The sequence below is a fragment of the Bradyrhizobium sp. C9 genome, assembly GCF_002532045.1.
In the GTDB taxonomy this organism is placed as follows: domain Bacteria; phylum Pseudomonadota; class Alphaproteobacteria; order Rhizobiales; family Xanthobacteraceae; genus Bradyrhizobium.
Window position 1 is genome coordinate 56,358 of the sequence record NZ_NWTG01000021.1, and the last position, 57,671, is coordinate 114,028.

Below are 57,671 nucleotides of genomic sequence, written 5' to 3' on the forward strand. Positions count from 1 at the left end.
CTCGCATCTTCACCGATCCCACCAAGATCCATCGCGTTTGCCATGAAGGGCCGCACTACAAGGTCGACGGCATTCACCTTGCGGAGCCCTCCCCGCAACGCACGCCGCTGCTGTATCAGGCGGGCACCTCGAAGCGCGGCCGCGCCTTCGCGGCACGGCATGCCGAGGCTATCTTCCTCAACGGGCAGACCAGGCCAATTCTCGCCAGCGCGGTCCGCGACATCAGGAGCGCCGCGAAGGAGTTCGGGCGCGATCCTTATGATATCCGTCTCTTCGCCGGCGCGACCGTGATCGTCGCGCCGACCCGGGCAGAGGCCGAAGATCTGCTCGCCGACTATGCCGCACATGTCGACCAGACCGGGCAGCTCGCTTTGCTCTCGGGCTGGACCGGCATCGATTTCTCGACCTATCGCCCCGATCAGGCGGTGCAATATGTCGAGAGCAACGCGATCCAGTCGATGGTGGAGAACTTCACCCTGCGGAGCGACCGCCCGGTCAAGGTCGGCGATCTTGCGACGCTGAGCCGCGTCGGCGCGCGATCCCCCTTCGTGGTCGGCTCGCCCCAGGATGTTGCTGACGAGCTGATCGCCTGGGCGCAAGAGACCGACGTCGACGGCTTCAACCTGTTCCGCCTCGTCGCGCCCGAATCGCTCGACGCCTTTGTCGACCTCGTGGTGCCGGAACTGCAGTCACGTGGCGTGTACAAGACGGGTTATCGCGAAGGCACGCTGCGGGAAAAGCTGTTCCCGGAGCGCGGACCGCGCCTTCATGCCACGCATCCCGGCGCAGGCTACCGGCATTTGCCCTCGAACGCAGTTCGCTCCGACGCCGCCGAATGAGGTCACGGCCTGACTCCGGCCGGCGCGTTGTCGCCGGCCGCGGCTACCAGCTCGGCAGCACGGCGCCCTTGAATTTGGTCAGGACAAACTCCTTGACCTCAGCCGTGTGATAGCTGTCCACGAGGATCTTGACCCACGGCTTGTCCTTGTCCGCAGCGCGAACCGCGATCAGGTTGACGTAAGGCCCCTTCGGGTCCTCGCGCAGGATCGGGTCCTTGACCGGATCGAGGCCGGCCTGGGTCGCATAGTTCGTGTTGATCACGGCGGCATCGACATCGTCGAGCGCACGAGGCGCCTGGGCCGCATCGACTTCGACGAATTTGAGCTTCTTCGGATTGTCGGCGACATCCAGGACTGTCGGCTTGAACCCGGCGCCGTCCTTCAACTTGATCGCACCCTTGTCGCGCAGCAGCAGCAGGGCGCGGCCGCCATTGGTGGGATCATTCGGGATCGAGATCTTGCCGCCGTCCGGAATCTCCGCCCAGCTCTTGTGCTTCTTGGAATAGACGCCGATCGGGAAGTTGACCGTCAGCCCCACCGCCTCGATCTTGTAACCGCGATCGGCCTTCTGGTTGTCGAGATAAGGCTGGTTCTGGAACGAATTGGCCTGGATATCGCCGGCGTCGAGCGCTGCGTTCGGCACCACATAGTCGGAGAACTCGACGAGCTGGATTTCGAGCCCGTTCTTTGCCGCGATCGGCTTCACGGCCTCGAGAATTTGCGCATGCGGCCCCGGCGTCACGCCGATCTTGATGGTTTCCGCCGCGACAGACGCCGACCAGAGCGTAAGGACGCCGGCAAATGCAACAAGGGAACGAAAGGACATTTGGGTCTCCACAGGAATTGTCAGTATTGCAAAAGGGCGCCGAAGAGATCGCGGCCGGTCTCAGCGATGACGCAGGCGGCGGTTGACGCGGCGGGCGAGATAGTCGCCGGCCGTCTGCACCGTCTGCACCAGCGCGATCAGGACGACGACGACTGCGAGCATCATCTCGGGCATGAAGCGCTGGTAGCCGTACCGGATGCCGAGGTCGCCGAGCCCGCCGCCGCCGACTGCGCCGACCATCGCCGAATAGCCGAGCAGGCTGACGACCGCGAGCGTCAGCGCAAGCACGAGGCCCGGCAGCGCTTCCGGAATGAGAACCTTGAGCACAATCTGCAGAGGGCTGGCGCCAAACGACGACGCGGTTTCGATCAAGCCGGCATCGACCTCACGGATCGCCGCCTCAACCAATCGCGCGATGAACGGCATCGCGGCGATGGTCAACGGTACGATCGCCGCGCCCGAACCAATGGAGGTGCCCGCGATAAGGCGCGTGAACGGGATGATCGCGACCACGAGGATGATGAACGGCGTCGAGCGTGTCGCATTGACGATGATGCCCAGCACGCTGTTGACCGCCGGCGCCGCGAACAATTCCCCCTTGCGGCTGGTGGCCAGGAAAACGCCGATCGGAAGCCCGAACGCGGTGGCGATCAAGGCGGCGATCGAAACCATGAACAGGCTCTCGCCGGTGGCCTGAACGATCAGGTTGAGGAGTTCACGCGACATAGCCGAGCCGTTCCGCCGGGAAGTTATTCTGGGAGAGGTACAATGCCGCCTTGTCGGCCGCAGCCTCGCCGCCGGGAATGCCCAGCGACAGCGACCCGACATGTTGCCCGCCGATCTCATCGATCCTGGCCGACAGCAGCGCGACGTCAATCGAGAGCTCGCGCGCAAGGCGGGCGACGATGGTGTCGCCGGCAGCGGCACCGCGAACCTGGACGCGAATGACGGCGCGACCACCAGCAACCGGTCGCGGTTGCAAGCGGCTTGCAAGCGACACCGGAACGCTGTCGCCGATCACCTCGGAGAGGAATGCCTGCGTGACCGGATGCGCGGGATGGGTGAAGATGTCGGCGACGTGACCACGCTCGACGATATGACCGCCGTCGATTACCGCGACTTCCTTGGCGAGCTGACGCACCACCGACATTTCGTGGGTGATCAGGACGATGGTGACGCCAAGCTCGCGATTGATGTTGGCCAGGAGATCGAGGATCGAACGGGTTGTTTGCGGATCGAGCGCCGACGTAGCCTCGTCGGACAGCAGGACGTTCGGCCGCGTCGCCAGCGCGCGGGCGATGCCGATGCGCTGCTTCTGGCCGCCCGACAGCTCGGACGGGTAGCGATCATATTTGTCCGCGATGCCGACGAGCTCGAGCAGCTCCGCGACACGGACCGCAATGTCCCGCCTCGACCAGCCCGCAATCTCGAGCGGCAGCGCGATATTGTCGGCCGCTGTGCGCGACGAGAGCAGATTGAAATGCTGGAAGATCATGCCGATCGAGCGTTGCGCCAGGCGCAGATCGCGGCCCGAAAGCCCGGAGATATCGCGGCCGTCGACGACGACACGGCCGCTCGAGGGCTTCTCCAACCCGTTGATCAACCGCACCAGGCTGGACTTGCCGGCACCGGAACGCCCGATCACACCGGTGATCGAGCCACGCGGAATTGCGAAGTCGATGTCTTTGAGCGCCTGCACGCTCGGCTTGTCGCGGTAACCCGGGTAGGCCTTCGCGACCCGCTCGAACCGGACCATGGCGTCGGCCGTGATCGGCGGATGCGCCAATGGCGACAGCGTCTCGACAGGTTCCGCTGCCGTCAGGGATTGATGCACGTTCATTCAGTCAGTCCATAAGGTCGTCTTGGTCGCCACGCGCACGGCCGCGTCTCAATGACCAAAGAGCAAATAGCTGCGGTCGACGCCGCGGCGATCGCAGGTCTCATCGGTCCAGCCCACAGCCCGGCGATAGCTGCCCATGCTGTCCGTTTGCTTGAGCGCAACGAGGTCGATCGGCTGCGCCTGATCCGCAAAGGGCGAAACATACAGCGCATCCTCGGGACAATAGAGCTCGCAGAGGAAGCAGGTCTGGCAATCGCCTTGCCGGGCGATTACCGGAATTCCGTCCGTCTTGTCAAACACGTTGGTTGGGCAAACGTTGACACAGATATCGCAGGACGTACAGCGCTCGCCGTCGATGACCTCGATCACTCCGCAGCCTCCGCATAGCTGGCCTCGGCATGGGGCCGGGCCGAGGTCCAGATCTCGTCGAGGCCGCCGGTCGTCACGTAATGCCGCTGCCGGCTGTCCTGGTCGGGGAAGTCGTCGCGGCGATGCATGCCGCGGCTTTCCTGACGGGCGAGCGCGCTGCGGTACATCCACCGCGCGGTCGCCAGCATCGCCGCGGCCTCGCGCGCCCGCACGATCTCGGATGCGTCGGCGGCGTCCGCCTCCGACACATCGCGCCACGCCGCGTCGAGACGCCCGAGCGCGCCCTGCAATCGCGATGCCTCGCGGAAGTAGTTCAGCTCGTACGGGAAGACCTCGGCCTGAACGGCCCTCGCCAGCGCGGCCGGCGCGAATGCACGCCGCTGCCGGCTTCGCAATGCCACGGCACCCGCGGACCTCAAGCTGCGCCCGACAGCGGGTCCTACCTGCGTGGCATAGTCAGCGGCGCCCTGCCCGGCCCAGGCTCCCGACGACATCGCCCAAGCAGCATTGTGGCTGCCACCACCGGTGAAGCCACCGCAGATCAATTCGCGCGTCGCCGCGTCGCCGGCGGCATAGAGCCCCGGCACGGTGGTGGCGCAACTGTCGTCAACGATACGAAGGCCGCCGGTGCCCCTGACGGTCCCCTCCAGCCGCAACGTGACCGGAAAGCGGTCCTTGAAGGGATCGATCCCGGTGCGATCGAACGGCAGGAAGAAATTCGGCTGCGATACGCGCATCTGATGCCGCACATCGTCATCCGCCTTGTCCAACCGGGCATAGACCGGGCCCTCGAGCAGGGCCCGCGCAATCGCCGATCGCCCGCCCTTCGACGCCGCGCCGGGCACCACGCTGCCGTCGTCATAGGTGAAGCTGGCCCAGCCGTAGAACAACGTCTTGGTCACCGAGCCGAACGCCGGCGAGATCGCGTAGGGGTTGGAGAACTCCATGCTGGTGAATTCGGCACCGACCTCCGCAGACATCAGATAGCCGTCGCCGGTCAAGACGTTCGATCCGAGCGTCTTGCTGAGGAATGCGCAGCCTCCGGTGGCGATCACGACGGCCTTGGCCCGCACCGTCCAGCGATCCTGCTTCTGCCGGCGCACACCACTGGCGCCGGCGACGGCCCCATCGTCGTCGACGAGCAGTTCGAGCGCCGGGCTGTGGTCGAGAATGGTGACGCCGGCCAGCTTGGTGCGCTTGCGCATCAGCCGCATGTATTCGGGGCCCTGCAGCGAGTTGCGCTGCGACTTGCCGCGGTCGTCCACCGGATAGGGATATCCCCAATCGGCCAGGCTATTGCTGTGCTGATAGGTGCTGTCGAGCACGCGCGCCATCCAGCGGCGATCCTGGAGATAGCCGCCCATCTTCTCGCGATCGGCCATCGCGGCCTCGCGCAGCGCCGGATTCGGATCGATGTACCAGACGCCCGTTCCCGCCGCGGCGGTGGCGCCCGAGGTGCCGCAAAATCCCTTGTCGGCGAGCACCACCCGTGCGCCGCGCTCGGCGGCGCTGACCGCAGCCCAGGTCCCCGCGGGGCCGCCGCCGATCACCAGGACGTCGGCCTCGAACACGACCGAGCCTTCAGGCGCGGACACGCGTTCGGCGCGATGAGTTGGGTTCGGCATGATTGGAAACTCCAGGCGGATCGGTCACGGCGCAGGGCACGCCAGGACATATCGTTGCGCGCGCCAGCCTGACTGGCAATTTCAGATATTTGCGGAGAGTTGGACGAAGCTTTCACCTGCCTTGCCGCGCAAAGAAGATTCGTGTCGCCGCATGCCGGATGTTGCGCCATCGGCGAACAACGCGACACGAGCTTGCACACAAGGCGCGCCCGCGGGGACGGATATTTCTTTTTGCCGGCTCCGCGCCGCGATGCATTTTCCCGCGCGCATCATGCCGATATCTAGCGACAAGCATCATCGCAGATACGGTCGCCATGTCTCATCGTCAGCTTCACCTCAACGTCAATCTTCTGCATTCCGGCGTCTACGCGTCCGCCTGGCGACTGCCCGACAGCGACCCGCGCGCCTGTTTCGACGTCGGCCACTACGTGCGCGTCGCCCAAATCGCGGAGCGCGGCAAGCTCGATGCGATCTTCCTGGCCGACACGCCCGCCATCACCGACCGTATCGACTACCGCTCCTTCATGTCGCTGGAGCCGACCATCGTGCTGGCAACTGTCGCCGCCACGACCAGCCATATCGGGCTGATCGCGACAGCGTCGACCACGTACAACGAGCCGTACAACATCGCGCGCCGCTTCGCGACGCTGGATCTGGCGAGCGGCGGTCGCGCCGGCTGGAACGCCGTGACCACGGCCGACGCCTCGGCCAGCCGCAACTTCGGCCTTCCCACCGTGCTCGAGCACAAGGCGCGCTACGACCGTGCCAAGGAGTTCGCCGAAGTCGTCCATGCGTTGTGGGACAGCTGGGAAGACGATGCCTTTGTCGGCGACAAGGAGGCGGCGCGTTTCGTCGACACCACGAAGGTCCACCCGATCGGACATCGCGGCACCCATTACAGCGTGGCCGGCCCGCTCAACGTCCCGCGTTCGCCGCAGGGACGTCCCGTCACCGTTCAGGCCGGCGGGTCGAGCGACGGCCGCGACCTCGCCGCAGCACAGGCCGAAGCGGTGTTCACGCTGGCGCAGACGATCGACGAAGGCGTCGCCTATGCACGCGATCTGCGGGCCCGGGCTACCGCGTACGGCCGCGCCGGAAACTCCATCGTGATTCTGCCGGGGCTCGCGACCGTCATCGGCAGCACCGAAGCGGAAGCCAGGCGGCGGCAAGACGAGCTCTGGGAGCTGGTTCCGATCGAATACAGCCTTGCGCGACTGGCCGGCACATTGCAGGTCGACCCAGCAATTCTCGAGCTCGACAAGCCCCTGCCCGATCCTCTGCCGCTGCCGGCCAACGCCAACCACACCATGTTTCAGGGAACGGTGAACATCGCGCGCCGCGGCAATCTCACCGTCCGTCAATTGCTGCGCGCCCTCGGTGGCGGCGTCGGCCACCGGATCATCGTCGGCACCCCCGAGCAGATCGCCGACGACATCGAGGCCTGGTTCAGGGCGGGCGCGGCCGACGGCTTCAACCTGATGCCGGACGTACTGCCGACCGGGTTGGACGTGTTCGTCGACACCGTGGTGCCGATCCTGCAACGACGGGGGCTGTTCCGGCGCGACTACGCCGGCACTACCCTGCGCGAGCATTTTGGATTGCCTCGGCCGGTCAGCCGTTTTGCGCGACAAGCGGCGACCGCCACGCGCGCCTGACGCATCAGCGCGCGCCCGCCGGATGTACCGGATCGTCACCGGCGGGTAACCGCGCACGAACGCGCGGGATGATCTCCTTCGCAAAGCGCTCCATCTCGGCCTCGAATGGCTGGAACTGCAACGTGAAGAGTTCGATGCCGGCAGCATGGAAGCCCTGGATGCGGGCCGCCACCTCGTCATAGCTCCCGACCAATCCCGCAGCCGTGCCGCCATTGCTGCCAACCCGCGCCGATTTTTGCATGGTCCGCATCATCACCACCTTGGGATCGGTGTTTTGCTTCTGGATCGCCTTGATCGGTGCATCCTTTCTGGAGAGATAGAGCAGCCGCTCGTAGGCCGCCTCGGCCTCAGCCCGGGTCTGGCGCGCAATCACAAAGGCGGACAGCCCGAAGCGAAGTGGAGCCGTGGCCCTGGGCCGCTCGGCCACGTCGGCGATCAGGCCGACGACGTCGTCGAGCGGCTGTCCGTTGATGAACCAGACGTCGCCGTGACCGGCGACCAGGGCGCGCGCCGGTTCGGATTCTCCGCCGACATAGATCAATGGCCGCGACCGGTAGAGGCTGCCGGGCCGCAGCACATAGTCCCTGACATCGAAATGCTCGCCCTTGTAAGTCAGCCGCTCGCCCTGCATCAGGCGCGACACCACGGTGATCCACTCGCGGCCGTACGCATAACGGGCGTCGTGCTCCGCAAAGCCGATGCCGGCCTTGTCGAGCTCGGGCCGGTTCCAGGCATTGACCAGATTGATCGCAAAGCGGCCGCGACTGATGTTCTCGATCCCGAGCGCAAACTTCGCCAGCACGACCGGATGATAGAGATAGGGCTTGATCGCGGCGATGATCTCGATCCGGCTGGTCAGCGCGGCAAGTGCGGCGGCAGCGCTCCAGGCCTCGAGCTGATCAAGATCCTCCTGATGCGGATTGATGGTGTGCTGCGCGATGAGCGTGGAGTCGTAGCCCAACGCCTCGGCCGCGACCACGAGGTCGCGATTGCGTTCCCACGATGCATCATAGGGTTCCTCGGGATCCTGATAGGCAGCGCGCGAGCCGTGCACCAGCGCCCAGATCCCGAAGCGAAGCGGTCGTATCGTCATTGGCGATCTCCGAATTGCGCGTTGTCGCCTCGCTTTTCACGAAGACGCGACTGGAGATCAAGCAACGTCACATCAAAAGATTTTCCTTGCCGCGCCGCGCGCCCAGACAAATCAGAAAACTCCAAATCTCACGACAATTGAAATACCGCTCTATTTCTGTTGGCGAAAAATCGTGGGACAGTTTGCGTCATCTGAACGATCCCAGTTCGAGCGCAGTCGAATGCGCAGCTGAGTAAAATCATCATTCCAGGCCGACATCCATGAACAAGCCCGTATCCGCCACCTCATTGCTGCCGTCCGATCGCCTGGATAGCCAATCTCCTGACATCGATGCGCTGCTGAGCCGCATCGATGAGGGCGCAAGTCGACGCGAGCGCGAACGAATCCTGCCATTCGCCGAGATCGATCTCATTCGCGAGGCGCGTCTCGGCGCATTGCGGCTTCCTGTGGATGTCGGCGGCGCGGGCGCGTCGATCCGCACGCTGTTCGAACTCGTGATCCGGCTCGGCGCCGCCGACGCCAACGTCGCGCATATCCTGCGCAACCATTTCAGCGTGGTCGAACGGCTGGTGCGTCGTCCCAAGGACGAGCAGCACCGGCTATGGCAGAAGGCCGTCGCCGACGGCGCGATCATCGGGCTCGCAGCCACCGAACTCGACACCCCGAAGGTCGGCAATGTCACGCCGAACACCACACTGACCGCCGACGGCGACGACTATCTGCTCAACGGCACCAAATACTACAGCACCGGCACGCTCTATTCCGACTACGTGCTGGTGCGCACGGCCGATACGACAGGCGCCAATGCGGCGGTGCTGATCCCGGTCAAACGCGAGGGCATCGAGCTGATCGACGACTGGGACGGGCTCGGCCAACGGCTGACCGCTACCGGCACCACGCACTTCCGCAACGTACGCGTCAAGCGCCAGGAGGTGGTGTTCGACGCCCCTGACGCCGGCTACGGCATTCCCTACTCCAACACATTCGCGCAACTGTTCCTGACCGCCATCAACGCCGGCATCGCGCGCGCGGTGCTGCAGGACGCAGCCGAACTGGTGCGGTCGCGCAAGCGGACGTTCTACTATGCGCCGAGCGAGATACCAGCGGATGACCCGTTGCTGCAGCAGACCGTCGGCCAGATCGCCAGCGGCGCGTTTGCGGCCGAGACCGTGGTGCTCGCGGCGGCAGAAGCCCTCGACGCCGCGACCGATGCATTCGACGCCGGTGATGCCGGTGCCGTCGACGCCGCGCACAAGGCCGCGCTGCTCTCGGCAAAGGCCAAGATTGTCGCCGATGAGCTCGCGATCCGCAGCGGCAGCCTGCTGTTCGACGTCGGCGGAGCGTCCGCCACCAAGAAGGCGACCAATTTCGACCGCCACTGGCGCAACGCGCGGACCCTGGCCTCACACAACCCGAACACCTTCAAGGCCCGCTCGATCGGGCAATATGAGATCAGCGGCACGCCGCTCCCCGCCAAGGGCTTCTTCTGATCGAAAGCAGGTCCGGCGGCGACAAGAGGGAGAGACCCGATGAGCAAGCCGGACATCCATTTGGTCGATGCGGATCACGAGATCGAGCTGCAGTTTCGCCTCGTGATGCGCCGCCTCGCCGGCGGCGTCTGCGTCATCACGGCAGGAAGCGGCGATGACATCACCGGGATGACCGTCACCTCGCTGACGTCGCTCAGCGCCTCGCCGCCCCGGCTCCTGGTCAGCATCAACCGGCAGGCCTCCTCTTTTGAGCCGATCGCCCGTCACCGGCTGTTCGGCGTCAACATCCTCGGCTCAGACCAGCAGGCGCTGGCAGAACGGTTCAGCAACAGCCGCCTGAAAGGCAGCCAACGCTTCGACGGAACGGCTTGGACCCCCGGTGCTTCCGGCGTTCCGCTGCTGGACCATTCGCTTGCCACGGTCGAATGCCAGGTCGAGGAGATCATCGAACGGCACTCTCACGGCATCATCGTGGGTCGGCTGTCCAGCATGGACGTGTCGCACCACCTGTCCGGCCTCACCTACTGGAACGGACGGTATGTGCAGATCGATCACGAGGCTGACCTCGACCTGCTCGCCGAAGTAAGCATCCCGCTGGCCCACGTCCGCTAGGACAAGGAGAGGCACGCCATGAAGCGCGAAATGCCGCCACAGTCGCCAGCATCATCGGCCGGCGTTGCCGGCAGCCCGCCGGGCCGCTGGCAGCTCGACCGGATCGTCGCCGAGCTGCGCGTCTCCAGGGAAGACACCCACAGCATTCGGCGGGACGGCGATTCCCGGCGCGCCCCATCGCGCGATGCGCTCGAAGCGATTCTCGACGGCCTCACCGAGGCGCTGTTCCCGCGGCACTACGGCCAATCTGATCTCGACAGCGAGAACATCGATTATTTTGTCGGCAATACCTTGAGCATCGCGCTGGATTCGCTCCACGCGCAAATCCACCGCGCGGCATTGTTCGTCGGTGACGAGCTTGAACCGGGTTTCCAGCGCCATGACGCCGTCGAACTGACGCGCGCGTTCGCCGTGCAATTGCCGCAAGTGCGCGGGCTACTCGTCAACGATCTGCGCGCGGCATTCGTCGGCGATCCGGCGGCGCGAAACTTTCCGGAGATCCTGATCGGCTATCCCGGCATGACCGCGATCATCCACCATCGCCTTGCCCATCTCCTGTACCGGCTCGGGGCGCGGCTGGTGGCACGCCTGATGGCGGAGATCGCGCATGCCAGGACCGGAATCGATATTCATCCCGGCGCCAGCATCGGCTCGGGCTTCTTCATCGATCACGGCACCGGCGTCGTGATCGGGGAAACCGCGATCATCGGCGACAATGTCCGCATCTACCAGGCCGTCACGCTCGGCGCGCGGCATTTCCCGACCGACGACGAGGGCAGCCTGATCAAAGGCGACGCCCGTCATCCGATCGTCGCGGACGACGTGGTCATCTATGCCGGCGCGACCATCCTGGGCCGCATCACGATCGGCCGCGGCTCGACCGTCGGCGGCAATGTCTGGCTGACCCGGGACGTCCCGCCGAACAGCGTGGTGACCCAGGCCACCGCGCGCAACACGCCGGGCGGCGGTAGCGCCTCCTCCTAACCAGCCACCGGCGCCTTCCAGCGCATGAAGTGCCGTTCGATCGCCTCGAGAACGGCATTGAAGGCCAGGCCGATCACCGTGATTCCGAGAATGCCGAAATACATCTGCGGGATCAGGAAGCTGTACTGGCTGTTGATGATCAGATAGCCAAGGCCGGCCTTGGCGCCGACCATTTCGGACGCCACCAGCACCAGCATGGCCGATGCGCTGGCGAGGCGAATGCCGACGAAGATGGTCGGCAGCGCGGCCGGCAGGATTACCTTGCGGAACAGCTGCTGCGGCGTCGCGCCCATGGTCCGCGCCGACTTGATCAACAGCGGATCGACCTGCTTCACGGCGGCAATGGTGTTCAGCAGCAGTGGCCAGGCGCAGCTATAGATCACCATCGTGACCTTGGACAATTCGCCGATCCCGAGCAGCAGAATGAACACGGGCAGCAGCGCCAGCGGCGCCGTGTTACGGCAGATCTCGATGAACTGGTTCAGGAGATCGCCGAGCCGGGTGTACCAGCCGACGACGAGCCCGAGCGGGACAATCAGGATGACCGAGATCAGAAATCCGCTCAGGGCGCGGAGCAGGCTGGCCGAGACGTCGTCGTAGAGTTCGCCGGTTTGCGCAAGCTGCCAGCCGGCCGCGATCACCTCCGAGAATGGCGGCAGGAACACCGCATCGATCAGCCCGAGCCGCGGCACCGCCTCCCAGGCGGTCAACAGGGCGATCAGGAGCAGGGAACGGCGACCCGCGGTGGCCAGTCGGCGAAGCGCAGCGCGAATCCGGGCCGCCGCCGATGCCCGGCCGTCTGCGGTTTCGCGCCGGCCATAGCCCAGCTCCAGCAGGGTCAACATCTCCAGACTAGACATGCGCAGTCTCCTCCACCTCGCGGCCCGCGCCGCCCGCCAACTGTCCCTGCTGGGCCTTCTGCACTTCCTCGCGCAGCAGGCTCCAGATCTCATGCCTGACGTGGCCGAACGCCGGCAGCGAGCGCACGTCCTCGGCCTCGCTGCGCAGCACGGCGGGGATCTCGATGACCTGCTTGATCCGGCCCGGGCGCGATGTCATCACGGCGACGCGCTGACCGAGCACGACGGCCTCGTCGATACCGTGGGTGATGAAGACGATGGTCTTGCCGGTGGCGCGCCAGATCCGCAGCAGCTCGCCCTGCAGCGTCTCACGCGTCTGTGCATCGAGCGCGGCGAACGGCTCATCCATCAGCAGAACCTCCGGGTCATAGGCGAGGCTTCGCGCGATCGCGACGCGTTGCTTCATGCCTCCGGAAAGCTCATGCGGATAACGGTCGGCAAAGCCGGACAGGCCGACCAGATCGAGGAAATGCCGGGCAATCTCCTGACGCTCCCTGGGTTTCAATCCGGCGATGTCGAGCCCGAACTCGACATTCTGGGCGGCGGTACGCCAGGGAAACAACGCATATTGCTGGAATACGATGCCGCGGTCGCGTCCCGGCCCGATGATCGGCCGGCCATCGAGCAGGATGCGGCCGCTGCTCGGCGTGGTCAGTCCGCCCAGGAGGTCAAGCAAGGTGGATTTGCCGCAGCCGCTCGGCCCGACCAGAGCGAGGAATTCGCCCGAGCGAACATCAAGCGTGATGTCTTCCAGTGCAGTGAAGCGGCCCGCCGGACGACCGCCCTCGCCGCGCGTGACGAATTCCTTGCGGACCTGCTCGAAACGGATCTTGACCGGGCTCGTCATCGCGCCTCCGCCGTCTTGCCCGGACGGAAATAGTTGAACTCATTGGTGTATGTGTCGGAGGCCTTGATCTGGCCGGGCTTGAACAGCCCATCCTTCACGAGCCAATCGATCCACACCTGGATCTCGGCGTCTGAAATCACGCCGCCTTTGCTCGCGACACCAGTGCTCTTCCAGTACTTGATCGAGGAGCCATCCTCGTTGCGCTTGCGTTCGGCGATGATCCGTTCGAAGCGGGCCCGCACTTCCTCCGGCGGCGTGGTCTGCGCCCATTGGATCGCGCGCGAGATGCCCTCGACCAGCTTGCGCGACGCATTGGGATTGTCCCTGATGAACTTGTCCCGCAGCACATAGGCGCCGCCGGTGAACTGGCCGAACAGATCGGTATCGTTGAACAGCGAATGGATACCGCCCCGCTCCAGCGCCTTGTCGCGCAATACGCCGCTGAGCGTACTTACCTCGACCTGGCCCTGGCGCAACGCCTGCTCACCGGTCACCGGCGGTATCGCCACCAGCGTCACCTGCCTCGCCTCGCTCGCATTGAGGCCATTGCGTGCCAGATATTCGCGGAGCACGAATTCGAGATGGGCGCCCAGCGTATTGACCGCGACCTTCTTGCCGATCAGGTCGCGCGCCGTCTTGATCGGGCTGTCATCCTTGACGAAGTAGCCCTGATAAGTGTTGGCGTCGGAGCCGTAATAGCCGACCACGGCCTTGATCGGTGCTTTCGCCGCGATCAGCTTGAGAATTGCGCCATAGAATGCACCGCCGATATCGGTGTCGCCGGTCACCACGGTCTGGATGTCCTGCGGACCGCTGATGGTGTTGCCGACCCATTTCAGCTTCAGCGGCGCGAGATAGCCGAGGTCTTCGGCGAGCTCGGTGAACGTCACCTGGCCGGCCCAACCCTGGTAGCGAATCTCGGTCTTTTCGAGCGGCGGCTCGGCAAAGGCCGGGGCCGCCAGCCCGAGTGCCACGGCACTGGCCAGCGTGAGGCGCGCGGCTGCGCGCGCGGCGAAACGCCGGGCGCGCAGGATTCGGATCAATGCATTCATATTCGCAACTCCCCTCGATCCGACCCGATCATGCCGCCTTCGCGGTCTGCTGCTTCGGCGCCTTGATGCGCGTCACGCTGTGGCGACCGTCGATCGATACCGGAACTTCGCCGTCGATCGTGGCACGGCGCACCACGCGGTGCTGATCGCCATAGTCGTTGACCGCATAGTGCTGGGTTGCCCGGTTATCCCAGATCGCGACGTCGCCGGCCTTCCAGCTCCAGCGCACGGTGTTCTCCGGCGCCGTGATGTGCGACTGGAACAATTCGAACAGCTTCTGGCCGTCATATTTCGGCAGACCGACGAAGCGCTGCACGAAATTGCCGAGCACCAGCGTGCGCTCGCCGGTCTCGGGGTGAACGCGCACCACCGGATGCTCGGTCTCGTAGATCGTGCCGGTGAACACTTCATCGAAATGCTTGCGGTCGGCCTCGCTTGCGCGCGCCTTGACGGCATAGTCATAGGCGTTGCTGTGAACCGCCCAAAGCTCGTCGGCGAGCCGCTGCAGCGGCGCCGGCAGATCGAGATAGGCCGCGGCCGTATTCGACCAGATGGTGTCGCCGCCATAAGGCGGAATCACCACGCCGCGCAGCACGGAGATCTTCGGATAGGCATCGACGAACGTCACGTCGGTATGCCATTGGTCGGCGCGGCCGCCGCCGCGGCCCGAATCCAGCTCCAGGATCGAGGATGTCCCCTTGATCGCGCCGACCGTCGGATGCGGCACCAGTCTGCCGAGCCGCACCGCAAAGCGTTCCTGCTCGAAATCGTCGAGATGCTGCTGGTCGCGGAAGAAGATCACCTTGTGCTCAAGCAGCACCTGGTTGATGGCGCGGATCACCTCGTCGGACAGATCACCCGACAGCCGGACGTTCCTGATCTCCGCGCCAAGCCTCGCCGCACGCTTGACGATATCAGGGCGCGCAATGACGTTATCGATGACACTCGTATTGCTCATGATCGTGCTCTCACCGCGATCTCCCAGACAAGGCTCCGCCATGCGCCGGTCGCGGGAACGACGGCGGAGACAAACAATCCGGCTTGCAAACCGGCTTGATAATGTGGGCTCTACTCGGCCGCGACGTGCTCCGGTGGGCGCCAGACCGCCGGCGCATAGAGCTCGGCAGCAAAATCGTCGGCGATCGGTCCATTGATGCGCGCCTCATGCGCTGCCAGATCGCTCAGGAACAGATCGCGGCTGATCCGCGCCACGACAGCGGGAATGTCGCGCTTGAAGCTCGGGACATCGCCGACCGGCAGGCCGAAGCTGACAAAGGCGGCCGGGTTGAAGACATGGATATTCTTCAGGAACGGCGCGCGACCGGGCTCCCGCTCCAGATACTCATGCCCCGACCCCAGATAGGGATACGCCGCGAGCGTCTCATCCCGGTCCTGGTCACGCGGCGTGAAGCGGTCGCGCCACAGCAGGATCTCATCGGCAAAGTCGCGAAGCTCGGTCTGCGCGCCGAGGTCCACGGCATATCCGGTACCGGCGATGGCAAAGTCGAACCCGAATTCGCCCTGCGGCGTCACCGCGACGGGGCGCCCGCCCTCGAGCCTCACCGCCTGCCACGGCGCGCCGAGATGGAGATGGAAATTGGGAAACGCGACGGCGCGCGAGATCGCATCCGGCGGCGGGGTCGAGCCTGCGCCGCGGAAGCGGATCGCCTGCTGCCAGCGCACGGCATCCGGCAAAGCCCCGTAATTGTCGTAGGCGCCCGGATAGCCGCGGATCCGGATCACAGGAAGCGAGGCCAGCGTCTCGCGCCGCGCATAAAGGTGGACGTCGCGCGCTCCTCCTTCCAGCGCGACCGCTGCGGCATCGAACGCCGACGCGGCGCTTCCAATCACCGCCACTGACCGGCCCCGCAGCGACCTGAAGTCGATCCTCTCGGAGGTATGCGCATGAAGTTGCTTCGGCAGATCGCGCAGTGCGTCCGGATGGCACCACCACTTCCGGCAAAGCCGGTTGCAAGCACCAATTTTCGTGCGGCCTCGACCGTGACACGGCCGTCCTGCTCGAGATGCAGCCGCAGATGCTCGCCCGCCGGCTCGATCCGAACCAGCCGCGTCGCATAACGAACTGCGACACCGGTGACCTTCCGGTACCAATCGAGATAGGCCGCCCAATCGAGCCGCAGAATGCGGTCGAGCGCATCATAGGCGGCTGCACCGTAGCGCGCCTCGTACCAAGCCTGGAACCCGAGACCGGCCAGACCAAGCTCCGGGCCCGGCAGGGTCTTCGGCGTCCGAAGCTTGTGCATGCGCGCACTCGTCAGCCACACGCCGGACTCAGACCCGCCGGCCGCAGCGTCGATCACCGAGACCTTCCCGATCCCTGCCCGCCGAAGCGCGAACGCAAACGCCGAGCCGGATTGTCCACCGCCGACGACGACAACATTGTGATCGATCCCGTCCAGATCGGGCACCCAGTTTTGCGGATCGGGTCCGATCAGGAGCAACGCCTCACGGGCAACACTGTCGGGGTCGGATTGCGGCATGGTGATCGGCCTCGCTTTGACGTTGCAAATCGTAAAAGCGATCGATCGCCAGTCAATGAAACGAAACCAGCTTTGTTTTCCGCGGCGAGCAATGATCGCTTCGCGGCCGACGCAGCCGTTGAAATATTTGCGACGATCGTCGCTTTCCTCACCGTTTCAGCGTGCTGAGACCAGAATGACTGAAGCGTCTACCGCGCAAGAACGGCACGAGCGACCCGCTGATTTCTTCGCAACGGATGCACTCGTCTATCATCGCCGATCAACTCACAAGCTTCATGCTGGCTTCCGACGCAACAATGCAAGTTCATTTCATCGACAGGCTCGCGATCACCGACGTAGAGTCAATGCACGGCTCGCACGCCGACGTGCACATTGCGCTGCAATCATCGACGATAGGACACGCCGCAGATGAGTGGTGTCATTAGCCTCGAACACGATACGCCCGAGCTGGCTCGCTCCTATGATGAAGCGGGGCTGGTTCAGTTCCGCCATGGCAAGTTCCTGATCGGGCCATTGGCGATCAGGACCGGCGAGCATGTGCTCGATATCGGAACGGGCACCGGCCGCCTCGCCGAATTCGTCGCCGGCCTGGTCGGACCGAATGGCCGGGTGATCGGCATCGACCCGCTCCCCGGCCGCATTGAGATCGCGCGACTTCGGCAGTCGGATCATCTTCGATTCCACACCGGCCGGGCCGAGGACCTCTCAGGCTTCGACGACGGCCAATTCGATGCGGTCTATCTCAACAGCGTCTTCCATTGGATTGCCGACAAGCGTGGCGCCTTGCGGGAAATCCATCGTGTGCTCAAGCCGGGCGGCCGCCTCGGGCTCAACGTGCAGGATCCATCCCGTCCGCATCAGTCCCGCGTGCTGCTGCGCCGGGCCATCACTGAGACCGGACTCGCCGATCATCGCCAGGATTCCAACCCGGTGCTCGGCCTGACCGATGAAGAACTCCGGTCACTGTTCGCGGCCGTCGGCTTCGCCGGCTACCGCAGCGAACTGCGCACGCTGACCGACGTGCACGAGGACGTCAATTCGCTGCTCCGATGGTCCGAAGCCAGCGCCTTCGGCAACTTCCTCGAGGCGTTCTCACCGTCCGAACGCGAACAGATCCGCCGCGCGTTTGCCCGCCTCGTCGAAACGAAACGAACCCCGGAAGGCTTGCCTGTGGAGCGCTACCTGCGTTTCGCGTTCGCACACAAGCCGTCTACCCGCAACTGACCACCCCACCATTCCGCGAGCCGCGCGCATGAGCGATCGACAGCTGTCTCTCAATCTCTTTATCTATCCGGGCGGCCATCACGAGGCGGCCTGGCGCTACAAGGGCTCCGCGGCGGAGCGGATCCTCGACGTCACCTACTACCAGGAGCTGGCGCAGAAGGCCGAGGCGCACAAGTTCGACGCGATCTTCTTTGCCGATGGGCCGGCTCTCGCCGACAATGTCCGCTATGCGCAGCGCTTCCGTTTCGAGCCGATCACCTGGCTTGCCGCCATCGCGGTCGCCACCCGTCGCATCGGCCTGATCGCGACCGCGTCGACGACCTACACCGAGCCTTACAATCTCGCACGTCTGTTCGCCTCGCTCGATCATCTCAGCGGCGGCCGGGCCGGCTGGAACATCGTGACGACGAGCACCGCGCAGGCGGCGCAGAACTTCGGCCTGCCCGAGCATCCTCCGCATCATGAACGCTACGAGCGGGCGCGCGAATATCTCGATGTCATCACCCGGCTGTGGGACAGCTGGGAAGACGACGCATTGATCAACGATCCCGTCTCGGGCGTCTTCGCCGACACCGACAAGATCCACGCCATCAATCACGCCGGAAAGCACTTTCGCGTCCGCGGCCCTCTCAATATCTCGCGGACGCCGCAAGGACGGCCGGTCTATGTGCAGGCCGGCTCGTCCGACGACGGCCGCGCCTTTGCCGCACGCTTTGCCGAAGCCATCTTCACCGCGCATCAGACCCTGGCGAGCGCCCGGGAGTTCTATGCCGATATCAAGCGGCAAGCCCGTGCCTTCGATCGCAGTCCCGATCAGATCAAGGTCCTGCCGGGCATCAGTCCCTTCATCGCCAGCACACAAACTGAGGCGGATCGACTGCAGGACGAGTTCAACGAACTGATCCAGCCGGAATATTCGCTGACCCAGCTACGCCAGATGATCGGGCTCGATCTGTCCGGCTTCGACCTTGACGGCCCGTTCCCGCGCCACCTGATCGACACGACAGGTGCGCGCGGCGTGGCCAGCCGCTTCAAGCTGGTGGTCGACATCGTCGATCGCGAGCAGCCGACGATCCGCCAGCTCGTCCAGCGCCTGGCCGGCGCACGCGGTCACTGGGTGATTGCAGGGCCGCCGGAGAAGATCGCCGACAACATCCAGACCTGGTTCGAGAACGGCGCCGCCGACGGCTTCAACGTCATGCCGCCGTGGCTGCCCGGTGGATTCGACGTGTTTGCCGAGCAGGTCGTCCCGATTCTGCGCAAGCGCGGCCTGTTCCGCGATGACTACGCCGGCACCACACTGCGCGACCATTATGGTCTGCACCGGCCGCCAAGCGTGTTCTCCGGCTCGATTCAAGCGATCGCGTGATCGCATGATGTTCGCCGTGTGAAAGCAAATCGGAGTGAATCGGCGCACGCGACGCGTTTGGCCGTCGACCGCAGCCGCAATCCTGCGTCCGCCCAATGCTTGAAGCCGCAATTCCTATCGGAATGGCGGCTTCAGCTACCAGGGCACCCGTGGGTTCAATCCAACGGACGACCACGCGTCTCCGGCACGAAGCAGATCGCGACAACAAAGGCGAAGCCGGACACGATCACCGGATACCACAATCCGAAGTACGGATTGCCCGAATAGACATTCATTGCCGTAACGACGAAGGATAGCATGCCTCCGACCCAGCCGGCGCCCACATGGAACGGAAATGAAAGGGAGGTATATCGAATGCGCGCCGGAAACAATTCGACCATGAAGGCTGCCATCGGACCGTACACCATCGCCAGATAGAGCACGAGCACGAACAGAAGCCCGAACACCGCGGGGCGGTTGATCTTCGAGAGATCGGCGGACGACGGCCATCCCGCCGAGACCAACGCCTGCCTGAGGCTTTCGGGCTTGAAGCCTTCGACCAACTGTCCCGCGATCTTGACCGTGGTCGGTGCGCCCGGGGCTGCCTGCTCCGATCGATATTGGACACCAAGATCGGTCAGAAAGCCGGTGACCTTGTCGCATTCCGTGGTGGCCTCGGCAAACAGGCGGAAATTGCAGTCGCGCGCCGTGACGACGATGTCGGTACGCTCGAGGAACTGCTCCAGGGCCGGATTTGCATAATGGGTCAGGCCTTTGAAGATCGGCTGGATGGTGACAGCCGCAAGCAGGCAGGCCATCGCCATGATAGGCTTGCGGCCGATGCGATCGGACAACCAGCCGAAGAAGACGTAGAGCGGCGTGACCACCACCAGGGCCGGCCCAATCAGCAATTGCACGTCATCCATCGGCACTTTCAGGGTCTTGTTGAGAAAGAACATCGAATAGAAGTGTCCCGTGCCGAAGATCGCGCCGAGACCCGCCGCAACGACGAACAACAGGACGACGTATTTGAGGTTCGCGGCGCGCGTAAAGCTCTCGGTGACCGGCGCCTTGGACGTTGCGCCGGCAGCCTTCATGCGCTGGAACGTGGGCGATTCATGCAACTTCGCCCGGAAGTAGACCGATACGATCAGCAGCAGCAGCGACAGCACGAATGGCAGACGCCAGCCCCAATCGTGGAACTGCGCATCGGATAGGATGAGCCTCAGCCCGAAGACGACGATGATGGAACTCAGAAGCCCAAGTGTCGCCGTGGTCTGAAGTGAACTGGTGTACGCGCCGCGCCGGTGCACCGGCGAGTGCTCCGCGACATAGGTCACGGCTCCGCCAACCTCGCCGCCAAGCGCCAGCCCCTGCAGCAAGCGGCAAAGCACGAGCCCGTACGTCGCGGCTATCCCGATCTGATCGTAGGTCGGGAGCAATCCCACGCCGACCGTGGCGACGCCCATAAGGATGATGGTCACCAGAAACGTCTTCTTGCGCCCAACCATGTCTCCCAGGCGGCCGAAGAACAGTGCGCCGATCGGGCGAATGAGGAAACCGGCACCAAACGTTGCGAGGCTTGCGAGGAATGCCGCCGTCTCGTTGCCCTTTGGAAAGAACAGGTGTCCGAGCTGAACCGCAAGCGCCGCGTAGATGTAGAAATCGTACCACTCGAGCAGTGCACCGAAGGACGATGCCAGTACGACCTTCTTCTCCTCAGCGGTCATTGCGGAAGTCGCGCGAATGGCGCTCGCAGATTGCAGCGTGTCCGTCATCGTCCCCTCACCTCTCTTGTTATGTCTTGCCGCTAGCGGATATCAGCACCGCCAGTCACAACAGCAGAACCGGCAGTCCGAGCCTCCACGAGCTTCAGCGTATCGGAGAGGTCCATGACGACCGCGTACTTCTCCGACATGTCGAACAAGTTCGCCTCGTGCGGACCGATCGCACGGTCCCCGACGCAATCCCTGACCACGAGCGGAAGGAAGCCGAGCGACATCGCGTCAACGACGCTCGACCGAACACAGCCGCTGGTCACGCAACCGGCGATCACAAGCGTGCGAACGCCGCGCTGCGTCAGCCATGGTCCAAGCCCTGTCGCGAAGAATGCCGACGGCACGGTCTTTCGGACGACCAGTTCGCCCGGTTTCGGCGCAAGCTGCGGAACGATCGCGCTGTCGGAAGAAGACTCCTTCAGCGTGAGCAGCCCCGGCACCTTCATCGCGAACACATTGCGGTCGGCATCGTCGTCGGCGAATACGATCCTCGAATGCGCAACCGGCCACCTTCGCCGGCGCGCTTCATCCAGCAGTCCGACCGTCTTCTCCATGGCGGCAGCGATGTTGCCGCCGCCGAAAACGACCGGATCGAGGAATCCGTTGACGAAATCGACGATCAGCAACCCGAATGGAGCATCGAGGTCCAGGTCCTGACCGAAGCCCTGCCGGCGATATGTCGACGTGTCGTCGGTCATTCGGCGGCCTCACGGACCGGTCCGCCATCGAGCACCTTTCCGTTTCGGACGACCTCCTCTCCATCGAGCGCTATCGTGCAATTTCGCATCGGAATATCGATGTGGCAGGCCGTCGTCCGGCTCCCGCCGGCCTCGTTGTTCGGGCCGAACGAGAACAGGAAATTGCCCTCGAACGCCCGCGCGTCCATGCCGATCGTGGCCTCCCGGTCATAGAGACCGAGCGTCGACCACTTGGCTCTCGGCTGCAGTCCCCAGCCGATATGCGACATCGCATAGGCGTCCCGATCGTTGTACGAGGCCATGTACTCGCTCAGGATCTCGGCATCGACGCCGCCCTCGATCGAGGTCACAAAGCCGTTCTCGATCCTGAAGTGGATGCGGTCCTGGATGTAGGACTTCATCGGGAGCAGGATATCGCCTCGCTCCATCACGATCGTTCCATCGGCCTCGCCCTCATTGGCCCAGGTCAGCGCGAAGCCGCTCGGCCAATGATCCCACCGTCCAGGCTCGTCGACGAAGCCATACTCGCTGATGGCGGGAAACTGCCCCAGCTTGAAGCGGACGTCCGTGCCCGCCGGCGACGTCACATGCATCTCCTTCGCCTTGCCGAGCTTGGCACTCGCGGCGGCGACGCGCGCACGGTCGGCCATTGTCGGCACCATGCGAACCAGGACTTCCGGTGGTTCGACAGCCAGCAGGATTTTCGTGCCCGCCTTCAGGATGTCGTGCTGTTCGGGAGAGAACAGCAGGGTCATCAGGTCCAGGACGAGGTCGCTCTCCTTCAGTGCAGCGATCGCTGCGCGATTGCCGGTCAGGGACGTCGTCCCGAGATAGGCCAGCGAGTCGCGGCTCAGGGCCTTCTCGCCGTTGACCGGCAGCAGATCGAGCCGATTGACGATGGCGCCCATCGACGCAGCCGCGAGAATCGCGGTCGACAGGGTCTGCGGATGCGTCGACGAACTGGTGAGCACGGTCACGAGTTGGCCTCGCTCCAGCCTGGAAAGCGAGAGAACCTGCTTCCAGGCCTGTATCAGATCGTGATCACTGACCGACATGTTGCTTCTCCTTGCTGGTTGCGGCGTCGAGTCGAGCGCCAAGAAAATCCTCAAAGGCAGCGTAGAAGCCCGCCTCGTCATCCCATGGAATCATGTGCCCGGCGTCCGCGACTCGCGTGGTCGAAACGCTCGGCAACAGCCGTCGGATCTCGGCGATGTCCTCGTCGCGAATGACGTCGCCGCGTCCCGCAGCGATCAGTCGGGCGGGGACGGAGATCCGTCCGAGATCGTCGTGGATGTCGTCAGTGTGGAATCCGTCAAAGCTCTCGCGCACGGCGCGCTCGTCGCAGGTGTGCAGCCACTGCGCGCGCAGCTTCAGTTGATCTTCGGACCAGGTCGGGCAGAACGCCCGCATGGCTTCAGCGCTGCAACCGGCAACCGCGAGCCGAATGGAATCGACGTACCAATCGAGTTTCGCCGGATAGGCGCGCCGACTTGGTCCCGAGACCGGCGGATCGACCAGGACAAGTCTGGTGAGCCCGGGCAGTCCGCCGCGCGCCGCACGAACGGCAATGCGGGCCCCCATCGAGTGGCCGACCACGGCATATCGTGCCAGCTTCAACGCCGCGGCCAGCTCGGCCAGATCGGCGGCCTGCGCATCCAGGCTGTAGTCGAGCGTGGGGCCTGACTGCGACAGTCCGCGGCCCCGGATATCGAGAACATAGGTCTCGAACTCGCGTCCAAACCGTTCGCCGACGAACCCCCAGGTGACGGCAGGACTGGTAATGCCCGGCAGGATGATGATCGGATCACGCCCCGCTCGCGCCTGGCCGTAGAGCAGATAGTGCAGCCGCACGCCGTTGGCCTGGACGTTTGCGCCGTATCGGAATGTACTCATCCGGCGACCTGCAGCTTTGCGTTAGGAGTGGCCGCTGCATTGTTGCCAAAGGCGCCCGAGAGCAATGCGCCGGCACCCGGCACTCGCGTGTTCAGATCGAGCGCCGTCAGCATGGCGTAAGTGGTCGCGACCGCCGCGGTGATCACAGGCTTGCCGGTTCTTGCCTCGACCTCGGCGATCGAAGGCAACGACGGCATCTGCACGCACGCGGACAGGACGACCGCGTCGGCATCCTTCAGGTCCATTCCCGCCACGATCTTGGGCAGATTCGCCGGATCGTGCCGACCGACCATGATGTTGTCCGGAATCTCTAGCGCACGGGAATCGGAGACCTTGATCCCCTCATGCTCGATGTAGTCGATGACGAGCTGCGTCAGCGGCTTCATGTAGGGCGCGACGACGGCAATGCGCGTGGCGCCGATGACATGCAGCGCGTCGACAAGAGCCCCGGCGCTGGTCACGACCGGCGCCGGCGCGCCGTTCTCGACCGTGCGACCATGGAGCCGGTGCTGCGAGACGCGGTGATACGACTTGCCCATGCTCATGATCGCGACCAGGCAGGCGTAACCGAGGACGTCGACACCCGCATCCGACAGCTCGAGTGCGCAGCGATCGGACTCGCTGTCCATCGCCGCGAGCTCTTCCTTCTTGACCGTCTTCATCCGCATCCGGCTCGAATGGAAGGTAAAACGCGTGCCGTGCGCGAGCGAATGCGCATGGAGCATCGCAGGAATTTCCGTTTCCATGGTCGTGTTCGAGCTCGGAACGATCTGGCCGATGCGATAGACCTTCTGCATGTGGTGTCTCCTCGGCCGATCAGGCCAGCTTCAGAATGCGTTCGGCGTTGCGCGAGCAGACTTGCGCGCGGACGTCCTCGGATAGCGGAGCGCGCTCGATGAAATCCGCGGCGATCGCCGTCGACTCGTAGGGGTAGTCGACCGAAAACATCACGGCGTCGTTGCCCATCTCGGCAAGCGCGCAGCTGAGTGCCGCGGACGAGCAGACGCCCGACGTCGTGATGAAGATGTTGCGTCCGAAGTATTCGGAAGGCTTGAGCGCGAGCCGAACGCCGTGCGGGTACACCGCGAACCGGCTGTCGAACCGCCAGAGCAGCATCGGCAGCCCCTCGCCCATATGGCCGAGGATGATCTTCAACCGAGGAAAGCGATCGAAGACTCCTCCGAACAGCAGCCTGAGCGCATGGGTCGCGGTCTCGACGCCCCACCCCCACACCGCGCCGGTGAGTTCAGGATGGCCGTCATAGGCTTTCGGAATCGGGCTTGGGTCCGTCGGATGCAGGTAGAGCGGCACGTCCAGATGTTGCATCCGCTCCCAGAACGCATCATAGGCCGGATCGTCATAGTAGATCCCGCCGGTATGGCCGTTGACCAGGGATCCCTTAAAGCCGAGCACTTCGACCGCACGGCTCAACTCGCTCGCAGCCGCTTTCGGAGAATGCATCGGCAGCGATGCGAAGCCGGCATAGCGGTCCGGACGTCGTTGGATCTGCTGTGCGAGATAATCATTGCCTTCGGCGGCGCGCCGGACGGCAACGTCGATGTTCACTTCGCCCTGGACGCTTGGTCCGGTCTGCGACAGCACGACCTTGTCGATTCCGGCCCGGTCCATCTCCCCCAGCCGCAGATCGTCGAAATCCCTGAGTTGGGACGACAGCCTGGATTGCGCAGCGGAGTCCATGTGCTTCGTGAAGACCTTCGAATACTCCTCGAAGCCCGGCGCCGTGAAATGCTCTTCAAGCGCGATTTTACGAATTCTGGACGACATGAACTGCTCCTTGCGGATCTCGACGTGCGCGGAATCCGGTCACGATCGCGACGGACGCGACCAGGGTCGCCCTGACGATCACTTCACCAGGGGACATTCGCTTTCGGCCAAGGGCTTGAACGCCTCGGCCGCGGGGATGTTCGCCAGAACCTTGTAGTAGTCCCAAGGCGCCTTCGACTCCGACGGCTTCTTCACCTCGACGAGGTACATGTCGTGGATCATCCGTCCGTCCGCGCGCACCGAACCGGTCTGCGTAAAGGCATCCCGCACGGGCAGCTCGCGCGTCTTTTCGGCGACGACGATTCCGTCATCGGTGCCAGCCTCCTTCACCGCCTTCAGGTAGTGAAGCACGCCGGAATAGACGCCGGCCTGCGCCATCGTCGGCATCGCCTTGCGCTTCTTGTAGAACTTCTCCGCGAACGCGCGGGTCTGGTCGTTCAGATCCCAGTAGTAGCCCGTCACGAAAGTGAGGCCCTGAGCGACCTGAAGACCGAGACTATGCACGTCGGTGATGAACGTGACTGGCGTGACGATCGTCTGCCCGCCCTGCACGATCTGGAATTCATTGGCCTGCTTCACGGCATTGACCGTGTCGCCACCGGCGTTGGCGAACGCGATGACCTTTGCCTTGGAGGACTGAGCCTGCAGCAGGAAGGAGGAGAAATCCGGTGTGTTCAGCGGATGGCGTGCGGCGCCCACCACCTTGCCGCCGGCGGCCTTGACGGCCTTCGAGGCCTCCGTCTCGAGCGAAAGGCCGAACGCATAGTCGACCGTCAGGAAGTACCAGGTGTCGAACCCCTTCTTCACGAGGGCCGAGGCGACGCCCGCAGCATTCGAATAATTGTCGTAGGTCCATTGAAAGCCGGTCGGCGAACAAGCCTTACCGGTGAGGTCCATGGTTGCCGCCGTGGAATAGATCGCGATCTTCTTCTTCGCTCTTGCGACCTCCTGGACCGCGAGCGCCACACCCGAGTTGGGGAAGTCGATCACCATGTCGACCTTGTCAACGTCGAACCATCGACGCGCCAGCTGCGAACCGACATCGGCCTTGTTCTGGTGATCTCCCGACATCACCTTGATCGGCTTGCCGATCACGGTCGGCCCGAACTCCTCCACTGCGATTTCCGCGGCCGCAACGGAGCCGGGTCCACCGAGATCCGAGTACACGCCACTGAGGTCGTTGAGGACACCGATCGTCACGGCGTCCGGGCCAGCCTTGGCTGGGCCCAGACCCGACATGAGGGTCAGCGCGAGAATTGATGATGTGAGCCTGTTCATGAGCCATCCTCCGTTTGCCTCGCGCGCCGCCATCTTATTGTTGTTATTCTCAGGTCAATCCTGGAATCGGCAGTACCGTTCGCGATAAAGAGATGTATACTGAGTAATTAGGAAGCCAGTCAAGAGGGCTTCGGCTCATTTGCTGACCGCGGACCGCTTAAAGAATGGAAGGAATGCACGTTGAAGAAGCAATCATCCACCAATTCCACGAGGTCGGAGGTCAAGGTGGAGATGGCGCGGATGCCACTGGCATCGCGCCCCGGCTATCTGGTCCGCCGCCTGCACCAGATCCACTCGGCGATCTTTCTCGAGGAGTGCCAGGAATTCGGCATCACTCCAGTGCAGTACGGCCTGATCACGACCCTACTCAACAACCCCGGGATTGATCAGGTCACGCTGGGTGGTGAAGTGGGCATCGATCGCACGAATGTAGCAGATGTTCTGAACCGCCTGTCGGAACGCGGCCTGGTGCGGCGCGAACGCAGCCAAACCGACCGACGTTCGATGGTGGCCTTCCTGACCAAGGAGGGCGAGGCGGTCGCCGACAAGATGTACGACAGCATGCGCCGTGCGCAGGATCGCTTCCTCGCGCCGCTGCGGCCCGAGTTCAGGGCCGCGTTTCTCGCGATGGTGACCGAATTGATCGAGGGCAACAGCAAATACAGCCTGCCCGACAGCAACTCGGCATCCGGACGGCGGAAGTCGACAGCCGACCGGGATGAATAGCCGGAAGCGACTGAATTTTAATCAGTATACATCCTTATTACAGGAGTAAGGCTGGCAGTTGTACGATCGGTGGGGCCGCCTCGGCGGCCCTAGAGCCCTGAGAACAGGCGCGCCCTGATGATGGACCAGATCAATCCGAGGCCCCCGAGCGCCTTTCGGCGAGGCGGAGCCGCCCCGGTAATGGCGGCTTCGAGATTCTCGGCGAATGTCGCCGCCAACCGGCGCACGACGTCTTGCACCAACCCGGCGCGGTTGAATTGAGCGAGCGGGCCACTCAGCTTCCAGCTCAAGACGACCGCAATCACGGACGCACTTGCCCCATCATCGATGACGGTCCAGCGCGCGCTGCCCTCTGCGGAAGACCCTTGCCCGGCATCACGCCCGCGGCCCGTCAGCCACCCTTCCCGCTTGGCGGGATCCATCCCGACCTTCGCCTGGCCGTTGAAGGCGACCTTGATCGGGCCCAGGGAGACCCTGACCTTTCCGACAAGATCTTCTCCATCGAGCGACGTGATCTCCGCGCCGGGCACGCATGGGACCACCCGTTGAAGGTCCGAGAGCGTACTCCAGACCTGCTCGGCTGGCGCGGCTACCGGCACCCGTTCCTCGATTGACGTGCTGCCCGCGGATCCACCGACTGAAGCTGCCATGGCTGGAGCCGACGCCCGCGTGACGGGGGCACTTGTCTGCGGAGACGGCGCAGGCGGCAACCTTGAGCCCTCGAGCCTGACGACGACCGGTGCCACCGCGGCCGCGACGTCGGGCTTCTTCCCGTAGCGACCTTCTTGATCGCGGCGACGATCCCGACATAGCCGGTGCATCGGCAGAGATTGCCGGAAAGCTCCTCGCGCAGGGCGCGCTCATCGATATCGCCGAGCCGAAGCACGATATCGCGTGCCGTCGTCAACATTCCCGGCGTGCAGAAGCCGCATTGCAGGGCGTGGTGCTCGGAAAACGCCTCCCGCAGTTCCTCCATGGTTGGATCATCGTCAAAGCCTTCGATCGTGGTGACGTCGGCGCCATCGCAATCGGCGGCAAATGTGATGCACGAGCGCTGGATCCTGCCGTCGAGCACAACGGTACAGGCGCCGCAGACACCCTGCTCGCATCCAAGATGCGTTCCGGTGAGTTGCATCTCGCCGCGCAAGAAGTCCGCCAACAGCGTGCGCGGCTCAACGTCCGCCACGACGGCGCCTCCGTTGACGGTCATCGACACCTGCGTCATCGGCGCTGTCCTTCACCCAAAGTCGCCAGAGCCCGGCGAATCGCGACCGCATGCAATTCCTGCGTGTCGAGATCAAGATTCGGCAGAACGACGCGGATTTCCTCGGCGACGATCTCGCATGCCGCACGCGGCCCCGCCTCAGCGAGACGCGCGGCGGTATTAGGGAGCAGCGCTGGTGAACCGCTGGTCGCACCGGCAAGCACCCGCTGCAGACCCGCCTTCAGATCGAGCACGACAACGCCGATCGCATTGGCGAATTCACCGGTCTTGCGGCAGATCTTGTGATAGGCCCAGGATGCATCCGCCGACAGCCGCGGGACCTCGATCGCGGAAATCACCTCGGCCTCACCAAGCTTGGTCGCAAACGCTCCGTCGACGAAGCTCTCGGCAGCATGGCGCTTCGGCCGTTCGCCGCCACCCTCGACGACGATTGTGGCCCCCAGCGCCGCCAGCGTCGAGACCCAGTCTGCTGCCGGATCGGCATGCGCCAGGCTCCCGCCCATGGTGCCGCGATTGCGCACCGCTCGATAGGCAATTCCGTGTGCGACCGATCGCAGCAGCCCGCGCGTCGGATCCTCGAGCACACCATCCTCGATCTCGGCATGGGTCCATCCGGCGCCGATCGAGAACACCTTGTCGTCGGCCGCAAGTTCGCGAAAGCCGGACGCGCGCTTGATGTCGACCAAGAGTTTGGGCCGGGCCAATCGCAGATTCAGCATCGGCACCAACGACTGGCCGCCAGCCAGCACCTTGGCGTCGCCATCGGCCGCAGCGAGGAGTTCGGTCGCCTCGCGGAGGGTCCGTGCATGCTTGAGCTCGAACGCCGACGACTTCATCGCGCGACGCCCGCTTCAGGAGCTACCGCCTGCGACGGACGCGCGCGCCGAATTGCGTCGCGGATCCGCCGTGGGCTCGCAGGTACCTGGCGTACCGCAGCGTTGAGCGGCGACAAGGCATCGTTGATCGCGTTGACGATCGCAGCAGGCGGCGCGATCGCTCCGCCCTCGCCGACGCCCTTGATTCCGTGAGCCGAGTAAGGCGACAGCGTCTCGCGATGGTCGATGCGGAAGCTCGGCAGCTCGGTCGGACCAGGCAGGATATAATCGAGAAGCGTCGAAGCGAGCGGTTGAGCGTTGTCGTCGTACGGGCTCTCTTCGAACAGCGCGGTGCCGATCCCCTGCGCCGCCCCTCCATAGGTCTGCCCCTCGACGATCATCGGATTGACCATGCGTCCACAATCCTCGACGATCGCATAGTCGAGGATCTCGACAAGACCGGTCTCGGCGTCCACCGCGAGCCGCACCGCGTGCGTGGCGTACGAAAACACGCCCGTATCGACGTCCGGCTTGTATCCTTCGGTCGCCTCGAGGCCTGCCGTGTTCACGGTCTCGGGAAGCTGGTCCGGGCGGAGATACCAGGCGCGTCCGACGTCCTCGTAAGAGACACTGGCATTCGCCGCAAAGATCCGCCCCTCGGCAAATCCGACGGCGGCCGGCTCGACTTGCAGCAAATGGGCGGCAATCGACTTGATCCGGCCTGCAACGACCTCGGCGGCCCGCGAGACCGCACCGCCCGACATGACGATCCCGCGCGAAGCGTAGGCACCGGTCGAGAACGGCGTCATCGCCGTATCGCCGAGCGTGACCCTGATGTGCTTGAGCGGAACACGCGTCTGCTCGTGAGCAATCTGCGCCAGCGTCGTTTCCAGGCCCTGCCCGATGGTATGGATGCCCGCCGCGACTTCCAGCGCACCGTCCGGCGTCAGCTTCACGTGCGCCTGATCGAACCCCGGCACCAGCGGCAATCCCCAGGACGCAAACACCTTGGTGCCGTGCGCTGACTGCTCCGTGAAGCTGGCGAACCCGATGCCGAGGTAACGTCCCTTGTCGTCGCGCCTGGGTCCTGCGCGGAATGCCTCGAGACCGATCATGTTCTTGGCGGCAACGAGCGCCTCCGGGTAGTCGCCGGAGTCGTAATGCTTGTTTGTGATGTTGGTGTAAGGCATCGCCGAAGCCGGGACCAGATTGTCCCGGCGGACCTCCCATGCTTCGCGACCGACCTTCTGCGCGATCGCGTCAATGACCTGCTCCATCGCAAAGCAGACGCCCGGCCGCGCGACGCCGCGATACGGCGCGAAAGGCGGTTTGTTGGTCGCAACCGAATAGGTACGGCACCGGTACGCAGCCAGATGGTACGGTCCGGGCAGGTTTCCTCCGGCCTGCGCAGCTTCCAGGCAGGCGGTGAATGGCCATACCGAGTACGCGCCCGTATCGACCGACACTTCCGCGTCCAGCGCGAGAAGCCGCCCCTGCGCGTCAGCATAGGCCTTGATGTGGTATTCGTGCTGCCGTGCGTTGGCGCCGGCGACGAGATGCTCTCTGCGGTCCTCGGTCCAGCGGAATGGCTTCTTGAAGGTCGCAGCCAGCCAGGCGACGGCAACCTCTTCGGGCTGCAACAGGCACTTGTAGCCGAAGCCGCCTCCGACGTCCGGCGGCGCGACCCTGATTTGCGCCTGCGCAATCCCGAGACACTCGGCGAGCCCGGCGCGTATCAAGTGCGGCACCTGGGTGGAGGTGTGCACCACGAGCTGATCGGCGCGATCATCCCACCAGGCCAGCACGCCCTTGCCCTCCATGGGATGCATCGTCTGCCGCGCGCATGACATCTCGAGCTCAACCGAGATCGGTGCGCTGGCGATGATCTGGTCGACGCCGCTGTCGAAGAAGGTCTCCAGGAACAGGTTATCGCCCCACTCCGGATGCAGGAGTTCCGAGTTCTCGCGACGACCGCCCGCGCAAGAGGCGATCGCCGGCAGTTCGTCGTAGCCGACCTCGACTTGCTCGATCAGGTCTTCCGCGATCGCGCGATTTCTTGCCACGCACATGGCAACGGGTTCGCCGACGAAGCGCACCTTGTCGGTGGCCAGGACCGGATATTGCGAGACCTTGTAGCCGGGAATGGAGGATCGCGTCACGATCGGCGCGACTCCGACGAGGTCTTCGGAGAAAAAGATATCGAGGGCGTGATCCGGCGATCTTGTCTTCGACAGGATCTTGGCATGCGCCATTGGACTGCGCAGGAACGCCACTTCGCGTAGCCCAGGCATGTGGATGTCACCGACGAACCGGCCGCGGCCGCGCAAGTGCCGGGCATCCTCTTTGCGCCGTGCTCGCGCCCCGATACCCTCAGCGACCGCTCCGTCCCCGCTCATGATGATCCTCTCATGCGCTCTACCTAAACGTTCCCGACGTCACGAAGGTCACAGTGATTGTCCCTTGATCTCAAGCGGCCCTACACCGGAATGCAAAGCGCGTTGGGAACGAGCAGGTTGTCGTAAACGCAGCGGCGTTGCTTGAGCTTGAGGCCCTCGTCGGAGCGCCGAAACACATCGTGATAGGTTCCGACCTGGTGAATGGTCGCGTCAGGACGATCGAACAGGACCTGCAGGACGACATAGTTCGCCCGGGCCTTGATGTTTCCGTGCTCATCTTCACCGAGCAGCTGCAAATTGCTGATCAAGTGACGAAGGTACCGCGGCGCAAACATGGCGGTTTTCTCCAGCGCGAACGCCCGATCGCGAATCATGCCCCTATTCTCGCAATAGATGAGACCGACCGGATGGCCGCGATCCTCATTCTCGCGCGACAAAACGACATAGCTCGCGTCCGGCGTGAACATCTCGCTCCAGTCCGAGAGCCGCTGCTCGTCGAGGGCCGCCGCGTACTGGCAGTTGAACTGCTCGATCGCATTCCGAAGCAGCAACTGGTGAATTTGTGCGGTGTAGGTGGGATCGGTGGCCAGCATCTGAATAGCCTGCATCTCTCGTTAGAGCTCCATCGCGCTGCGCCAATGCTGATACATCGCGCGTATCGACGCCTCGGAGATCAAGGTGTCGGCGGTACCGATCACGCCGGGGTCCAGCTCGACCACATGTTGGCCGTCGGGGACCGCAAGCATGCCGTCCTGCACGAACTTGATGGCTTCGTTGTCTTCGAGGCCAAGGAAGCCTGCCGGCCCCATCAGATTGCCCTGCCGCAACCGATGACGGGTCATTTCCTCATCGTCACCCTCGAAGCCGAACATGGTCCACTTCATGATGAACTCGTTCGGTCCCGTCGGCACGATCTGCCGAACGCCCAGGGTGTTCATCTCCCGTTGCACGATGAGATTGGGCCAGATCGTCGTCATGGTCACCGACCAGGGACTGTCGAATTCATTGACGAAATCCATGAAGCGCGGCTCCTCGAGCTGCATGCCTTCCTTGTAGGCGCGCATCTCCTTCTTGGTTTTGTTGTCGAGCTTGCTGACATCAGACTTTGCCGATGCCATCACGCCATGCCGCCCCGAGGGGTCGGCGATCATCGACGACTTGTTGCCGGCCACCAGCAGGCCGAACGTCACCAGAAACGTGTGCAGCAGCGTTGCGTGATACGGGTCCTTGAGGTTCTCGTGATAGAGCTTCCAGTTTCCCGGAAGACTGTGGCGATAGTGACCGAGCACCTTGGGCTTGCGCCCGTCGAAAGTCGCCTCGAACTCACGGAGAATCTCCGGTCCGAGATATTCGGCCAACGGCTCCATGTCGTCGCAGTACGACGCAAACACCACGCCACGATGGGTCGTGACTTTCAGCTGCCTGAGCCCGTGGTCCGCATTCTTGAAATCGCGCGGCATTCCGCCCTTGCCGTCGACCCCGCGGCGGAACGGCACCCCCGCCAGATTGCCCTTCAGGTCGTAGGACCACTGATGATAGGGACAGACGAATTCCTTGGCGTTGCCGCTCAGCTCGCGGCAGAACTCGGCCGCGCGATGAGCACAGCGGTTCTCGAAGACGTTGATCGAACCGTCCTCGGCGCGCGATACGACGACGGGCGTCGGTCCTACATTCGACCGGATGAAATCGCCAATTTCAGGAATCTCGCTCTCCAGCGCGACGTAATTCCATGTTCGCCCGTGAAAGATCTTTTCGACTTCGCGTCGGTAGATGTCGTTGTCCGTGTACACCCAATCAGGCACCCTGGTGAGCCCCTCGGATGGCCAGACGTATTGCTTCGACGTCGTCGTCACCGACCTCTCGTTCACCACCTGGGTATTCTCCTTTTTGCCGTCACTCGTGAGCAGAGCAGCGGAAACCGTGGCGATATCGAACATGTCAGGGTTTTCGAGCTGCTTGCGCGCCTGCCGTATCGCGGTGGGATCGGAAAACGCGACCACGCTGGTAAGCCGCCCGGTGTCCGGATCAATCGTGCGATAGACGGCGCCAGGTTCGCCATCGCGGCCTGTAAGCGCGACCTTGTCGCCGGGTGACGAGACCCCGACTATCTGAATATTCAGGCCGAACTGGTCGGTCCAGAACCAGGGAGCCTGCGCATCCGGGCTCGGCGCCGCCCCGGCGATCGACTGCCCTGCGGCTGCACCTTGCTGCTCCGCATTATGCCAACTCTCAAAGCGGTGGGAGCGCCCCCTGACCGGACGGCAATGCAGGGCGCAGTCGCCCGCCGCCCAGATTCCCGCGATGCTGGTCCTTTGCTCTGCGTCGACAACGATCCCGCCATCCACCTCGCAGCCGGCCGCGGCTGCCAGTTCCGTCTCGGGGGCCAAGCCGACACCGACGCAGACGACATCTGCAGCGAAAGCGCCGGCTGAGGTATTGACCACCAGACCCTCAACGTCGCGGCGGATATCCTGGACCTGCACGCCCGGCAAAACGGTAACGCCGTGACGCTCGGCAAGAGAGCGAAAACTCCGCCCCAACGGTGGAGGCAGCACGCGGGCCATCAGTTCGGTTTCGCGCTCGAGGAGGACTGTCGCGACCTCGAGCGTCGCAGCGGCCGAAGCAAGTTCAAGACCAATGAAACCGCCGCCGACGATGACGAGACGCTTCGCGCTTGCGAGCGATTGCCTGATCGAGTTGGCATCCTCGATCGTGCGCAGATAGTGCACACCTGGCAAATCGGCACCGGCGATTGAAAGTCGCCGCGGAACTCCGCCGGTCGCCAGCAGAAGCGCATCATATCGAAGCTCAGTCCCGTTGCTCAGGAATGCGGTCCTGGCCGCCGGATCGATCCGGGTAACCGAGCACCCGAGGTGGGTCTTGACGTCGAGGGAAGCCGCATCGGCCTCAGCCAGACGCCGGCAGGATTCGATCGCCGCTTTTCCAAGGAGGATATCCTTTGACAGCGGTGGACGTTCGTACGGGAGGTGCTTCTCTCTACCGACGAGATCTATCGTGCCGGTGAAGCCGCTGGCCCGCATGCTGCGAATCGCCACTGCAGCCGCCTGACCGGCCCCCACAACGACGACCGCCCCGCGGGAAGGCGCCTCCCCCTTGGTGCAGATCTGCTCCTGATCCTTCGGCGCAGCCTCGTTGTCTCCGTCGAGATCGATAAGCACCTCGCCATCCCTGACCTTGACCGCGTAGGTCTCGAGGTCCTGAGTGACCGGCGAGCAGAGCGCCTTCCCCGATCTGATATCGAAGATGCCCTGGTGCAGCGGACACTCGATCGTGCCGCCGTCGACGAATCCATCGGCAAGAAAGGCCAGCGCGTGCGTGCATATGCCATGCGTGGCAAAGACCTCACCATCAAGGCGATAGAGCGCCACGGGCCTGCCGTCGATCTCGATGCTCGTCACGCCGTCGGGCTTCAGCTCATCCACGGCAATTGCTTTTCGCCACACCATTCCACACCTCGGAAACCGCCCTGAATTTTAATCAGTGTACATCTCTTTTTGAGCAATGCAAGGCAAACCCGACCCTCCGAGCAAAACAAGCTAAAATGGCTTATATATGCAGCTAAATTCCGATGACTATCCAATCATTACCTTGGCGAATCGCCAACATGAGGAATGCATATAAGGTGCTATACTGACTATATAGACAGCATACAAGGCAGATACTGAACTCCCCGGCTCTGCCCCGTTGGCAATGATCACCTGACTGGGGATGTGGCTTCAGGAAAGCCTCGCTCGCCGCTCGCCCCTATGAGACGTTCTGAGGAATTCTTGCCATCGCCTGCTCTCACATTTGAGCCAGGCGGCTGGACGCTTCGGCCAGGGCCCAATTGATGGTCAATCTGACCACACAGATCGGCGTGCCCTACTGATTGCGGCGGCCTGTTGGGCGAGTGGCGTGCGGAAATAGCCAAGGAGCACGCAGAGACGAGCTGACAGGTGTCAGGAGAGCAAGCGCACCCGAACGATAGTTCGATTTTGCGATCGGTCTTGTTACACCTTCGCGCGACGCCATCGACGTCGGCGCCTAACGCGCGAAGGCGCCGTGGACAGGCGGATCGTCGAACGGCCGGCTCACGCGTGCGCTGGTGCGACGTCAGGGAAGTCGAGCTCGACCTGGGAGATGTTGCTCATGAAATTAGTGTACAGGAACTGCGCCGTGAGACCGGCGATGGCAACAATGTCGCCGTCGGTGAACCCAGCCGCGCGCACATCGGCGAGCTGCTCATCGCTCACCTTGCCTCGTCTGTCTGCGATGGCCTTGGCGAAACGAACAGCGGCAGCGCGCTTCGGATCGCGCGATTTGCCTTCGCGATTGAGATCGAGCTCCCCGGTGTCAAGCTTCGCGAGCCAGGAGCCCAGGAAAACGTGCGACTGCGCGCAATACTTGCAGCCGCTGTCTTCCGAAACGGCCAGGCCCATCGATTCGATCGTCGCGACGTCCAGGGTCCGGGAAAGCGTCCCCGACAGGGCCACGAAGGCGGCGAGTGTGTTGGGGCTGAGGGCCATAAACCGGAACAGCGCCGGCGTCCAGCCGAGCCGCTTGGCAACCCCTTCAAGGGTCGCATGAGTCTCTACTGGCGCCTCGGCCAGACTCGGAATCGCTATACGTGACATTGAAGTTCTCCTTTGCGATGCAGGCGGATTCTCTTTGCGGTGCCGGCCAGATGTCCGCGGCGCGCCGCCCTTCCTTCGTCATTGCCCAACCGTGACCCGGGTCGGTCAGGCTTTGTTCAGGGCGCCAACAAGGGTTTGGAAGCCAACCCATCCCCAATAAACCCGGTGATGGGCGATCAGGCCGTCGGCAATATCCATGACCTCGACCAAATCCACCTGGTCGCCCTTCGGAGTCTCGCGCGGATATTCCCAGATCAGTTGCCGTCCGTTGGAATAGAACAGCCCGGTGCGATACCAGTTGGCGAGCTCGTTTCCGAGCTTGCGAAATCCGGCCTCGAAAAATGGCCTGATCTCGCTCTTCCCTCGCAGAACCCCCGCCTTCCGATCCTTCAGCGTGACCAGGATCGCAGCCGTCTCAAACACGGCATCTTCTGCATACAGCGCGATCAGCCCGTCCACGTCCTTCTGGACAATCGTCGTTTGCCATCGATCGTAGATGTAACGGATCTGCGCATCGGTATTTTCGGTCATGGGTGGCTCCCTACAATTTGTGCAAGGAACATGGATCCAGCTGCTCCAAACCCCAATCTCAGAGCGTCCAGCGTTTGTCGCAGGTCATCCGGAAATCGCTTGTCTTGGCTGCCGACAATCAGCTTGAGGTGACGCCGCTAACGGATGGATCCGGCGGTCGGCTCCTGCCGCCAACGGTCGAGGCGATTCCGATGGCGTGGTCCGCACTGAGGGAGCACCTCGGCGCGGCCCTGGAGGCATCGCGCTCGATTCGGCGGCTAGGCGGCGCTCGGACTGCGAAGTCTCCTGAGGTAAGCGGACGGCGTGGTCCCATGGACCGCTTGAAACGCACGAAGGAAGCTCGTGCGCGCGCTATAGCCGCAGTCTTCGGCGAGCTGGTCCATCGACATCTCGCCGGAATTGAGCAGCGCCACCGCCTGGCGCATTCTCAGGTCTCGTAACGTCGCCATAGGCGCCTTGCCGAACAGCCGCGCAAACCTCTCAGCGAAGAGAGTTCGGCTGAGACCGGCGGTCTGGGCCAGGGTCTTTAGCGAATGCGGTGCGCTCGGCCGAGCCACCATGTCGGCGAAGGCGCGAGCGATCTGGGGATCGCTCAACACCGCGAAGCGCTCGACCCAAAGGTTCATTGAGCTCAGCGAACGGCGTAGCAGCGTCACAAGAACCTGTTTCAGGAGAGCGTTCGACATAGCGCCCGCCCCGACCTCTTCGGTAATGAGCTCGGCCAGGGCGGTCTTCAGCCGGACATCGAGGTGATGACTTTCGTCGAACTGCTCGACGATTGGCGTCATGAGATCGGAAAACAGCTCGACGTTCGCTCCGTACCGCGCGCAGAAGTAGCCGCAGATGAGGATCATCTGGTATGGGCCGCGCCCTACCTCGTAGCGGCGGATCGCTCCTGGCGGAAAAACCTGATCCCGACCGCGCAACGTCGTGTCGGGGCCGGCGGCTGCGTCACCTCCGGTCGCCTCAATCTGGAACAGGAGCCCTTTCGGCATGACCATGAGAGTGTGCGGCTTCACCGCCATCGGCTCCTGACCTGCGGTCCGGAGGAGCCCCGAACCCGTCAGGCAGTAGTGGATCGCCGGCATGGGGGGACCGCCACCGAGTTCGAGCCGCCAGCCCGGACTCACGAGGCATTCGGCCAAGCCCAGGAATTCGACATCCAGCGCCGTGACCAGATCATCGAGATCGGCGCGAGACTGTCGAACGAGGAGTTGCTCAAACACGCTCGCTCTCACCCTTCAGGTCCTCCACTGCCGCCCCCTCGGCGTCCGGCATGCGTCGAGGATCAGCGGCTCAATCATAACATTTTCGAAGCGGACCGTCCCTTGTGATGAACGATGAGACGATACAAGGCTAAGCCTTCAGTTTGCGGCCAACCTCGGTCGGTGTCACACCCGCGAGCAAGTGTTTCGCAGGTTCATGGCGATCCACTCGCGGGCAGCTATGAGCAGCTTCTCAAGAAAGCGTGGATCGGCATGCGGCACGAACCGGTCGAAACATTCGATCGTGGTGGCCTCAAACAGTCCTGCGCGGGTGTAGGGTTCATTGGCCATCAAGCTGTCGACTTCGGCCCGGTTACCCCGCAAGATCAGGAACATGCCTTTGACCGTGCCGTCCTCGTCCATCAGCGCGCCGCCTTGCTCCAGAGAGTTCCGGTTCGCGATCATATACTCGAGGTGAACGTCGCGGATACTCAGCCGCGCATCGGCGCCGCCAGGCCTGTAGAGACATCGCACAACCGTCAGCATCGGATTATCCTACGCGGCTCCCTTGTTCTCTCGGGGGAGCGGCGTGCGAATTGCATCGAACTGCCCGATCAGGTGCTGCTGCTCGCGCTCCACCGCGACGAGACTTCTCGCTTTGACGTGACCAAAGCCCCTGATCCTCTCAGGCAGCGCCGCCAGCCGCACGGCAGTATCGAGCGTCGCCGGTGACAGACCGGCCAGCAGATGTTCGACGAGCGTCCGATAATCGCCGATCAGGCGACGTTCCGTCTTGCGCTCGTGGCTGTAGCCGAAGAGATCGAGCGGCGTCCCCCGCAGGAATTTCAAGCGGGCCAGCAGCGCAAAGAGATGCATCATCCAGGGGCCGAAAGTGAGCTTGCGCGGCTCGGCACCGCCTGATCCCGGCTTTGCAACGAACGGGGGCGCAAGATGGAAGCGGAGCGTAAAGTCGCCATCGAACTGCCGGCTCAGCGCCGCCGCGAATTCCGGGCTCCGGTAGAGCCGCGCGACCTCGTATTCATCCTTGTAGGCCATGAGCTTGAACAGATTGTTCGCTACCGTGCGGGCGAATCGCAGACCGGTGCGAACGCCGAGCCGGCGCTCGGCCGCGGCACATCGCTCGACCAAATCGCAGTACCGCGCCGCGTAGGCCGCGTTCTGATAGTTGGTCAATTGTGTCATGTGCCGCTCGAGAAGCACGCGCCAATCCTCCGGCTGGGCGGCGACGATGGCCACTTGCGCTGCCCCGGCGGCCACTACGCGCCCGAAGGCGAATGCGCGCCGGTTGGACTCGACCGCCACGCCGTTGAGTGCGATCGCCTGAAACATTGCCGCCTCGCTGACCGGGATCAACCCCTGCTGCCAAGCATGACCGATCAGGACCATGTTGACGGCGGTCGAATCCCCGAACTCATCCTGTACACGCTTGTGCGCGTCGAAGCTCGTCAGCAATTCCCCGCTCGAGGCATGGCGCACCTTCTTCAGCAACTCATCGGTGCGGGAGTCGAAATCCGGGTCGCGGGTGAATTCCGCTGTGGAACCGATATGCGTGTTGGCGAGCACCCGCGTCGAACCGTGACGGATAGTGCCGAGGCTATCGGGCAGGTTGCCGACGATAAGATCCCCCATGATCACGCCGTCGGCCTCGCCCCAGTCGATGCGCGGCTGGTTGATCCGCGTTCCGGGGCGGCCGAGCCGCAAATGACACATCACCGAGCCGCCCTTCTGGGCCACCGCCGTGAAATCAAGCTCGGCGACCTCGAGGTGATCGAGATGCGCGGCCATCGCGACGATGGCACCAACGGTGATGATACCGCTACCACCGACACCGGCGATCAGCAGATTGTGCGGCCGCCCTTCGGGCAGTGCGAGCGACGGCTTCGCCAAGCGTTCGGCGCGCGCGATCCAATCCGTGGCAGAGGCTTGCGGCTTACGGAGCTTGCCGCCGATCACGGAGACGAAGCTCGGGCAGAAGCCGTCGACACAGGAGAAATCCTTGTTGCAAGAGGTCTGATCGATGGCACGTTTCAGGCCAAGGTCGGTCTCCAGCGGCACGATCGAGAGGCAATTGGAGGCCTTGCCGCAATCACCGCAGCCCTCGCACACCGCGCTGTTGATGAACAGGCGCTTGTCGGGATCGGGGTAAGTGCCCCTCTTGCGGCGGCGGCGCTTCTCCGCCGCGCAGGTCTGGTCGTAGATCAGGACGGTGACGCCCTTGATGGCGCGCAGTTCGCGCTGGATCGCATCCAGCTCGTGGCGATCGTGCACGGAGACACCGGGCTCGAGCACGACGCCGGCGTAGCGCACGACGTCATCGGTTGCCACCACCACTTTCTTCGCGCCTTCACTCAGCATCTGGCGTGCGACCTGCGGCACGGTCAGCTGGCCGTCAACCGGCTGCCCGCCGGTCATCGCCACCGCGTCATTGAACAGGATCTTGTAGGTGACGTTGTTGCCCGCCGCGATCGACTGCCGGATTGCAAGATAGCCCGAATGGAAATAGGTGCCCTCGCCCATATTCTGAAACACATGCGGCGTCGTGGTGAAGCTGGCCTGCCCGACCCAGTCGACGCCTTCGGCGCCCATCTGGGTGAGGCCCGAGGTCTGCCGGTCCATCCAGGTCGCCATATAGTGGCAGCCGACGCCAGCCAGCGCCACGCTGCCCTCCGGCACCTTGGTCGAGGAATTGTGCGGGCAGCCCGAACAGAAATACGGCAGACGGCGCATGCCGTCCGCCGCGTTTCCGAGCGCCGGCGGCTTCTCGAACGCCGTTGCGGCGTCGGTCAACGCGAGGTCGGGCCGGACCACCGCTAGCCACATCGACAGCGGGCCAAGCAGCGATGACGGCCTGTGCTGTCCAAGCGCCGAGATGAGCGGCGCGCCGTCCAGATCGCGGCGACCGGCGATGCTCGGCCTGCGATCGGCCGACCGGTTGAACAGGATGTCCTTGACCTGATCTTCGACGAGACTGGTCTTTTCTTCGACGACGAGGATGTGTTTCAATCCTGCGGAAAATGTCTCAAAACCATCGCGGTCCAACGGAAACACGAGCCCTGGCTTCCAGATGCGCACGCCCGCTTGGGCGAGACGTTCGGGCGGAAGACCGGCGCGCGACAAAGCTTCCACTACGTCGAGCGCGGTCTTGCCGGCCGCGACAATGCCGACTTCGGCGCGCGGCGAGCCGATCAAGAGCCGGTCTAGCGGATTGGCTCGCGCAAAGGCCGAAATCGCTTCGAGCCGGCGCATCATGCGGACTTCGATCGCCGGGGTCAGAAAGTCGCGCGTACCATAGCCAAGATCTTCGCGCGTTAGGTCCTTCAGGTCGGGACTCGCAAACCGCGGCAACGCTTCGGAGAAGAAGCTCCGGCTGCTCTCGACGGTCTCAGAGATCGCCTTGAAGGCGACCCAGGCTCCGGAAAAGCGCGACGCCGCCCACCCCCAGAGGCCGAACAAGACGAATTCATCCACGCTCCCGGGGTGGATGATCGGCATGCTCCATCCCAACAGAGAGCAGTCACTCGCGTTTGGAATGGTCGACGACGTCGCGGCATGGTCGTCGCCAACGACGAGCAGCACACCGCCCTTGTCCGACGCCCCGGCGGCATGGCCATGCCGGATCGCATCGCCGGCCCGGTCGAGGCCGGGTCCCTTGCCGTACCAGAGCGCAAACACGCCATCGACCGTGCGATTGGGGTCGCCGCCGACGCGCTGCGTGCCGGAAACCGCGGTCGCGGCGAGATCCTCGTTGACCGCGGGTAGAAATCTGATCTCGTGCTGGCTGAGCGCCGATTTCGCGCGCCACAGTTCCGTATCGACGCCCGCCAACGGCGAGCCGCGGTAGCCGCTGATGAAACCTGCCGAGCGGATCCCGTCGCGGCGATCAGCGAGCCGCTGCATGACCATCATCCGTACCAGCGCCTGCGTGCCCGACGCAAAGACGCGCCCTTCCGGCCTGGTTACGGCATCCTCAAGGCGATAATGGAGATCGACGCCGCCTTGGTCGAGTTCGAGTAGAGACATGACAAGCTTCCCTGTTCGTTCGTTGTCACGTGCATCGCGCCGCTACTGGTAGGGACGATACGCGCCGACATCCAGGATCTTCCCGGGATTCATGATGTTGCGGGGATCGAGGGCACGCTTCACCGCGCAAAGCGCCGCCATTGCTTCGCCCCGCTCGGCGGCGAGATAGCCGATCTTGCCGGTGCCGATCCCGTGCTCGCCCGTACAGGTCCCGCCGACCGCGTGTGCGCGCGCGACCATGCGGGCGTTCAGTTCGGCGACACGCGCCTGCTCGTCGCGATCATCGGGCCCTACCAGGACGCAGAGATGAAAGTTGCCGTCGCCCACATGGCCGCACATCGGCGCGATCAGCCCAAGTTCGGCGACATCCGCGTGCGTCTGCGCAACGACCTCGGGCAGCGCCGAAATCGGCACGCAGATATCGGTCGGTATTCCGCGCGAGCCCGGACGCAGGGCCAACGCAGCCCACCAGATATCGTGACGCGCCTGCCAAAGCCGGTTTCGCTCCTCGGTCGCCGTAGCCCATCGGAAGTCACTGCCGCCGTACTCTTTGGCGATCCCGGCCATCATCTCGACCTGCTCGTCGACCGCACGATCAGTACCGTGGAATTCCAGGAACAGCGTCGGGCAAACGGCAAGGTCGAGTTTCGAGTAACGATTGCAGGCTTCGACCTGCAACGCATCCAGAAGCTCGGCACGTGCAAGTGGAATAGCGCTCTGCAGTGCTTCGACTACGGTCGATACGGCAGCTCGTACGGTCGGGAATGTGCAGACCGCAGCGGCGATACGCTGGGGGATCGGCGCAAGCCGCAGCGTCGCCTCGGTGATGATGCCGAGCGTTCCCTCTGCGCCGACGAAAAGGCGTGTCAGGTCGTAGCCGGCCGATGACTTCCTCGCCCGCGTTCCGGTTTCGATCAACTGGCCATCGGCGAGCACCACGGACAGCGACATGACGACCTCCCGCATCGTTCCGTACCGCACGGCATTGGTACCGGAAGCCCGGGTCGATGCCATGCCGCCGATCGATGCATCGGCCCCGGGGTCAACCGGAAAGAACACTCCGGTGTCCCGCAGTGACGCATTCAGCGTCTTGCGCGTCACGCCTGCTTCCACCCTGCAATCGAGATCGTCGGCCGACACGCGCAGGATGCGGTTCATGCCCGAAAGGTCGATGGTGACACCGCCCTGCTCGGCGCTGATCTGCCCCTCGGTCGAGGTACCCGTGCCGAAGGGCACCATGGGACAGCTATGTTGATGACAGATCCTGACCGCATCGACGACATCCGCGGTGCTGCGTGCGAACAGTACGGCGTCGGGCGTCTTGGTCCGATGCGCGGTGACGCCGGTGGCGTGATGGCGGCGGATCGCGTCAACGGTCGTGAACTGATCGCCGAAGCGGCCGCTGAGACGGGTGGTCGCCTGCGTCGTGTTCTGCCTCACTATCGTCTCCCCGAGAGCCGCTGCCGGCCATCGTCAGCCGCGGTCATCGACCCACCGAGATAGGCGTCAATGATCCGCGGGTCGGCCGCAATTTCACTTGCCCCACCGGCAAGATGGACAGCTCCGTTCTCAAGCACATAGGCGCGATCGGAAATGCGCAGTGCGGCACGCGCGTTCTGCTCGATCAGGAGAATAGAGACGCCATCATTCTTCAGGCGCTGTATGATGCGGAACATCTCGGCGACGATCAGCGGCGCAAGGCCAAGGCTTGGCTCATCAAGCATCAGGAACGACGGACGCAGCATCAGCGCGCGGCCGAGCGCCAGCATCTGCCGTTCTCCGCCGCTCAATGTGTCGGCGCGCTGCTCGCGCCGCTCGGCAAGGCGTGGAAACAGCTTGAAAACCCCGGTAAGCCGCGACGCCATGTCGAAGCCAACCTCACTGCGCAGCGCGAACGCGCCGAGCCTTAGGTTGTCGAGGACGCTCATCGGTCCAAACAGGTCGCGCGTTTCAGGCACCAGGGAAATGCGTGCCCTTATCCGTGCCTCGATCGAACGCGCTGCCGCGGGCCAGGCTGGAAACGCAAGGCTGCCCTCGAAAGGAATGAGGCCCATGATCGCATTCACCAGCGAGGTCTTGCCCGCACCATTCGGCCCGATCACCGCCGTCACCTCGCCTGCATGGGCCTCGAGCGAGACGTCATTCACCGCAAGCAGCCGGCCATATCTGACCGAAAAGCGCTCGATCCTCAGAAGGGCCGTCATGCCGCCGCTCCGAGATAGGCTTCCTGCACGCCGCTGTCGGCGCGAACGTCGTCGGGACGGCCGTAGGCGATGCGGCGGCCGAAATTCATCACCATCAACCGATCGGCCAGGCGGAACACGAAATCCATGTCGTGCTCCACCAGCACGATCGCGAGGCCCTCGCACCGCAACTCGGCGAGAAGCTCGGCCAACGCGACTTTCTCATTCATCCTCAATCCAGCCGCAGGCTCGTCGAGCAGCAACAGCACGGGATCGGCCGCAAGCGCGCGAGCAATCTCAAGCAGCCGCTGATGGCCGAGCGACAGATTGCCCGCGAGCTCGAACGCTTTGTCCGCAAGCCCTACGCGATCGAGCAGATGCCTCGACCATCCGAGCAATTGCCTCTCTTCAGTGCGATCCAGGCGAAGCGAATTGGCGAATAGGCCGCAGCGACCGAGATGGGTCGCCCCGATTGCAACATTCTCCAGCAACGTCATGTCTTGCACGAGCGCAGCATGCTGGAACGTCCGAGAAAGGCCGCGCCGGCACATGTCGCGCGCGCTCGCTCGCAACAGCGGCGCGCCGAGGAAGCTCAGCTCGCCCTGGCTGGGCGAGAGCGCGCCGCTGATGAGATTGAACAGTGTGGTCTTACCCGCACCGTTCGGGCCCAGAATGCCGAGAATCTCACCGCTCTTGACGTGGAAGCTGATGTCGTCGACCGCGACCAGTCCCCCGAACCGTCGCTCAAGGTGACTTGCCGTAACCACGGTCAGGCCATGTTCGGGCTTTGGCCGCCGATGCGGCAGAATCATCGGTTCGATATCCAGGGTCGGAGCCGCCTTCGGCGCGATCCGCTGTTCCAACAACGGCCATAGGCCCTTCCGCGCCTTCTGCAGCACCACGATCATGATCGCTGCGAACACCAGGAGCTCGAGCCGCGTGGTCGGACCGAACACGAATTTCAGGAGATCCTGCAACTCGTGTTTGATGATGGTCACGAGGCTCGCGCCTAGCAGAGCGCCCCATAGCTGGCTGCTTCCGCCGATGACCGTCATGAAGAGATAGTCGATGCTGGCGGTGAGCCCGAAGGGCGTCGGGCTAAGGAAGCGCTGCACGTGGGCGTAGAGCCAGCCTGCGATGGAACTTATGACGGCGGCGAGCACGAAGGCCATCAAGCGATAGAGATAGGCGTTGGCGCCGAACGTCTCGGCGATCGCCGGCCCGGATCGCAACGAGCGCAGGACGCGCCCGGTCCGCGATGCCAAGAGCTGACGGCACCAGGCCATTACCAGGACGATTGTGACCAGCGCCAGGTAGTAGCCCTGCCGCTCGCTGCGCAGATCGAATCCGCCGACGCTCACCGGCGCAATTCCTGTCAGGCCGTTGAAGCGGCCGAGCATCTCGGAATTGCCGACCAGGAAGTAGAAGCTGATGCCGAAGCAGAGCGTAGTCAGCGCAAGATAGTGTCCGCTCATGCGTACGGTAACGGCGCCGATCAGTCCGGCAACGACGCCAGCAGTCATCACGGCGCCGACGAGCCCGATCCAGGCCGAGCATCCAAGGCGCGTCGACAGATACCCGGACACGTAGGCGCCAAGCCCGACGAATGCCGCTTGGCCGAACGATACCATGCCGGCGATGCCTGTCATGAGCACCAGGCCGAGGCAGGCGATGGTGGCGATCATCACATACGTGATGACCTCGACCTGATAGACCGGCAACAGCACCGGCGACGCTGCCGCCACAACGAGCGCAAGCAAGGGGGCAAACCGGATCAGGCGCGTCATTCGAGACCATCCTCCGGCGCGACCGTTGAGACGGAGCGCCAGAACAGCACTGGAATGATGACAAGAAAGACGATGACGTCGCGATAGGCGCTGGCCCAGAACGAAGCAAAAGCCTCCACCGTGCCAACCAGCAGTGCGCCCGCAGCGGCGAGCGGATAGACCGCCATGCCGCCGACGATGGCACCGACAAAGCCCTTCAGGCCGAGGAGAAAGCCGGAATCATAATAGAGTGTCGTGGTCGGCCCGATCAGCAGTCCGGAAATGGCAGCGGCGATCCCCGTCAAGAGAAACACCGTCCGGCCAGCCGCCACCGTGCTGATGCCCACGATTTCCGCACCGCGCCGATTGTGCGCTGCCGCCAACAAAGCGCGCCCGCGCAGCGAGAAACGGAAGAAAACATAGAGCGCTGTAACAACCGTGACGCTACTGGCGAGCACGCCGACTGCCTGCGGTGTCACGATCATGCCGAACAGCGCAAACGGAGCGCCGGAGAAGCCTTCGGTGCGCACGCCCTCCGCACCGAAAACATGCAGCCCAATGCTGCTGAGCCCGAGATGCGCCGCGACCGCTGCGATCAGCAGGACCAGCGGGGAGGCCGCGGCAAGCGGCTGAAAGACAATCCGATAGATCAACGGACCTAGACAGGCGATCAAGGCGGCACTTACGGCCATCTTCCAGGCCAGCGGGGCCGTCTTCGGCACCAGGAACAACGCGGCCATGACGATCACCGTTGGCACCAGGCCAAAGCGCAGCAGCGACCGCGTCGCGTGCAGCCGATCCCGCAACCTCACCGCTTCGATGACATCGAGCGCGAGGGCGATCGCGGCGGCGACGATCAAGATCCAAACGGTGCCCGGCGGCTGACCGGCTTCGAAAGCAGACAAGGTCAGCGCGGTGAATGCAACCAGATCGCCCTGCGGCACGAAGACGACACGGGTGACCGAGAACACCAGCACGAGCGCAGTCGCCAGCAGAACATAGACTGCGCCGCTGACCAGTCCGTCCTGCAGAAGGATCAATGCAACGTCTGTGTTCATGCAGCCTCGCGTGATTCTCGGCGACAAGCCAATCGACAGAGGCGCATCACTGCACCAGACGCCATTTTCCGTCGACGATCTGCGTCATCACGCGCGAACGTTCGTCGAGGCCAAGATGATCCGCCGGCGACATGTTGTAGACCCCGTTCGGCCCGGCAACGTTCTTGACGTTCTCGATGGCGTCGCGCAGGGCCACCCGAAACTCTTCCGTTCCAGGCTTGGCGATGTCGGAGGCGACGGAAATTGCCCTGTTGAGGATAAGCTGCGCGTCCCAGAGATAGGCAGCGAAGGTCGAGCGCGCGCCTGCATCCGGGATCGCCTCGTAACGCTCGATGAAATCGAGGCCAGCCGCTTTCGCCGGATGGCCGTCGGGCAACTGTTCTGCCACCAGCACCGGACCGGCGGGCACGAAGGTTCCTTCGAGCGCCTTACCGCCGATGCGAAGAAAGTCGTTATTGGCGACGCCGTGCGTCTGATAGATCAGACCCTTGTAGCCGCGCTCGACCAGCGTGGTCTGCGGCAGCGCCGCGGGCGTGCCTGATGCGGCGACAAAGACCGCGTCGGGATTTTGCGAGATGATCTTGAGAACCTGGCCAAGTACGCTCGTGTCAGTGCGCTGATACCGCTCGGACGCTACAACCTTGATGCCGGCGCCCTCGAGGAGACCCGTCAGCACCTTGATCCAGCCTTCGCCATAGGCGTCGGTGAAGCCAATGAGACCGACGCTTTTGACGTTCTTGCGCTTCATGTGATCGAGCACGATGGAAGCCATCTGCGCGTCACTCTGCGGCGTCTTGAACACCCAGCGGCGCTTGTCGGTCGGCGGGTCGACGATCAGCGCCGATCCGGCAAGGCTGATCATCGGCGTCTTGCTCTCCGCCACGATGTCGAGCAACGCCAGCGAATTCGGGGTGAGACTCGGGCCGACGATCGCATCGACTTTCTCTTCCGTGATCAGCTTGCGAGCGTCCGTGACGGTCGCCGACGCGTCGGAGGCATCGTCGAGCAGGATGTAGCGGACATCCTGCCCGCCAAGTTTTCGCGGGAGAATGGTCACGGCGCGTTGCTGAGTGATGCCGACGGACGCGGCCGGCCCGGTCGCCGAAATTATCACCCCAATCCTGACCTCGGCATGAGATGGAACCGCCTGGGTCAGTATCGCCACCACGGCAATGATCAATTTCTTCATGGATCCTCCTCACGGCCGTTTTTTCTGCTCGCCGACGGATCGCCGCCTTGCGCGCGTGCGGTCCCACTTCAAAGAGACCGCCGAGCTCTTTCTTAGACCAAACGGTCGGACTAAGAAAGACAAAAAATCAGAACTCGCGACGTTTGTTGACTCGATCCTGGTGCGGAGCTTGCCAGAGTGATGGCTATGGGCTCAGGATCGGCGAAGCGACAGAGCCGGCCTAAATGGCGACGAATGCGGTGTCCCCACAGGCAATACCGGCTGAAGAGTGCAGTGTGCTTCCGAGCGAAAGAAACAGCTGGCCGGCCACCCTCATTCGCAATGGCGACAGGCTAGGCAGCCCTAAAACGAGCTGGCCCGGATGAGCACAACTTGTGTCATGAGGCTATTTCGCTCCCGCAACGCATGCCAACCAGCCGCTTCGATGCGAGCGCTGACCACCTCAAGGCCCGCTATCGCTTGACTGAGCAATCGACGCTCGGTTGCGGCGAGCGGACCAAGAGAGTCATCCTCAATGACACGCGCTATCCCCGCCATCTCTTCAAACGCAGCTTTTCCAGCCGCCGTGATCGTCACGGACGCGTGGCCCAAGTAGCTTTGCTGCGCTACGGGGCCAAAGCAACGCGTCTCCAGCATTGGACGGATGGCTGCACGACCTGCTCGATTGCCCCGAAACAGGTGTGAGGGTATATAGTCCGATCGTTCGAACGATTGGACAGGAAAGCTTGTGACGAGACCGCGCTCGCCGGACTACGACAACATACAGGAATCAATCGTCAAGCAGGCTGCCTCGCTGTTCGCCCACCGCGGATATGCCGCCACCTCCATCAACGATATCGCCGCAGCGTGTCGCTGCTCGAAATCCCGTCTATATCACTACTTCGAATCCAAGGACGCCATTCTCGTCTTCATGCTGACCGAGCATGTCGACAAACTGCTGGCAGGCTGTAATGACATCCTTGCCGGACGCGAAGATGATGTGGCGCGCTTTCGCAGATTGATCCGCTTCTTCATGGAGATTTACGCCGTATCAAGCGACAAGCATGCGGTGATGCTGACCTGCCTGGAATTCTTGCCAACCAACGTGCGCAAGGATGTGATCAAAAAGCAGCGGCAGCTCATCAAGATCGTCACTGACATCCTCGCAAAAATACGCCCCGATCGCGCAAGGGACGCATCCAACGCACACATCGATGCGATGCTCTTCTTTGGCATGATCAACTGGACCTATACCTGGTTCAAGCCCGACGGAGACGTACTGCCGACCGAGCTTGCCGATCGTGCGGTCAGTCTGTTTCTCGACGGTTACATCAAGTCCAAGGCCCTCTGAGCCGTCCCCCATTTCCAGGCTCCGCCTCTCGTCGAACATCGCTCTTCAAACGAAATAGTCGAGCCCGATCTCGAGCGACGGTGCGGGCTAGTGCATGAAGGCGCAGACAGCAGACAGGCTCGGTATCATCAAACAGAACTTTGCTGCCACGACCCTTCCTAAGCTAAGGACGACTACTCGAAGCTGGGATGTCACCACCTGTTGCGGGACCGGGTGCGAATGCGCCTGTTACCGGTCGCCGGATCATCCCTGGACGAAGATCCTCGATCCGCGCTGCGCCGAGGAGCGCCTGAGCGACGTCAAGTTCGGCCTGCAGGAGGCCGAGCGCATGGAACACGGCGTCCTCACCTCCGGCCGCGAGCGCATAGAGCGTGGCACGCCCGATCTGGACAGCACTCGCTCCAAGCGCGATCGCGCGGGCGATGTCGACGCCGGTCCGGAAGCCGCTGTCTACCAGCAACGTCAGCTTCCCGGATGCCTCAGCGACGAACTCCGGCAGGACATCGATCGGCGCCACCGCCCCATCGAGCTGTCGACCGCCGTGGTTGGAGATTACCAAACCATCGACTCCCACGGCCAGGGCCTTGGCGACATGTGCGGGATCGAGCACGCCCTTGACAATCAGGGGCTTCTTCCAGCGATCTCGTAGCCTTGCGATGTCGTCCCAACAAATAGATGCATCGAACTGGCTCTGCATGAGCTCGGCGATCGTATCGGTTTTGCTAAGCCCGAGCCCTTCGGCCATTACCTTGAGCTGTGGAGTGCCCGCTCGCGCCATCCTCAAACTCCAGCGGGGATGCGCGACGAGGCTCGCGAGCTTTGCCGGGGTCCACCGGAACGGCAGGGAAAATCCGTTGCGCGCGTCGCGTAGTCTCTTGCCGGCCACGGCGTTGTCGACCGTCACCTCGATCGCGTCGAAGCCGAGTGCGTCTGCTTTGTCGACGATTCGGTCACTGAAGGCGCGATCCTTGAAGATATAAAGCTGCATCCATTTGGAGCCGTCACCGGCCGAAGCGACTTCGTCCTGCGTGCAGGTGCCGGCGCAGCTCATGACAAATGGAATACCGGTCCGACCGGCCGCTCGGGCCAGAGCTACGTCCCCGTTCGGCCAAGCCGCTGCGGCCAGACCTGTTGGTCCGATGATCAGCGGCATTGCGTAGGTCTTGCCGAAGAGCTTCACCTGTTGACTGCGACTGCCTACGTTGACCGGTGCCGAAGCGAGAAGCCGCCTTGCGTCCAGCGCAGCCCGGTTGTGTGCAAGCGTATTTTCACCATCGGCCCCGCCATCGAAAAAGTCGAAGATCATCGTCGGCAAAGCGCGCCGTGCCAACTCGCGATACTCTTCGATCGAATGGACGCGGACCCGGGACTTCATCAACCGTCCTTCCGAAATAGGTTGCGACGAGAGCCTAGAGCGTCTGGCAGGCCGCAGCTCGGACTCAGCCCTTGCAGGAAACTCACCGAGGTCCAACCCGCGCAAGTCATAGCTCGCGATTGGTTAGATGAGGAAGGACAGCGTGGAGATCGGCTTGTGATTGTTGACGAGCGACACCTTCTTGCGGACCATCATGAATCCCGTGTCCGATACGCGTAGCCGGTATTCATTGCGCGCCGCCCACAAGGTCTCGCCGCGCAGATTATCCTCAAAGATAAACACGTTGGCACGCGCCTCAACTTCGCCTCTGGTCTGCTCGACGAGTTCGACGTTGGAGACGATACGGGCGAGCTCCGATCGTGGCGTTTGCGTGTGATGTCGGCCGGTTTTGAGCTGACTTACCCGCACCCCTATCCGCGAGCGATTGTCGTAGATGATCGACATTTGCATCTCGGGGTTCGTCGCACCGTTCGCGGGAACCCAGTAGATCGCGTCTTCGGTCCACAACGCCTCCCATTCGTCATAGGCGTGCGTATCCTGCAGCCGCGCTTCCATGAACAGGAATTGCTCGACCCGCTCGAGCAGGCTGCCTCGCCTGCTCCCGGATGGTTCCGGGACCGTCGAAATCTCCTTCTGATCCATCGCCGACCTCAAGCCGCCATCAAGCTGGCATAGTGCCGCCAGATACCCCGCTGCGGCACCTCGTCGGTCGAATGTCCGATGAGATATCCGTTCTCATCCCGGCGCTCGCGATGGAGGCCGCGGCTCAGGGTCAACCACTCGGGGTCACTGATCAGCGCGCCGCGGTGGTTACGCTCATACATCTCGGTGTCGTCCGCGAGCAGAAAGCCGGCGGGGCCGACGGACCCCATGGTCTGCTGGCGCAGGCGGCGGTTGAAAGCGGGGGCACCCTTGAACTGCAGCGCCGTCACGTGCTGGATGGTCTCGTCGACGGCAATCGGCTGCAGAACGAACAACTGGATTTCGGCGATGAACAGGTTCGGAAAGATCATGGTGTGTGGCGAGCCGTCGATCATGATCTGGCGCGCCCTCTCCGCGCCGTAGCTTGCCTTCATCGCCTCGGTATAGTCGGGCAGTCGGTCCTCCGTCGTGCCGAACCAGGCAAGTGGCTTGTCGAGACGTCGCCATTCCGGCCTTAGATCAAACTCGGTGTGGCCATTACCGAAGTCGCGGGTCAGCGCATTGGACTGCGGACCATAGAGCTTGCCGATGCTGCTATCGGTAACCTGGAAAACGGAGCCGTGAACGAAGGCCGGATGGTAGCCGTCGGTCTCGTTCTCCAGCAGGAACTTCCAGTTTGCCTTCGTGCGATGTTGCAGGAAGCCAGCGGTGAGTTCGAGCTCACCTTCGGGCGAATTGTCGAGCAACTGGTCGAGCGATGCCTTGGCGCCACCGAGATAGTCCTCCAGAGAGGGCCCGTCGCTGGCAAATGAGCCGAACACGAAGCCGCGATAGACCGCAACACGCGGCACCCGACCAAGCGAAAACCTAGTCTTATCTGCTCCATTGTAGCCATCGGCATAGGCGAAGCCGGTTAGCTCGCCGGTATTGCTGAACGTCCAGGAATGGTAGGGACAGGTGAATGTGCTGCGATTGCCCTCTCGATAGGCGCAGAGCTGATTGCCACGGTGGGGGCACTTGTTCAGCAGCAGCGTGATTTGTCCTGTTCGATCGTGGACGAGCAAAACTGGCGTCGGCCCGATCGACTTGGTGACGTAGTCGTTACGGTTTGGCACCTCGCTGACATGGCCGACATAGACCCAGCTTTTGTGCCAGATGCGCTCAAGCTCCTGCTCGAAAATGCCCTTGTCATAATATAGGCGGCTGTGAACTCTGGCCGGCTCGATCAAGGCACGGCAGTCGTGGCTGTTGGCGAGGGACGTCATTGCGCTCACTTTCTTAGTCCGATCGTTCGGTCTATAAATACTGACGCGGCTCCGAAGTCAAGTTGATTCGATTAGCCCGAACTGACTCGGACCAGTCACAAAGTGAGTGGTCTGATCGGGGTTGATTGCCTTGCGCGTTCTCATCCCCACGAGGCGGCAGCTTGACATCGATGCCGCGGCTTGCAGTTGCGTCAGCTGATGAAAGTGCGAAGCTCGTACTTGCGTTGGCGCGAGTTGCAACACTGGATCTATTCGATGGATTCCAATCGGAAAAATGGCCGGCGCCTGATAATGAGGCGCACGCAAGTCTGCGCCAGCCTCGCGTGGGCACCTTCATGACGATCATCGCCCAATACAAGGCGGCACCGGAATTCACCAGCCTTGCTGCATCCAAGCCGCCGCTCGTACCTCACTTATCTCAAGTTGATCGAGAACGAGTTCGGCGACCTGCCTTTGGCGGCGCTCGCCGATCGTCGCGTACGCGGCGACTTCAAGAACTGGCGTGGCTCGTTCGCCGAGACGCCCCGCAAGGCCGATTATGCCTGGACCACCTTGGCGCGGATCATGTCGTTCACAAAGAATCGCGGCATCATCGCAACCAACCCACGCGAACGGCGGCGGCCTCTATGCGGCCGAGCGAAAGGACAATATCTGGGGCGAGCAACAGATTGCGGCCATGCTCGAGACCGCCAGTGTTGAGATCAAATTGGCCCTCATGTTGGCCCCGTGGACCGGCCAGCGGCAGGGCGATCTCTTGCGGCTGCCGTGGTCGGCGTATGACGGCCCCCACATACGGCTGCGCCAGTCGAAGACAGGCCGCCGGATCGCCATCTCAGGGGAACCGCAGTGGTCAGGTTGGCCGTCGCCGGCGCGACCGCGCCCCAGATCGCGACCTTTACCGGGCACAGCCTGAAGGATGTCGAGGCGATTCTCGACGCGCGTTACCTCGGCCGCGACATTCAGCTGGCTGAAGCTGCCGTGCTGAAGCTCGAAGCCAGAACAGAACTGTAAACGGCGGTGTAAACGGCGAGAGATCGCAAACTGATCAAGACAGCTAAGTCCTTGAAAAGCTTGGTGGGCGCACCAGGGCTCGAACCTGGGACCCGCTGATTAAGAGTCAGCTGCTCTACCAACTGAGCTATGCGCCCGGAACTTGTCCGGAAATGACCCTCGCAAGAGAGGCCGTCGTTTAGCAAAGCGATTCCGCGATGTCCAGCAAGCTGGCGCAACTTTTCCCGACTTTCTGACAGCCGAAAGGCCGCCGGATTCCGGCGGCCTTTCATAGGCTTGGCGAGGATGCCGGCGGCTGGCGCTCAGAGCCGGCCGGAGCGCTCCTGATCCGGACCGTCATCGCGGTCGAAATGATGGTCGCGGCCGCCATGCTCCCAGCGATCCATGCCGCGCTCGAGGCGATGGCGGCGCCAGCCCTCGGCGCCGAAGCCGCGTCCTTCCATGTGGGTGAGCATGGTCAGCCGCCGCTTCTGGTTGTCGTCGAGCGTCTTGTAGAGCGGGTCGGCGGCATCGGCGATCTTCTTCAGCGACGTCGCGGTTGCGGCCATGTTGTCGGCACGCTCGCGCAGCCGCATGACCGGATCATCCGGCTTGTCGGCCTTATCCGCATCGGTCTTCTCCGCGGCCATCCGCGCGTTGGCGCGATCGAGCCGCATCTTGGCGAAGTCGCGCACCGCGGTTTCGACCGGCGGCCAGAGCTTCTCCTGATCGGCGGTCAGCTTCAGCCCGGCGTGCACCGCAGCAATGCGCGCGTCGAGGAAGGCGGCCCGATCCTCGGGACTCATCCGCATCTGGCCATGGAACCACGGGCGATGCTGGGCATAGACCGCGGTCGAACCGGCAATCGTGAGCGCCGCGATGCCGGCGAGCAGAACTTTCTTCATCCAAACCTCCTTTGAAGGTTGCTTGAAGATGATGCCGCCGCCCCTCGCCTTCAACTTACGGATTGGACAGAGAGACCTTTCTTGCCAAGATGTAATCCGCTTCATTGCCCGTCAGAAACAACCAAAGCGCGAGGTCGCGCTTTGGTTTCTCGTCTGTTTGCTTTGGCATGATCTCCGCGCAAACGCTCCGCGTTTGTCGCGAGGGAAACCCGCTGCGCACTTTTCCGGATCATGCGCTAGATCATTCCCAACAGCCTCGGCAGCCACAGCGAGATCTCCGGCACGTAGGTGATCAGGCCGAGGAACACCAGCATCGCGCACAGCCACGGCAGCACCGAGATCGTGATCTCGCTGATGCCCATCTTGGCGATACTGCTCGCGATGTAGAGATTGAGCCCGACCGGCGGATGGCACAGCCCGACCTCGGTGTTGACGATCATCAGGATGCCGAGATGCACCGGATGCACGCCGAGCTTGGTCGCCAGCGGGAACAGGATCGGCGCCATGATCAGGAGGATCGACGACGGGTCCATCACGTTGCCGGCAAGCAGCAGGATGACGTTGACGACGAGCAGGAACATCCAGACCGAGAAGTTCTTGTCGATGATCCAGGCCGCCATCTCCTGCGGAATCTGCTCATGCGTCATCAGGAACGAGAACAGCACCGCGTTGGTGATGATGTAGAGCAGCATCGAGCTCATGCTCGCCGCCTGCAGCAGCACCTTCGGCACCTCGGAGAGTTTTAGCTCCTTGTAGACGAACACGGTGATGAAGAAGGCGTAGGTGGCGGCGACCGCGGCCGCTTCCGTCGGCGTGAAGATGCCGCCATAGATGCCGCCGAGCACGATCGCGATCAGCGACAGGCCCCAGATGCTTTCGCGGAATGCGGTGAACTGCTGGCCGATGGTCGCGCGCGGCATCTTCGGATAGCCGTTTCGCTGCGCCACGAAGAAGGTCACCGCGGCCAGCATCAGCGCGAGCAGCACGCCCGGCACGATGCCGGCCATGAACAGCGCGCCGATCGAGGTGTTGGTGGAGACGCCGTAGAGCACCAGGATGATCGAGGGCGGCACCAGGATGCCGAGCGCGCCCGAGGTCGAGATCACGCCGACGCCGAACCGCTTCGGATAGCCGTGATCGACCATCGCCGGCATCATGATCGAGCCGATCGCGACCACAGTGGCGACGCTCGAGCCCGAGATCGCCGCGAACATCGCACACGCCGCGACGCCGGCAAGGCCGAGGCCGCCGGGCAGATGCCCGACCAGCGAGGTGGTGAACGCGATCATGCGCCGCGCAACGCCGCCGCGGGTCAGGAAGGTGCCGGCCAGGATAAAGAACGGGATCGCCATGATGCCGAAATTGTCGAGGCCCGAAAACAGCTTCAGGCCGACGCTTTCGATCGGCACCTCGGTCATCGTGAACAGGAAGGTGAGCACGGTCAGGCCGAGCGAAATCGAGATCGGCATGCCCGTCAGCATCAGGGCAAACAGCAGTCCGAAGATAAGTGCGGCGCTCATCACGCTTCTCCGAGCGCGACGGGCGCGGTCTTGCTGGTCTCGACGCCATCGACATGCGAGGCGTCATGGTGCGGCAGCTCACCGGTCTTCCAGTAGGTCCAGCACACCTGCAGGAAGCGGAAGCACATCAGATAGGAACCGAGCGGGATGCAGGCATAGACGATCCAGCTCGGGATCTCCATGTCCGGCGAGACCTGATCGGTGTGCATCAGCTCGAACACGAACTTGGCGCCCATGGTGCCGACGATCGCGGTGAACAGCGCGCCGCCGAGCAGGCCGAAGGTGATGGTGCGCTTGCGCCAGGCGTCATTGAGGCGGTTGATCAGCACGTCGACGCCGACATGGATGCCGGTGCGCACGCCATAGGCGGCGCCGAACTTCGCCATCCAGATGAACATGTAAATGCACAGTTCCTGCGACCATGCGAGATTGATGCCGAACAGATACGGATAGAGCACCGGCACGTCGACCAGGAAGCGGTGCACGACCGTGATGAAGGTCAAGAGCGTCGCAGCGCCCATCAGGCTCGCGATGATGATTTCCTCGAGCCGGTCCAGAATTTTCAGCAGCATTGATCTCCCCTGTCATGGCCTGATGCGGCAACCGGCCACGGCACCCAGTCCGCGGCCTCACGTGGCCGCGGCATTCGTTAGATTTGCGTGATGGCTCTCGGTTGAGAAGTCCATCCGCGAACTCCTTGCACCTCTCCCGCTTGCGGGGGAGGTCGCATTGCATCGAAGATGCAATGCGGGTGGGAGCTCTCTCCACAACATGACTCGTGGAGAGAGCCCCCACCCCAACCCTCCCCCGCAAGCGGGAGAGGGAGCGCACCGCCTTCTCGGCAGCTGTTAGGCGATCCGCCTTAGTTCATCGGGCTGCGGCCCGTTTCCTTGAGGAATTCGTCGATCAGGGGCTGGCCGACGCGCGAGGCCACGTCCTTGTAGACCGGCATCATCGCCTTGCGCATCGCCTCGTCCTGCTCCGACGTCAAGGTGACGATCTCGGTCTTGCCGGCCTTCTTGATCTCGGCGAGCGCGTCCTCGTTCTCCTTGGCCGACTGGTTGTTGCCGAACTCGGTGGCTTCCTTCATCGCCTTGTTGAGCTGGTCGCGGATGTCGGCCGGCAGGCCGTCCCAGAACTTCTTGTTCACGACCACGACGTAGCCGATGTAACCGTGATTGGTGACGGTCGCATACTTCTGCACCTCATGCATTTTCTGGGTGTAGATGTTCGACCAGGTGTTCTCCTGGCCGTCGACCACGCCGGTCTGCAGCGCCT

53 protein-coding genes and 1 tRNA gene (2 of these 54 cut by a window edge) are annotated in these 57,671 nt (G+C 63.3%); 11 read left to right on the top strand and 43 right to left on the bottom strand.

Features of this window, described 5'->3' with window-relative positions; genetic code table 11:
- On the top strand, nt 1–839 hold the 3' portion of the coding sequence (locus CO675_RS30520; RefSeq protein WP_097675478.1) for an LLM class flavin-dependent oxidoreductase. The gene continues 565 nt to the left of window position 1, outside the view; only the last 839 of its 1,404 coding nucleotides appear in the window; the start codon falls outside the window, past its left edge; it ends in the stop codon at nt 837–839.
- A 43-nt stretch (nt 840–882) separates the two neighbouring features.
- On the opposite strand, the gene CO675_RS30525 is transcribed toward CO675_RS30520, so the two are convergent.
- From CO675_RS30525 to CO675_RS30545, 5 genes are read right to left on the bottom strand one after another with little or no spacing between them, the layout of a single operon-like run.
- Nucleotides 883–1,665, bottom strand: a complete 783-nt coding sequence (locus CO675_RS30525; RefSeq protein ID WP_502693424.1) for a MetQ/NlpA family ABC transporter substrate-binding protein — start codon at nt 1,663–1,665, stop codon at nt 883–885.
- A 60-nt stretch (nt 1,666–1,725) separates the two neighbouring features.
- A complete protein-coding gene (locus CO675_RS30530; protein WP_097675480.1) occupies nt 1,726–2,391 on the bottom strand; it encodes a methionine ABC transporter permease in 666 nt (221 codons plus the stop codon).
- Nucleotides 2,381–3,505: a methionine ABC transporter ATP-binding protein gene (locus CO675_RS30535; protein ID WP_198964799.1), complete on the bottom strand. Its 1,125-nt coding sequence runs from the start codon at nt 3,503–3,505 to the stop codon at nt 2,381–2,383. The genes CO675_RS30530 and CO675_RS30535 overlap by 11 nt, the downstream gene beginning before the upstream one ends.
- A 48-nt stretch (nt 3,506–3,553) precedes the next feature.
- On the bottom strand, nt 3,554–3,874 hold the full coding sequence (locus tag CO675_RS30540; protein ID WP_097675481.1) for a 4Fe-4S dicluster domain-containing protein: 321 nt from the start codon (nt 3,872–3,874) through the stop codon (nt 3,554–3,556).
- Nucleotides 3,871–5,499 (bottom strand): FAD-dependent oxidoreductase, encoded by a 1,629-nt coding sequence (locus CO675_RS30545; RefSeq protein WP_097675482.1) that lies wholly within the window; start codon nt 5,497–5,499, stop codon nt 3,871–3,873. The genes CO675_RS30540 and CO675_RS30545 overlap by 4 nt, the downstream gene beginning before the upstream one ends.
- 314 nt (nt 5,500–5,813) lie before the next feature.
- On the opposite strand from CO675_RS30545, the gene CO675_RS30550 reads away from it, so the two are divergent.
- Nucleotides 5,814–7,154 (top strand): LLM class flavin-dependent oxidoreductase, encoded by a 1,341-nt coding sequence (locus tag CO675_RS30550; RefSeq protein WP_097675483.1) that lies wholly within the window; start codon nt 5,814–5,816, stop codon nt 7,152–7,154.
- A 4-nt stretch (nt 7,155–7,158) separates the two neighbouring features.
- Here the strand turns inward: CO675_RS30550 and CO675_RS30555 are convergent, their stop codons facing one another.
- Entirely contained in the window at nt 7,159–8,247 is a 1,089-nt protein-coding gene (locus CO675_RS30555) for an LLM class flavin-dependent oxidoreductase (protein ID WP_097675484.1), read from the bottom strand.
- Between the two features lie 260 nt (nt 8,248–8,507).
- Between CO675_RS30555 and CO675_RS30560 the strand changes: the two genes are divergently transcribed.
- Genes CO675_RS30560 through epsC form a run of 3 tightly spaced genes read left to right on the top strand, consistent with a single transcriptional unit; the run spans nt 8,508 to nt 11,333 of the window.
- Nucleotides 8,508–9,737: an acyl-CoA dehydrogenase family protein gene (locus CO675_RS30560; RefSeq protein ID WP_097675485.1), complete on the top strand. Its 1,230-nt coding sequence runs from the start codon at nt 8,508–8,510 to the stop codon at nt 9,735–9,737.
- Between the two features lie 39 nt (nt 9,738–9,776).
- A complete protein-coding gene (locus CO675_RS30565; RefSeq protein ID WP_097675486.1) occupies nt 9,777–10,349 on the top strand; it encodes a flavin reductase family protein in 573 nt (190 codons plus the stop codon).
- 18 nt (nt 10,350–10,367) lie between these two features.
- On the top strand, nt 10,368–11,333 hold the full coding sequence (gene epsC / locus CO675_RS30570) for a serine O-acetyltransferase EpsC (protein WP_502693425.1): 966 nt from the start codon (nt 10,368–10,370) through the stop codon (nt 11,331–11,333).
- Here the strand turns inward: epsC and CO675_RS30575 are convergent.
- The 6 genes from CO675_RS30575 to CO675_RS41670 all read right to left on the bottom strand — a co-directional run bounded on the left by CO675_RS30575 (nt 11,330) and on the right by CO675_RS41670 (nt 16,593).
- Complete coding sequence (locus CO675_RS30575) at nt 11,330–12,193, bottom strand: ABC transporter permease (RefSeq protein WP_198964800.1); 864 nt, start codon at nt 12,191–12,193, stop codon at nt 11,330–11,332. The two genes, epsC and CO675_RS30575, sit on opposite strands and share 4 nt — an antisense overlap.
- Nucleotides 12,186–13,040: an ABC transporter ATP-binding protein gene (locus CO675_RS30580; protein WP_097675488.1), complete on the bottom strand. Its 855-nt coding sequence runs from the start codon at nt 13,038–13,040 to the stop codon at nt 12,186–12,188. The genes CO675_RS30575 and CO675_RS30580 overlap by 8 nt, the downstream gene beginning before the upstream one ends.
- Nucleotides 13,037–14,092 carry an ABC transporter substrate-binding protein gene (locus tag CO675_RS30585; RefSeq protein ID WP_097675489.1) on the bottom strand — a complete coding sequence of 352 codons (1,056 nt, stop codon included), beginning with the start codon at nt 14,090–14,092 and terminating at the stop codon, nt 13,037–13,039. Before CO675_RS30585 ends, CO675_RS30580 begins: the two co-directional genes overlap by 4 nt.
- Nucleotides 14,093–14,120: 28 nt before the next feature.
- Nucleotides 14,121–15,050, bottom strand: a complete 930-nt coding sequence (locus CO675_RS30590) for a TauD/TfdA dioxygenase family protein (RefSeq protein ID WP_097675490.1) — start codon at nt 15,048–15,050, stop codon at nt 14,121–14,123.
- A 110-nt stretch (nt 15,051–15,160) separates the two neighbouring features.
- Complete coding sequence (locus CO675_RS41665) at nt 15,161–15,949, bottom strand: hypothetical protein (protein WP_245452994.1); 789 nt, start codon at nt 15,947–15,949, stop codon at nt 15,161–15,163.
- Nucleotides 15,940–16,593 carry an FAD/NAD(P)-binding protein gene (locus CO675_RS41670; RefSeq protein ID WP_245452995.1) on the bottom strand — a complete coding sequence of 218 codons (654 nt, stop codon included), beginning with the start codon at nt 16,591–16,593 and terminating at the stop codon, nt 15,940–15,942. Before CO675_RS41670 ends, CO675_RS41665 begins: the two co-directional genes overlap by 10 nt.
- Nucleotides 16,594–17,001: 408 nt before the next feature.
- Between CO675_RS41670 and CO675_RS30605 the strand changes: the two genes are divergently transcribed.
- Together CO675_RS30605 and CO675_RS30610 are read left to right on the top strand one after the other, a co-directional pair.
- A complete protein-coding gene (locus CO675_RS30605) occupies nt 17,002–17,817 on the top strand; it encodes a class I SAM-dependent methyltransferase (protein ID WP_097675492.1) in 816 nt (271 codons plus the stop codon).
- A 28-nt stretch (nt 17,818–17,845) separates the two neighbouring features.
- Nucleotides 17,846–19,186, top strand: coding sequence for an LLM class flavin-dependent oxidoreductase (locus CO675_RS30610; protein WP_097675493.1), 1,341 nt, complete (start codon nt 17,846–17,848; stop codon nt 19,184–19,186).
- Nucleotides 19,187–19,341: 155 nt separating this feature from the next.
- On the opposite strand, the gene CO675_RS30615 is transcribed toward CO675_RS30610, so the two are convergent.
- The 7 genes from CO675_RS30615 to CO675_RS30645 all read right to left on the bottom strand — a co-directional run bounded on the left by CO675_RS30615 (nt 19,342) and on the right by CO675_RS30645 (nt 26,597).
- On the bottom strand, nt 19,342–20,943 hold the full coding sequence (locus CO675_RS30615; protein ID WP_097675494.1) for an MFS transporter: 1,602 nt from the start codon (nt 20,941–20,943) through the stop codon (nt 19,342–19,344).
- Between the two features lie 32 nt (nt 20,944–20,975).
- Complete coding sequence (locus CO675_RS30620; protein WP_097675495.1) at nt 20,976–21,641, bottom strand: isochorismatase family protein; 666 nt, start codon at nt 21,639–21,641, stop codon at nt 20,976–20,978.
- A complete protein-coding gene (locus CO675_RS30625) occupies nt 21,638–22,696 on the bottom strand; it encodes a 2,5-dihydroxypyridine 5,6-dioxygenase NicX family protein (protein ID WP_097675496.1) in 1,059 nt (352 codons plus the stop codon). The genes CO675_RS30620 and CO675_RS30625 overlap by 4 nt, the downstream gene beginning before the upstream one ends.
- Nucleotides 22,683–23,534 (bottom strand): alpha/beta fold hydrolase, encoded by an 852-nt coding sequence (locus tag CO675_RS30630; RefSeq protein WP_097675497.1) that lies wholly within the window; start codon nt 23,532–23,534, stop codon nt 22,683–22,685. The genes CO675_RS30625 and CO675_RS30630 overlap by 14 nt, the downstream gene beginning before the upstream one ends.
- Nucleotides 23,531–24,331, bottom strand: coding sequence for a maleate cis-trans isomerase family protein (locus CO675_RS30635; RefSeq protein ID WP_097675498.1), 801 nt, complete (start codon nt 24,329–24,331; stop codon nt 23,531–23,533). The genes CO675_RS30630 and CO675_RS30635 overlap by 4 nt, the downstream gene beginning before the upstream one ends.
- A 19-nt stretch (nt 24,332–24,350) precedes the next feature.
- Nucleotides 24,351–25,319, bottom strand: a complete 969-nt coding sequence (locus tag CO675_RS30640; protein ID WP_097675499.1) for an amidohydrolase family protein — start codon at nt 25,317–25,319, stop codon at nt 24,351–24,353.
- A 78-nt stretch (nt 25,320–25,397) separates the two neighbouring features.
- Nucleotides 25,398–26,597 carry an ABC transporter substrate-binding protein gene (locus CO675_RS30645; protein ID WP_097675559.1) on the bottom strand — a complete coding sequence of 400 codons (1,200 nt, stop codon included), beginning with the start codon at nt 26,595–26,597 and terminating at the stop codon, nt 25,398–25,400.
- 180 nt (nt 26,598–26,777) lie between these two features.
- Between CO675_RS30645 and CO675_RS30650 the strand changes: the two genes are divergently transcribed.
- Nucleotides 26,778–27,323 carry a MarR family winged helix-turn-helix transcriptional regulator gene (locus CO675_RS30650; RefSeq protein ID WP_198964801.1) on the top strand — a complete coding sequence of 182 codons (546 nt, stop codon included), beginning with the start codon at nt 26,778–26,780 and terminating at the stop codon, nt 27,321–27,323.
- An 89-nt stretch (nt 27,324–27,412) separates the two neighbouring features.
- On the opposite strand, the gene CO675_RS30655 is transcribed toward CO675_RS30650, so the two are convergent.
- From CO675_RS30655 to CO675_RS30730, 16 genes are all read right to left on the bottom strand, one after another.
- Entirely contained in the window at nt 27,413–27,973 is a 561-nt protein-coding gene (locus CO675_RS30655) for an SRPBCC family protein (RefSeq protein ID WP_245452996.1), read from the bottom strand.
- Complete coding sequence (locus CO675_RS30660; protein ID WP_097675501.1) at nt 27,913–28,548, bottom strand: (2Fe-2S)-binding protein; 636 nt, start codon at nt 28,546–28,548, stop codon at nt 27,913–27,915. The genes CO675_RS30655 and CO675_RS30660 overlap by 61 nt, the downstream gene beginning before the upstream one ends.
- Nucleotides 28,545–29,384 (bottom strand): FAD binding domain-containing protein, encoded by an 840-nt coding sequence (locus CO675_RS30665; RefSeq protein WP_097675502.1) that lies wholly within the window; start codon nt 29,382–29,384, stop codon nt 28,545–28,547. Before CO675_RS30665 ends, CO675_RS30660 begins: the two co-directional genes overlap by 4 nt.
- Nucleotides 29,381–31,759 carry a xanthine dehydrogenase family protein molybdopterin-binding subunit gene (locus CO675_RS30670; protein ID WP_097675503.1) on the bottom strand — a complete coding sequence of 793 codons (2,379 nt, stop codon included), beginning with the start codon at nt 31,757–31,759 and terminating at the stop codon, nt 29,381–29,383. The genes CO675_RS30665 and CO675_RS30670 overlap by 4 nt, the downstream gene beginning before the upstream one ends.
- A gap of 80 nt (nt 31,760–31,839) precedes the next feature.
- A complete protein-coding gene (locus CO675_RS30675) occupies nt 31,840–32,352 on the bottom strand; it encodes an aromatic-ring-hydroxylating dioxygenase subunit beta (RefSeq protein WP_097675561.1) in 513 nt (170 codons plus the stop codon).
- A 21-nt stretch (nt 32,353–32,373) separates the two neighbouring features.
- Nucleotides 32,374–35,226, bottom strand: a complete 2,853-nt coding sequence (locus tag CO675_RS30680; RefSeq protein ID WP_097675504.1) for an FAD-dependent oxidoreductase — start codon at nt 35,224–35,226, stop codon at nt 32,374–32,376.
- A 624-nt stretch (nt 35,227–35,850) separates the two neighbouring features.
- Nucleotides 35,851–36,393 (bottom strand): carboxymuconolactone decarboxylase family protein, encoded by a 543-nt coding sequence (locus CO675_RS30685; RefSeq protein ID WP_097675505.1) that lies wholly within the window; start codon nt 36,391–36,393, stop codon nt 35,851–35,853.
- Between the two features lie 105 nt (nt 36,394–36,498).
- Nucleotides 36,499–36,924 (bottom strand): nuclear transport factor 2 family protein, encoded by a 426-nt coding sequence (locus tag CO675_RS30690; RefSeq protein WP_097675506.1) that lies wholly within the window; start codon nt 36,922–36,924, stop codon nt 36,499–36,501.
- Between the two features lie 257 nt (nt 36,925–37,181).
- Nucleotides 37,182–38,150, bottom strand: a complete 969-nt coding sequence (locus tag CO675_RS30695; RefSeq protein ID WP_097675562.1) for a helix-turn-helix domain-containing protein — start codon at nt 38,148–38,150, stop codon at nt 37,182–37,184.
- Nucleotides 38,151–38,315: 165 nt separating this feature from the next.
- A complete protein-coding gene (locus CO675_RS30700) occupies nt 38,316–38,675 on the bottom strand; it encodes a YciI family protein (RefSeq protein ID WP_097675507.1) in 360 nt (119 codons plus the stop codon).
- A gap of 9 nt (nt 38,676–38,684) precedes the next feature.
- Nucleotides 38,685–42,170 (bottom strand): indolepyruvate ferredoxin oxidoreductase family protein, encoded by a 3,486-nt coding sequence (locus tag CO675_RS30705; RefSeq protein WP_097675508.1) that lies wholly within the window; start codon nt 42,168–42,170, stop codon nt 38,685–38,687.
- A 42-nt stretch (nt 42,171–42,212) separates the two neighbouring features.
- Nucleotides 42,213–43,610, bottom strand: a complete 1,398-nt coding sequence (locus tag CO675_RS30710) for an FAD-binding oxidoreductase (protein ID WP_245452997.1) — start codon at nt 43,608–43,610, stop codon at nt 42,213–42,215.
- Complete coding sequence (locus tag CO675_RS30715) at nt 43,610–44,374, bottom strand: ABC transporter ATP-binding protein (RefSeq protein ID WP_097675510.1); 765 nt, start codon at nt 44,372–44,374, stop codon at nt 43,610–43,612. The genes CO675_RS30710 and CO675_RS30715 overlap by 1 nt, the downstream gene beginning before the upstream one ends.
- On the bottom strand, nt 44,371–46,140 hold the full coding sequence (locus CO675_RS30720; protein ID WP_097675511.1) for a branched-chain amino acid ABC transporter ATP-binding protein/permease: 1,770 nt from the start codon (nt 46,138–46,140) through the stop codon (nt 44,371–44,373). Before CO675_RS30720 ends, CO675_RS30715 begins: the two co-directional genes overlap by 4 nt.
- Entirely contained in the window at nt 46,137–47,204 is a 1,068-nt protein-coding gene (locus CO675_RS30725; RefSeq protein WP_245452998.1) for a branched-chain amino acid ABC transporter permease, read from the bottom strand. The genes CO675_RS30720 and CO675_RS30725 overlap by 4 nt, the downstream gene beginning before the upstream one ends.
- Nucleotides 47,205–47,223: 19 nt before the next feature.
- Nucleotides 47,224–48,366, bottom strand: coding sequence for an ABC transporter substrate-binding protein (locus CO675_RS30730; protein WP_097675513.1), 1,143 nt, complete (start codon nt 48,364–48,366; stop codon nt 47,224–47,226).
- Between the two features lie 727 nt (nt 48,367–49,093).
- Between CO675_RS30730 and CO675_RS30740 the strand changes: the two genes are divergently transcribed.
- Nucleotides 49,094–49,696 (top strand): TetR/AcrR family transcriptional regulator, encoded by a 603-nt coding sequence (locus CO675_RS30740; RefSeq protein WP_097675515.1) that lies wholly within the window; start codon nt 49,094–49,096, stop codon nt 49,694–49,696.
- 163 nt (nt 49,697–49,859) lie between these two features.
- Here CO675_RS30740 and CO675_RS30745 read toward each other — a convergent pair whose 3' ends face one another.
- The 3 genes from CO675_RS30745 to CO675_RS30755 all read right to left on the bottom strand — a co-directional run bounded on the left by CO675_RS30745 (nt 49,860) and on the right by CO675_RS30755 (nt 52,978).
- Entirely contained in the window at nt 49,860–51,071 is a 1,212-nt protein-coding gene (locus CO675_RS30745) for an alpha-hydroxy acid oxidase (protein ID WP_097675516.1), read from the bottom strand.
- Nucleotides 51,072–51,194: 123 nt separating this feature from the next.
- Nucleotides 51,195–51,713 (bottom strand): aromatic-ring-hydroxylating dioxygenase subunit beta, encoded by a 519-nt coding sequence (locus CO675_RS30750; protein WP_097675517.1) that lies wholly within the window; start codon nt 51,711–51,713, stop codon nt 51,195–51,197.
- Between the two features lie 8 nt (nt 51,714–51,721).
- Complete coding sequence (locus CO675_RS30755) at nt 51,722–52,978, bottom strand: aromatic ring-hydroxylating oxygenase subunit alpha (RefSeq protein WP_097675518.1); 1,257 nt, start codon at nt 52,976–52,978, stop codon at nt 51,722–51,724.
- A gap of 381 nt (nt 52,979–53,359) precedes the next feature.
- Here CO675_RS30755 and CO675_RS41675 point away from each other — a divergent pair, with 381 nt between their 5' ends.
- Entirely contained in the window at nt 53,360–53,677 is a 318-nt protein-coding gene (locus tag CO675_RS41675) for a hypothetical protein (protein ID WP_245452999.1), read from the top strand.
- 147 nt (nt 53,678–53,824) lie between these two features.
- Entirely contained in the window at nt 53,825–53,989 is a 165-nt protein-coding gene (locus CO675_RS41680) for a hypothetical protein (RefSeq protein WP_245453000.1), read from the top strand.
- A gap of 61 nt (nt 53,990–54,050) precedes the next feature.
- Here the strand turns inward: CO675_RS41680 and CO675_RS30765 are convergent.
- From CO675_RS30765 to CO675_RS30785, 5 genes are all read right to left on the bottom strand, one after another.
- A tRNA-Lys gene (locus CO675_RS30765) sits at nt 54,051–54,126 on the bottom strand.
- Nucleotides 54,127–54,291: 165 nt separating this feature from the next.
- Nucleotides 54,292–54,873: a Spy/CpxP family protein refolding chaperone gene (locus CO675_RS30770; protein ID WP_097675563.1), complete on the bottom strand. Its 582-nt coding sequence runs from the start codon at nt 54,871–54,873 to the stop codon at nt 54,292–54,294.
- Nucleotides 54,874–55,109: 236 nt separating this feature from the next.
- Nucleotides 55,110–56,393: a TRAP transporter large permease gene (locus CO675_RS30775; RefSeq protein WP_092115778.1), complete on the bottom strand. Its 1,284-nt coding sequence runs from the start codon at nt 56,391–56,393 to the stop codon at nt 55,110–55,112.
- On the bottom strand, nt 56,393–56,965 hold the full coding sequence (locus CO675_RS30780; RefSeq protein WP_097675519.1) for a TRAP transporter small permease: 573 nt from the start codon (nt 56,963–56,965) through the stop codon (nt 56,393–56,395). The genes CO675_RS30775 and CO675_RS30780 overlap by 1 nt, the downstream gene beginning before the upstream one ends.
- 290 nt (nt 56,966–57,255) lie before the next feature.
- A protein-coding gene (locus CO675_RS30785; RefSeq protein ID WP_097675520.1) for a TRAP transporter substrate-binding protein crosses the window boundary here: on the bottom strand, nt 57,256–57,671 show its final stretch. The gene runs 589 nt beyond the window's last position; only the last 416 of its 1,005 coding nucleotides appear in the window; the start codon falls outside the window, past its right edge — the gene reads right to left on this strand; its stop codon occupies nt 57,256–57,258.

Coding starts and splice junctions, on each gene's coding strand:
- CO675_RS30755 (WP_097675518.1), bottom strand. CDS start 52,978: ATGACGTCCCTCGCCAACAGCCACGACTGCCGTGCCTTGATCGAGCCG.
- CO675_RS30550 (WP_097675483.1), top strand. CDS start 5,814: ATGTCTCATCGTCAGCTTCACCTCAACGTCAATCTTCTGCATTCCGGC.
- CO675_RS30525 (WP_502693424.1), bottom strand. CDS start 1,665: ATGTCCTTTCGTTCCCTTGTTGCATTTGCCGGCGTCCTTACGCTCTGG.
- CO675_RS30625 (WP_097675496.1), bottom strand. CDS start 22,696: ATGTCGGTCAGTGATCACGATCTGATACAGGCCTGGAAGCAGGTTCTC.
- CO675_RS30615 (WP_097675494.1), bottom strand. CDS start 20,943: ATGACGGACACGCTGCAATCTGCGAGCGCCATTCGCGCGACTTCCGCA.
- CO675_RS30565 (WP_097675486.1), top strand. CDS start 9,777: ATGAGCAAGCCGGACATCCATTTGGTCGATGCGGATCACGAGATCGAG.
- CO675_RS30680 (WP_097675504.1), bottom strand. CDS start 35,226: ATGGTGTGGCGAAAAGCAATTGCCGTGGATGAGCTGAAGCCCGACGGC.
- CO675_RS30560 (WP_097675485.1), top strand. CDS start 8,508: ATGAACAAGCCCGTATCCGCCACCTCATTGCTGCCGTCCGATCGCCTG.
- CO675_RS30590 (WP_097675490.1), bottom strand. CDS start 15,050: ATGAGCAATACGAGTGTCATCGATAACGTCATTGCGCGCCCTGATATC.
- CO675_RS30645 (WP_097675559.1), bottom strand. CDS start 26,597: ATGAACAGGCTCACATCATCAATTCTCGCGCTGACCCTCATGTCGGGT.
- CO675_RS30745 (WP_097675516.1), bottom strand. CDS start 51,071: ATGAAGTCCCGGGTCCGCGTCCATTCGATCGAAGAGTATCGCGAGTTG.
- CO675_RS30750 (WP_097675517.1), bottom strand. CDS start 51,713: ATGGATCAGAAGGAGATTTCGACGGTCCCGGAACCATCCGGGAGCAGG.
- CO675_RS30580 (WP_097675488.1), bottom strand. CDS start 13,040: ATGACGAGCCCGGTCAAGATCCGTTTCGAGCAGGTCCGCAAGGAATTC.
- CO675_RS30605 (WP_097675492.1), top strand. CDS start 17,002: ATGAGTGGTGTCATTAGCCTCGAACACGATACGCCCGAGCTGGCTCGC.
- CO675_RS30685 (WP_097675505.1), bottom strand. CDS start 36,393: ATGTCACGTATAGCGATTCCGAGTCTGGCCGAGGCGCCAGTAGAGACT.
- CO675_RS30585 (WP_097675489.1), bottom strand. CDS start 14,092: ATGAATGCATTGATCCGAATCCTGCGCGCCCGGCGTTTCGCCGCGCGC.
- CO675_RS30720 (WP_097675511.1), bottom strand. CDS start 46,140: ATGACGCGCCTGATCCGGTTTGCCCCCTTGCTTGCGCTCGTTGTGGCG.
- CO675_RS30610 (WP_097675493.1), top strand. CDS start 17,846: ATGAGCGATCGACAGCTGTCTCTCAATCTCTTTATCTATCCGGGCGGC.
- CO675_RS30665 (WP_097675502.1), bottom strand. CDS start 29,384: ATGAAGTCGTCGGCGTTCGAGCTCAAGCATGCACGGACCCTCCGCGAG.
- epsC (WP_502693425.1), top strand. CDS start 10,368: ATGAAGCGCGAAATGCCGCCACAGTCGCCAGCATCATCGGCCGGCGTT.
- CO675_RS30660 (WP_097675501.1), bottom strand. CDS start 28,548: ATGACGCAGGTGTCGATGACCGTCAACGGAGGCGCCGTCGTGGCGGAC.
- CO675_RS30635 (WP_097675498.1), bottom strand. CDS start 24,331: ATGCAGAAGGTCTATCGCATCGGCCAGATCGTTCCGAGCTCGAACACG.
- CO675_RS30535 (WP_198964799.1), bottom strand. CDS start 3,505: ATGAACGTGCATCAATCCCTGACGGCAGCGGAACCTGTCGAGACGCTG.
- CO675_RS30700 (WP_097675507.1), bottom strand. CDS start 38,675: ATGCTGACGGTTGTGCGATGTCTCTACAGGCCTGGCGGCGCCGATGCG.
- CO675_RS30775 (WP_092115778.1), bottom strand. CDS start 56,393: ATGAGCGCCGCACTTATCTTCGGACTGCTGTTTGCCCTGATGCTGACG.
- CO675_RS30530 (WP_097675480.1), bottom strand. CDS start 2,391: ATGTCGCGTGAACTCCTCAACCTGATCGTTCAGGCCACCGGCGAGAGC.
- CO675_RS30620 (WP_097675495.1), bottom strand. CDS start 21,641: ATGACCGACGACACGTCGACATATCGCCGGCAGGGCTTCGGTCAGGAC.
- CO675_RS30780 (WP_097675519.1), bottom strand. CDS start 56,965: ATGCTGCTGAAAATTCTGGACCGGCTCGAGGAAATCATCATCGCGAGC.
- CO675_RS30730 (WP_097675513.1), bottom strand. CDS start 48,366: ATGAAGAAATTGATCATTGCCGTGGTGGCGATACTGACCCAGGCGGTT.
- CO675_RS30715 (WP_097675510.1), bottom strand. CDS start 44,374: ATGACGGCCCTTCTGAGGATCGAGCGCTTTTCGGTCAGATATGGCCGG.
- CO675_RS30705 (WP_097675508.1), bottom strand. CDS start 42,170: ATGTCTCTACTCGAACTCGACCAAGGCGGCGTCGATCTCCATTATCGC.
- CO675_RS30670 (WP_097675503.1), bottom strand. CDS start 31,759: ATGAGCGGGGACGGAGCGGTCGCTGAGGGTATCGGGGCGCGAGCACGG.
- CO675_RS30770 (WP_097675563.1), bottom strand. CDS start 54,873: ATGAAGAAAGTTCTGCTCGCCGGCATCGCGGCGCTCACGATTGCCGGT.
- CO675_RS30690 (WP_097675506.1), bottom strand. CDS start 36,924: ATGACCGAAAATACCGATGCGCAGATCCGTTACATCTACGATCGATGG.
- CO675_RS30630 (WP_097675497.1), bottom strand. CDS start 23,534: ATGAGTACATTCCGATACGGCGCAAACGTCCAGGCCAACGGCGTGCGG.
- CO675_RS30555 (WP_097675484.1), bottom strand. CDS start 8,247: ATGACGATACGACCGCTTCGCTTCGGGATCTGGGCGCTGGTGCACGGC.
- CO675_RS30545 (WP_097675482.1), bottom strand. CDS start 5,499: ATGCCGAACCCAACTCATCGCGCCGAACGCGTGTCCGCGCCTGAAGGC.
- CO675_RS30575 (WP_198964800.1), bottom strand. CDS start 12,193: ATGTCTAGTCTGGAGATGTTGACCCTGCTGGAGCTGGGCTATGGCCGG.
- CO675_RS30655 (WP_245452996.1), bottom strand. CDS start 27,973: ATGGCAGCTTCAGTCGGTGGATCCGCGGGCAGCACGTCAATCGAGGAA.
- CO675_RS30640 (WP_097675499.1), bottom strand. CDS start 25,319: ATGTCGTCCAGAATTCGTAAAATCGCGCTTGAAGAGCATTTCACGGCG.
- CO675_RS41670 (WP_245452995.1), bottom strand. CDS start 16,593: ATGCCGCAATCCGACCCCGACAGTGTTGCCCGTGAGGCGTTGCTCCTG.
- CO675_RS30675 (WP_097675561.1), bottom strand. CDS start 32,352: ATGCTGGCCACCGATCCCACCTACACCGCACAAATTCACCAGTTGCTG.